We start from the raw sequence: 49,129 nt of genomic DNA, 5'->3' as shown, positions 1-49,129 counted from the left end.
CCAATCATTAAATATCAGGGCATGCGGCAGAATTTATCTTTCTCTTAACATGTTCTCATAAAATTATTTTAAACAACACCTTTTCGGACTCAAAATAAAAATTGCACTCCCATATCAGATAAAATTCAACATTTACTTAATTTAATACCTTTATCCTTTTTAACTACATGTCATCATCTAAACATATTGCACAAAAAGTTGGTTTTATTTCCTTAGGTTGCCCAAAAGCACTGGTTGATTCCGAGCAAATTCTGACACAGTTACGGGCTGAGGGTTATGAAATATCCCCTTCGTATGAAGATGCCGATTTGGTGGTGGTGAATACCTGCGGTTTTATTGATAGTGCCGTTGAGGAATCACTGGATGCGATCGGCGAAGCGTTAGCTGAAAACGGTAAAGTCATTGTCACTGGCTGTTTGGGTGCCAAGGAGGATGGAGATGTGGTAAAAAAAGCCCATCCTCAGGTATTGGCTGTTACCGGACCCCATGCACTGCCGGAAGTCATGTCCGCAATCCATACGCATTTGCCGCAACCCCATGATCCTTATACCAGTCTGATACCGCCGCAGGGAATCCGGCTGACACCCAAACATTACGCGTATGTAAAAATTTCTGAGGGCTGCAATCATCGCTGCACGTTTTGTATCATCCCTTCAATGCGCGGTGATTTGGTAAGTCGACCAATTCATCAGGTCATGCAGGAAGCGGAACATCTGGTTAATGCTGGTGTGAAGGAATTGTTAATTATTTCTCAGGATACTAGCGCTTACGGCGTTGACGTGAAATATCGCACCGGCTTCTGGCAAGGCACACCGATTAAGACCCGGCTGACCGAGCTCGCACAGGCTTTAGGTACATTAGGGGTGTGGGTGCGATTGCATTATGTCTACCCCTATCCGCATGTGGATGATGTGATTCCACTTATGGCGGAAGGCAAAATACTGCCTTATCTGGATGTGCCATTTCAGCACGCCAATCCACGTATCCTGAAAGCCATGAAACGACCAGCCAATGCCGAGAATAATCTGGCGCGTATCCAGCAATGGCGAAAGATCTGTCCTGAGATCACATTGCGCAGTACCTTCATCGTGGGTTTCCCCGGTGAAACCGAAGCGGAATTTGAAGAATTATTAGATTTCTTGCGGGAAGCTCAACTGGATCGCGTCGGATGTTTTGCTTATTCACCGGTGGAAGGCGCGGCAGCCAATCAGTTACTCGATCCTGTACCGGAAGAGCTCAAGGAAGATCGCCGTGAACGCTTTATGCAATTGCAGGAAGAAATCAGCCGCCAGCGCTTGGCAGAAAAAATAGGTCAAAGAATGACCGTAATGATTGACGAACTGACTGAGGACGAGATGATTGCCAGAAGTAGCGCTGATGCGCCAGAAATCGATGGGCTGGTTTATGTGGAAAATGCCGTCAATGCACAACCCGGCGATTTTATTGAAGTTGAAATCACCGATTCAGATGCACATGATCTTTTTGCCACAATGATTTAGGATAAGCTCAGTTTCCAAATTTCCATCAATACCATGCAGCGCCGCTGGGATATTTTTTGCACGATTATCGATAATTTTGGCGATATCGGCGTCTGCTGGCGTTTAGCCAGACAACTGACGCATGAGCATCACCAGCTGGTGCGGTTATGGATTGACGATCTGGCCAGTTTTTCCTGGATTGCACCAGCCATTGATCCAAATCTCGAGCGCCAAATGGTATATGATATTGAAATTTGCTGCTGGCAGCAGATGTTCTCAGAAGTTGAGCCTGCAGAAGTCATCATTGAAGCGTTTGCCTGTGAATTGCCTGAGTGCTACGTGCAGGCAATGGTACAGAAGAAAAAGCAGCCGGTTTGGATTAATCTGGAATATCTCAGCGCTGAACCTTGGGTGGCTCAATATCATGCGCTGCCGTCGCCGCATCCACGCCTTCCGTTAATCAAAACATGCTTTTTCCCCGGTTTTGTGCAAGGCACCGGTGGATTGCTGCGTGAACAGGATTTGATTGCGCAAAGAAATTTCTTTGACACAGCAGCAGAACATGCATTTTTGCAACGCAAGGGCTTACTTGAGCGCAAAGCAGGTGAGATACGCGTATCATTGTTTTGTTACGATGCAGTTTCGGTCAAAGAGCTGATCCATATATTTTCAGAATTTTCCGAGCCGATTTTATTAATTGTGCCAGAGGGAAGGGTGGCTGAGCACATTGTATCGCTATTCGCTCATATATCATTGCCGACCAAGGGATTGATCAAATATCAGCAACTAACCATTCAGATCATTCCATTTATGGAACAGTCTGATTATGACCGGCTGCTTTGGAGTTGTGATATTAATTTTGTGCGCGGCGAAGATTCCTTTGTACGTGCCCAATGGGCAGCCAATCCCTTCGTCTGGAATATTTATCCGCAAACGGAAGTTGCACATTGGAAAAAACTGGATGCATTTCTTGATTTGTACACTGCCGGTATGTCAGCGGATATGGCGACTGCAGTGCGCGAGATGTGGAATAGCTGGAATGGCAGGAGCGCGATCAATAGCGCTATCTGGGTGAACTTCTTCTCTTTCCGAGAGTCTTTGAGGCAGCATAATAAGAACTGGGTCAACCAGCTCCTGAAACAAGATGACTTGGCATCCAATCTGGTGAGTTTTGCTGAAAATCGGCTATAATTCGCTGCTTTTGAATTTGATGCATCGTAAATAAAACAACATCAATTTTGTGATAACTTAATTTTGGAATTTGAACTATGAAAACCGCAATGGAACTACGCTCAGGTAACGTCGTAATGGTTGGTAATGATCCCATGGTCGTGCAACGGGCAGAATTTACCAAATCTGGCCGTAATGCATCTGTGGTTAAAATGAAGCTGAAGAATCTGTTTTCCAGCACCACGACAGAAACTGTCTACAAGGCGGATGAAAAATTCGATGTGGTGGTTCTGGATAAAAAAGAATGCACCTATAGCTATTTTTCTGATCCGCTGTATGTTTTTATGGATGCCGATTATAACCAGATCGAAGTGGAAGCCGACAATATGTCAGATGTTCTGAACTATCTAATGGACGGGATGGAAGATGTCTGTCAAGTGACTTTTTATGATGGCAAAGCGATTTCCGTTGAATTACCGAATACGATCGTACGCGAAGTTGAATACACCGAGCCTGCGGTAAGAGGGGATACCACTGGTAAAATCATGAAACCAGCCCGCCTTTCGGGAACAGGATTTGAAATTCAGGTGGCAGCTTTTGTGGAGATTGGCGATAAGATTGAAATTGATCCGCATAACCACGAGTTTAGAAAGCGGATTTGAGATTTGATACATAACCGAACTTAAAAGAGCGGTATAAGCCGACTTTTTATTTGGCTCTAGACTAACAGATTGTATCTCCTAGTCTAGAGGCCATAACAATTTAAACGATTATCTTGTTCTCGGGCTCACCGAGGACTGTGATATCCGTAGCGATATTAAGGGGGGCTTCCCAGTCAATTTGCAGAAAAAATTCGACCCCGCCTGTTATCGAATCACCAGGGTTGGGACCATGCGGCCTAACATTTTTTATCCAGATTGGTGCCTCACCACGATGTCTTATTACGCCTTCTGCCCCGAAGATGCTCCCCTCTGGGAAGATACATTCACACGCCGAGATGTGTACGACGGAGTTTGGTGTGATTACACCATTCCAATTAAAGTTGAACCATCCAGTATGAGCATTGCGCCAGAAAATGCGAATTGTTCGAGCTTCCATAGACAACCTCCAAAAAGTTCAGGTGCATTATTGAGTCAAAAAAATACATAAGCTTCAAGATCAATGTTCAAGATCGTCACCTAAAGCGAAATTGAAGCAATGGTTTAAACCAATTTTTCTTATTGCAAAACAATAATAAGGGAGAGCAAATAAGCAAACAATACTGCAAATGCATACAATTTTTATCCCTCAGCACTAGAAAAATCAAAAACAGCTATATGCTCTGACTGGTATGTCAAGAGTAAGAGATAAGAGATATATGGCATCTGATTAATTCAGAGTACCAGAGAATAGGTAAATCAATACACCGTTCGCAGCTCTCACGAGAAAGTTGTATTTCATAACTCTGCCTCGATGACGGCGACTCCTTGTGAATGGAGCCGCCGTTTGCGTGTTAGCGCTCTAACTCTTACTACGCTGTCACAGCGATTTGAGATATTCCACAAGATCTGCTTTCTGCGTCGTTGTCAGATTCAACCCGAAATGCCTGTCATAATGGTTGACCACCGCAGGGAGATCTCGTGCGCTTCCATCATGAAAATAGGGCGGATGCTGCAGGAGTCCTCGCAATGGTGTCGTTCGGTATTTCTTGTTAGCGGTTCGCATGGCGTATCTCGGGTCTGTGCCAACTTCGGACGGGTCATGCAAGAGTGGTACGTCCCGATCTGGACCGCGCCGTACGTCAGTGAAGTTCGGCGATTGATGGCAAGTGGCGCAGCCAGCTTCGTTATGGAACAGATACTTGCCTCGATGAGCAGCTGCTTGATCGAAGCTTTTCTCTGGAGCCTCTGGAGGCTGCAAGCTCAATTGATAATTAAGCAGGGCCGGTAGCTTCGGTGAGACCAGATCAGGGGTCTGCGTAATGGTGATGTTGATACGCGGATCGCTAAAGCTTCCATGGCCGCCCATCTGTCCTACGCCAACGTAGCTGTTCCAATAAGAGATGCGTCCATCTGCTGTGTATGTTTCGAAGCCGACACCCTTCAATCCGTAAATTGGTGGAATGACAACCGGCAGGGACGGACTATTGAGCGGAATGATGTTGGTACCGTCAAAGTAGTGGTGCCGCGGATCGTACATACCCGGACCCCAGCTGTTGAACTCTGCCTTCGTCGCCTCGTCCAGCGCTGGCGACAGGGCAATGATAGCACCGACGTTCAAGTCGGTATTGGCCCATCCGTCGAGCCGCTTGCCAATGCCCGGTGCGAGTGAGTTGTCAACAGAGGAGTGGCATAGCGCACAGGTTATGCCCACTTTCATGGGTTGCCCTATTTCGTTGATACTGCCCTTCACCCCGACCACTGCATTCAGGCGCAGCAGTTCCACTGTCACTGCGGGATCTGTCAGATCAACCTGACCTGCCCGAAGCGCTGCGACAATTTCCTGCGGCAAGGCCTCGACATCGACCTTGAGGCCGACAGCCAATGCAGTCGCCGGATTGACCGTTGCAATTACCTCATGCATCCGCAACACGTCGGTCCATAATTGCTCGTCGCCGAAGGTGTCGAAGCGAAAAATTGCTTGTCCATCAAGATGCTCCTGTTCGTCCTCATAGGAAACATGAGGCCTGTCAGGTAGAATAGGGTGTTTCCTGCCATGGTGCTTCTGTTCGTTATCGCCAGAGGTAGTAGCTCGCTCCTCCGCCCAACTTACCGGGGCGGTTCCTAAAATGGCAAAAACCATCGCAAGGGCAAATACAATAGCGATCCGAGTGATGATACGATTTTCCTCTAAATACTTATTACCAGATATGCTGCCTATAACCAACGCCTTCTTACTGCTATTCTTGATAAGTGGTTCAGTAGATTTCATGCAGCCTCCTCGTGTAAGTGAAATAACACCAAATAATTGAAGAGATAATTGTGGCTTAATTACATCCACCTAATCATTATTAAATAGCAGAACACAAAAAACAACGCCAAGATAATTGTGGTTATACCTTGTTATGCTATTGATCACATTTGATAATTTACCAAAAAACAGAAATGAAGAACTCCGTCCCAAGGGGATGGGATTCTCCAAAAAAACTGGAGTTAGAAAAACGCTTACTGGCCTTTCGGATCAATATGAAACATTATTGATCGCAAATTCATGGCTAGATAGTCAGCTCATCTCCGCTTTTGCGGATCAATCCTTTTTCTTCTGCTGTTCGCAATGCCTCATATCTGCAGTGTACATTCATAAATATTAGAATTCGCTGGAATTGAGTGCGAATGGTTGCGGGTGAGCGGCATAGGTATGTTGCCAGAGCTTTAGTGTTTGTGGTTTTTCTTTCAAGACATGCTTCTAGCAATGCGTGTAGCGCTGGCGGAAGTCGCTTTTCATGATTGTGATTCTCATCTCCTTTCTAAGGAAGTTGCAGGTCAGTTGCTCTCATAAAAGCAGAATTTCCTGACGATAATACAAAGACAAATACCATTAAGAGCCATCAAAATACTAAACAGCTGACAAACCTGAGAATACTCCATTTTCAAAGGCACAGGTAGAGTATAGCTACTTTATCTGAATTATTTGTGAAGTGATTTCCTTCTCAGCTTAAGTCTAATTTGAATTTGAATTGGGATTACAGAGAATTGAATGTTCTGGTGGGGAAAATTAACGCAATTTTGTTATTTTCACGGGATTGACTTTCACTTTGTTGCATTGGTTAAAAAGCTGATGCTGACTGTCATCAGCATCTTCTGATGATTAATTCGAAAATCTTCTGAATCTTAACTGGCAATGACCCGGATGTCAGGTTCGATGGTTTTTAGCATATTTTCAATCCCTCTGAGGGTGCCTGATATGGAACTGGGACAAGTGCCACATGCTCCTTGGTAATGGATGCGCAGGATGTTGCCTTCGAGTCCTAATATATGCAGATCACCGCCGTCGTGCTGCAGATAGGGACGTACTTCTTCATCCAGCATGATATTGATTTTTTCCAGGCGCAATTGATCTTCCGGACTTAAGTCAGCAAGCACATTGTTGGCAGCAGCTACCGTTTCGGCAGATTGCGCCGAGGCAGCAGGGGCTGCACGGATAGGATCGGCAATTTCGCGTGCCAGATCTTGCCAGTTGGCCTCACCATCTTGGGTGATGGTGATCCAGTGATCGATGTAAAAAACATTCGTGACGTGATCAATATCGAACAACGCAGAAGCTAGCGGGTCATCTTTAGCGGCTTCGGCATTATCGTAAGATCGCGCAATACCCCAGGTTAGAGGTTCTTTGAGGATGAATTTCAAAGCATTTTTGTTAGGGGTTCCTTCAATATCAGCAATTTTGGGCATTTTAGTTTTTATGAGTAGTTACTTTATCAAACTTAGATTATTTACTCGATACTGCTTGCGCTGGATCATTATCGGCTTCAGTCGACGCGCTGCTAATTGAATTGAGTGCAGCATGTAATGTATGCCACGGCAAAATTGCACATTTAACGCGCGTTGGGAGATCACGTATACCGGAAAAAACTGTCAACCGTCCAAGGTGATGCGGGAGATTGATATCTAGTTTACCAGTGGCTAAGTCACGAAACTCATGAATGAGTGTTTCTGCATCCAAACGGGACTTTCCTTTGACGGCAGCCGTCATCATTGAGGCGGATGCCTTGCAGATTGCGCAGGATTCACCTTGAAATGCGATGTTATTGATCTGCTCATTTTCAAGTTGCAGGGTAATATCCAGGCGGTCACCGCATAACGGATTGTGGCCTACAGCCTGATGGCTGGCGTGATCCAGTTTGCCATAATTGCGGGGTTTCCTGTTATGGTCGAGTATGACCTCCTGATATAGGGAATTGGCGTGCATTTATAGAAAAACCTTTTGGACAGTTTTAATGCCTGCTACCAAGGCATCAATTTCTGTTTTCTTATTGTAGAAGGCAAATGAGGCGCGGGAAGTGGCCGGTACATTGAAGTACTGCATCACAGGTTGTGCGCAATGATGTCCGGTGCGAACTGCAATGCCGTCCTGATTCAGGATGGTACCGATATCATGCGGATGAATGCCATCGATGGCAAAGGAAATGACAGCCGTTTTTGCTGCAGCCGTACCGATGATCTTAACACCCGACATTTCACTGAGGCGTTCAGTTGCATAAGCCAGTAAGCTGGATTCATATGCAGCAATACTTTCGATGCCAATGGCCGTCAAGTAATCAATGGCAGCGCCAAAACCAATCGCAGCGGCAATAGGTGGCGTGCCGGCTTCAAATTTATGCGGAATGGTGTTGTAGATTGTTTTCTCAAATGTGACGGAAGCAATCATGTCGCCACCCCCTTTGAAGGGTTGCATTGATTCAAGTAAAGCCGCCTTGCCGTAAAGAATGCCCACACCGGTTGGACCGCAGAGTTTATGCGCAGAGAAAGCATAAAAATCGCAATCGAGCGCTTGCACATCAACGGTAAGATGAGGTGCTGCCTGTGCGCCATCAATCAGAACAGGGACTCCGTGTTGATGTGCGAAATCAATCATTCTCTTGATGGGATTGATGGTGCCCAGCGCATTGGATACATGAATTAAGCCAACAAACTTGGTGCGCTCGTTAAACAGTTTTTCATATTCATCAACTTCCAGTTCGCCCTTGTCATTGATCGGAACGACACGGATTTTTGCATCTTTCTCATTGGCCAGCATCTGCCACGGCACGATATTGGAATGATGTTCCAAAGTGGTCAGGATGATTTCATCGCCAGTTTTGATAAATTTGCGTCCATAACCGTGCATGACCAGATTGATGGAATCGGTTGTGCCGCTGGTAAAGATAATTTCCCGGTCTTCCCGTGCATTGATGAATTGTTGCAATTTGCAGCGTGCATTGTGATATTCGGTCGTGGCAACTTCGGATAAGTAATGAACGGCGCGATTAATATTCGCATGCTGCGTAGTCTGATATTGCACCAGGCGGTCAATGACTTGCTGCGGCATTTGGCTGGACGCAGCATTGTCAAGATAGACAAGTGGTTTACCGTCGATCTTGAGGTTAAGAATAGGGAAGTCGGCACGAATTCTTTCCCAATCGAGACCGGAAGAAATTTCAGACTTCAGAGAAACATGAGCTGGATTCATAATTATTTACTTTGAGTCTGATTAAGAACGGTTTGTTCCAATTGCCGCTTAAGCGAAGTGACAGGGATACGGCTGATAATTTCTGCACCAAATGCGTAAGTGAGTAGATTCCGTGCAGCCATCTCTGATAAGCCACGGCTTTCCAGATAAAAAATTTCTTCTGGATCCAGTTGCCCAACCGTAGCACCATGTGCGCATTTGACATCATCAGCAAAAATTTCCAGTTGCGGTTTGGTATCTATCTGTGCTGCTCTGCTGAGTAGCAGGTTACGACTGGATTGCGATGAGTTAGTGCGCTGCGCATGAGGACGCACAATGATTTTTCCATTAAACACGGCATGGGCTGCATCATCGACAATACATTTATGTTGCTGATGGCTGGTGCCATTCGGCTTAAGATGGTCGATACAAGTATGTGTATCCGCCAGTTGACGATCTGAAATCAGAGTGAGTCCATCAATGACGCATTCTGCAGCTTCATCAGTTAACCGAACATCCAGGTTATAGCGGGAAATCTGCGATCCCAATGAAATGCTGACAGACTGATAATTGCTCGCATGTGCCAATGACACTGCGCAATTTGCCAGATGAAAAGCCTGCGTGCTTTCACGCTGGATTCGAATGTGACTGGCGTGCGCACTGGCGGCCAGGCTGATTTCCGTCACTGAATTGGTGATATAGGCTGCTTGCTGAAGGGCTACATAATCTTCAATAATGGTTACCTGACTGCCGGTTTCACCGATCAATAAGCAGCGCGGATAGCTGGTGACTTCATTTTGTGTGGCGATAAACAGCAGGTGAATGGGCTCAGCGATAAGAATGTTCTTTGGAACATGTATCAATGCGCCATCACGTAGGAATGCGGTATTCAATGCAGTAAATACATTGTCGTCAAATTGAGCATATTGCCCCAGGTGAGATTGCAGAATCGATCCTTCTGCTGATAAGAACTCGGGCAAGTTGCCAATCACAAGTGCTTTGTCGTCCGTAATCGTCGACAATTGCGGGGAATAATGGCCATCAATAAACACTAGGCGATTCTTTGCTTCATCCAGGAATAAGTGCTCAATATCATGCAATTGCAGATCGTATTGCGGCTGTGACGACTGATAAGGCAGACGGGCTAATGGAGAAATATCTGTAAAGCGCCATTCTTCATCACGCCGAGTTGGTAGTTTTTGCGTACTCACACGGTCAATGGCTTGAGCGCGTAATTGGTTCAACCAAGACTGCGATTCGGCTGATTTTACCGACCATGATTTAAGCAGGCATTGGAGATAATCAGTATTGACTATTTCACTCATGCAGTAACCCCGGCAACGGATTGCTTGTTTGTATTGATCCAGTCATAACCCCGTGTTTCCAATTCTAGTGCCAATTCCTTGCCGCCCGTCATAACGATGCGTCCTGCCTGCATGACATGCACAAAATCAGGTACGATATAATTCAGCAAGCGTTGATAATGAGTGACTAGAATTGTTGCATTGTTTTTATTGGCGAGCTGATTGACGCCATTGGCAACAATTTTAAGTGCATCAATATCCAATCCCGAATCCGTTTCATCCAGAATGCTCAGCCTAGGTTCCAGTAAGGCCATCTGTAAAATTTCATTGCGTTTTTTTTCACCGCCAGAAAACCCTTCATTAACGCTACGTTCCAGGAAATCAGGTTTCATTTCCAGTAGTTTCATTTTCTCGCGCACAAAGTCATCAAATTCTAGAGGATCCAACTCTTCTTTGCCGCGCTGTGCTTGTACGGTATTGTAAGCGAGTCGAAGAAATTGCGTATTAGCCACGCCAGGGATTTCAATGGGATATTGGAAAGCCAAAAATAACCCGGCACGAGCGCGTTCTTCAGGGGGTAATTCCAATAAGTTTTTACCTTCAAATTGAACAGATCCACCGGTGACTTCATAAGCCGAATGGCCAGCTAATACTTTGGCAAAAGTGCTTTTGCCTGATCCATTTAAGCCCATGATGGCATGTATTTCTCCACTTTTCACTGTGAGATCAATGCCTTTCAAAATTTCGGTGCCATTGATGCTGGCACGCAGTCCTTGAACAGAAAGAATGGTTGTACTATTTTTATCAATCATCCAACACTTCCCTCCAGCTTGAAACTCAAAAGTTTCGTGGCTTCAACAGCAAATTCCATCGGTAATTGCTGAAACACATCTTTACAAAATCCATTGATAATCATCGAAACTGCTTCTTCTGCATCAATGCCGCGCTGGGAGAAATAAAAAAGCTGATCTTCGCCAATTTTAGAAGTAGATGCTTCGTGCTCAACTTTTGCACTGTTATTTTGCACTTGAATATACGGAAACGTATGTGCACCGCATTGATCACCGATCAGCATGGAATCGCATTGCGAGTAGTTTCTCGCACCCTCTGCAGTTGGAGCGATGCGTACAAGGCCACGATAGCTGCTATTCGAATGTCCTGCAGAAATACCTTTACTGACGATAGTGCTACGCGTATTTTTCCCCAGATGAATCATTTTTGTGCCGGTATCAGCCTGCTGATAATTATTGGTAACAGCAACTGAATAAAATTCTCCGACAGAATTATCTCCGCGCAGAATGCAGGATGGGTATTTCCAGGTAATTGCAGAGCCAGTTTCCACTTGTGTCCAGGAGATTCTGGAGTTAACGCCTTTTGCTAACCCTCGTTTAGTGACAAAATTATATATGCCGCCAACGCCATTCTCATCACCGGCATACCAGTTCTGGACAGTTGAATATTTAATTTCCGCATTATCTAAAGCGATCAGCTCAACAACGGCTGCGTGCAATTGATTAGTATCAAATCGGGGTGCGGTACAACCTTCCAGATAGGAAACGGATGCCCCTTCTTCAGCAATAATCAGAGTCCGTTCAAATTGCCCGGATCCTTCCGTATTGATGCGGAAATAGGTGGATAGATCCATAGGACATTTCACACCCTTCGGAATGAAACAGAAGGAGCCATCGGTAAATACAGCAGAGTTCAAAGCTGCAAAGTAATTATCACCGACTGGAACAACAGATCCTAAATATTTCTGTATGAGTTCGGGGTGTGCTTGTACCGCTTCTGAAATGGAACAGAAAATAATACCCACTTCAGCAAGTTTTTGCTTGTAAGTGGTCGCCACTGAAACACTGTCAAAGATAACATCGACAGCCACACCGGCGAGTGCCGCGCGTTCGTGCATAGGCACGCCGAGCTTCTCAAATGTACGTAATAGTTCAGGATCGACTTCATCCATACTGGCTAATTTCTTCTTTGGTTTCGGTGCTGAATAATAGCTGATTTCCTGAAAATCAATTTTCGGATATTGAACGTTCTGCCATTTTGGTTCAGTCATTGTCAGCCATTTCTGATAGGCTTTTAAGCGAAATGACAACAACCATTCGGGTTCATTTTTCTTTGCCGAGATTAGTCGGATGATTTCTTCATTCAGTCCTTTAGGTGCAATGTCGGACTCAATTTCAGTAACGAAGCCATGTTTATATGGTTGGTTAACCAGGCTTTGCAATACTGCGCTCATTGTTTGTTCCTTTTAATATCTTTAGTTTGAAGCAGATATTTTAACCTGCCCCACAGTCAGATTACCCAAAAAATTAAAAAGGTTGTAATCGAAGCTGTTATTAGTTAAATCTTCTCTTTTACGCTGAAACTATCTCCACAACCACATGTGTTATCAATATTAGGATTGATAAACTTGAAAGAACTGTTGAGACCTTCCTTCGTAAAATCAATTTGAGATCCATTCAGATAAGGTAGGCTGTCTGCATCTACAACAATTTTGGTTTTATGCGATTCAAATAACTGATCATCAGATTTAACTTCATCAGCATAATCAAAAGTATATGAGAATCCTGAGCAGCCTGATTTCTTAATTCCGACTCGGAACGCAAGCCCCTTACCCCGCTTGGCAAGCTGTTGCTGAATATGTTTTGCGGCGTTTTCAGTTAATGTAATTGACATGGTACTCACTAAAACAAATCTATTAATTTCTTTCGTACAATCTAGAAATGCTTATCTACAATTCAATGTATAAGCCTGTTTGACAGCAGGCTTAATAAAATTGTTCTGTAATCACATAGATGCCTGATTTACGCCATACTGGTTTTGCGCATATCAATCAACGGTATAATTTCAGCATGCTGTTGATTCTTCTGGTTATCAACCAGTTCTTTCAGTGTTACCGCGCCCAGATATTCAAAAATTAAGTCATTTAATTTTGCCCATAAATCATGAGTCATACATTTGCTATCGTTATGGCAGTTTTCTTTGCCACCACATTGTGTTGCATCAATTGGCTCATCAACAGCAAGAATAATGTCAGCAATAGATACTTTATCCAAATCTTTAGCAAGACAATAACCACCACCAGGGCCACGTACACTATCAACGAGTTCGGATTGGCGTAGTTTTGCAAATAATTGTTCTAAATAAGATAGCGAAATCTTTTGCCGCTGGCTGATATCCGCTAAAGTTACCGGATGGCTAGTTTGTTGCAAAGCAAGATCAAGTAGGGCGGTTACTGCAAATCTACCTTTTGTTGTTAATCGCATAGTCAATTCCTTCTAAAAATCGGACAAAATAAATATAAAAGCTAATAGTTAAACTGAAAATACCTGATTGATTTAGTCAACTATACAATACCTGATTGATTTAGTCAACTAATAGAATTGAGTCGCTAATAATGATAAATAAGTGTTTGATTATAATTAAAAAAATTTGAACACCCTAAAAAAATTCCGCTGTGGCATTGGCAGAATTTCTACATGACAGTTTTTAGGTTTTTGTGAAGCAGAAAAGTAAAACTTAGGACTCCTGCACAACTTCTCCCATTAGCCAAACAAACAACTAAAATAGCGTTAAGCAAAAGACAGTTGGAGCGAGAAGATGCAGATGAGTTTTGGGTCGATAGAATTGGCGCAATGCCTGAGGCAAGACAGCTCTTAGAACCTATTTGCAAAACTAATAACGTCGTCGCAGAAGCAATTGAACGAAGGCAATTTGAATCCACACTTCCAAAGATGCAGGCAAGATTTCATGATCTTTACATAAACGTCGGGAATGATTGAGCCAGGCAAAGCTGCGTTCAACGACCCAACGTTTTATTAAAACTCTGAACGTATGAGCTTCATTTCATTTGATCACCCGCAACAACCACTTAAACATAGCCATTCCCCAAATCAGAAGCTTTCCGCTGTAACCACCATCAACAAAAATCGTTTGAATCCCGGCTAATGTGCTATGCAACCGAATCAGTACAGCCCTGATACCAACCCGATCTTGAATGCCTGCCGAATGCACCACACCGCCAATAGCAAACCCAGTGTATCTACCGCAATGTGGCGTTTGCGTCCTTTAATTTCCCTGCCGCATCATAGCCGCGCTGCCCCCTTTTAAGGTCGTTTTAACCGACTGAGAGTCAATAATGCCAACCTTCGGTGTCGGTTTTTTACCAACCTGCAATCGTTCTTCTTCACGCAGGCTTGCAGAACACTCACATACTCCGGCTAGCTGCCAACGTCTAAAACAAGCATATACCTGATTCCAATGCCCAAAATCCTTGGATAATTGACGCCACTGACAACCTGTCTTTAGCACATACAAGATCGCATCACTTCTCGCCGTACGTCTTGTTTAGGTGGACGCCCACCCATAGGCCCCAAGCTATTCCTTGTTATCAATAGCGTTTGGCGCCGCTCCCATTGAGGTTTAGTTAGATCTGTTGGGTACAATTTTCTTTCTATGTGAAATAATAAAATATCCATCTTTCTATAATTACTTGAGTTTTGCAAACAAATTTTTAGTGAAGATTGATGCGCTGATTGGTTGGAAGAAGTTACAGCCAAGTCTTAGAGTCTGTTTTAAAAATTGACATACCGAGCGATCCTGCGAGACATGAGTTTGATCATAGCTGTGAAAATGAAGGCCACGGTGGTTCTGGCGTGTTTTTCAAAGTCCCTTGCAAGTCTGCGGTTGATGCCGCAGCCATGCGGAAGTTCGTTCTACAACCCATCATTTCGGTAACATGATAAAGCCCTGAGCAGCATTGGTTGGAACGCTTAACGATTTCAAGCGGGCGCGGCCTGTTTTCCTGGGCTATTGGCCCTGCATATCTGCCATCGGCCATGATTTTTTCGATGAACGGAAACCGTGCTGTAATTTTTCCAGCATCAAAGCCGTACCGTCGCGGTCTTGTATTCCTGCAAAAATGCATCTCGGCCTTGAGCACTAAATATCGACGACGATATGGCGCTTGCGTCCCTTCACGCTCTTGCCGGCGTCAGAGCCAACGTCGCCGCGCGCATGCGGGCCGGTTTTCTACAGACTGCGCGTCGATGATGGCCAACGTCGGGCTTTCCTCCCGTCCTGCGAGCGTTCGCACAGCCTTCTTTATAATCGGAGACTTAGGGAGATCTCAGCATATATCTGTGTTTCATCCAATAGAATTCATGGTATCCGGATTTTCTCAGGCTGATTCTTACAGTATGTTATTTAATTAATAATACTGTCTCTGACAATGATATTATTATGGGGCTACAATATTGGGTGGAATGAGCAAGCAATTGATAGAGTAATGGGCAATTGCAAGTGATTTTCTGCCTTTTCTTTTTTGTATAATGTTTGAAGTTCTCGATTAGAGAAGCTAACAATCAAGCCTAGGCCAATCAGTTATTTTAACTGCAAAAGCTAAGGTTGCAAGCCTTAATGGTTCACAAGTTTTCTCCTCAGTGTCATAACAAAAATAAGATTGCAGAGATAAAATAGTTTATTTCGCAGTAAGGGAAATTCAGAACTGTATTAACATAACTCTCGTTCTAATAATGAAGGATAAGGAATCATTTATCATGTTGACACACTTACAGCGCCTTGAAGCGGAGAGTATTCAAATCATGCGGGAGGTTGTTGCGGAGTGCGAGCATCCGGTGATGCTTTACTCTATCGGCAAAGACAGTGCGGTAATGCTACATCTTGCAGTGAAAGCCTTTTATCCATCGAAGCCGCCTTTTCCATTGCTGCATGTGGATACAACGTGGAAATTCAAAGAAATGATTCAGTTTCGTGATGTGATGGCGAAAAAGCTCGGGCTGGATTTGATTGTATATATCAACCCTTACGGAATTGAAAAAAGTATTAATCCATTTACACATGGTTCTGCAGTTCATACGGATATCTGGAAGACAGAAGGATTGAAGCAGGCACTGGATAAATACGGTTTTGATGTGGCATTCGGGGGAGCGCGACGGGACGAGGAAAAGTCGCGTGCCAAGGAGCGCATCTTTTCAATTCGGTCGGCGCAACATCGCTGGGATCCCAAGCTGCAGCGCCCTGAACTCTGGCGGCTGTATAACACTCGTAAAAATAAGGGTGAGAGCATTCGAGTGTTTCCTTTGTCCAATTGGACCGAGCTCGATATCTGGCAATATATTTATTTGAATAATATTCCTATCGTACCGCTGTATTTTGCTAAAGAGCGTCCTGTTGTGGAACGTGATGGCACATTAATTATGGTGGATGATGATCGTTTGCCTATGAAAATGGGAGAAGTTCCAATGATCAAGAAAGTACGTTTTCGTACCCTCGGTTGTTATCCATTAACTGGGGCAATTGAGAGTGAGGCGAGTTCTCTGACGGCGATCATTCAGGAAATGCTGCTTACAAAAACATCTGAACGGCAAGGCCGACTAATCGACCACGATTCTGCAGGTTCAATGGAGAAAAAGAAACAGGAGGGTTACTTCTAATGGCGCATGTATCTAGTTTGATTGCTGAAGATATCGAGCTCTATTTGAAATCTCATGAAAACAAGAGCTTGCTTCGTTTTATCACTTGCGGCAGTGTTGATGACGGGAAAAGTACACTGATCGGCCGAATGCTGTACGAGTCAAAAATGTTATTTGAAGACCAACTGACTCAGTTGGAAATGGATTCAAAAAAAGTTGGTACACAAGCAGGTGATCTGGATTTTGCACTGTTGGTGGATGGACTTGCGGCAGAGCGTGAGCAGGGTATTACCATTGATGTGGCATATCGCTTTTTTTCGACGGATAAAAGAAAATTTATCGTAGCGGATACTCCCGGACATGAGCAGTATACGCGCAATATGATCACCGGTGCTTCAACGGCAGATGTTGCTATTATTCTTATTGATGCACGCAAAGGAGTATTGACGCAGACTCGGCGGCATAGTTATCTGGTATCGTTAATAGGGATTCGTCATGTGGTGCTGGCAATTAATAAGCTGGATATGGTGGGTTATTCGGAAGAAATTTATAACCAGATTGATCAGGATTATCGCGCTTTTGCAAAAGAAGTAGGGCTGCAGAATATCGTGACAATCCCTATGTCTGCTCTGAAAGGCGATAATATTACCGAATTCAGTTCAAATACGCCGTGGTATCAGGGAGAGACATTGATGGGATATCTGGAGAACATTCAGGTAGAGAACGTGGCTGAGGAATCCGGTGTTTTTCGCATGCCTGTACAATGGGTAAATCGTCCTAATCTGGATTTTCGCGGCTACTCAGGTATTGTTGTCCGTGGCAGCATCAAGCCTGGCGATTCTGTTCGTGTGTTGCCATCGGGCAGGGAGAGTCGTGTGGCACGTATTGTGACCAGTGACGGTGATCTTGAACAAGCCATTTCGGGGCAATCCATCACATTGACACTAGCGGATGAAATCGATATCAGTCGGGGTGATATTCTTGCAGCGACCGATTCACCGCCGGGTGTGGCCGATCAATTCGAAGCCACCATCGTATGGATGTCGGATGAGCCGATGCTGCCCGGCAGGCCTTATTTGATGAAGATTGGAACGAGGACAATAACTATCAATGTTTCGGCACTGAAATATAAGGTTAACGTCAATACGCTCGAGCATGTCGCTGTTACCAAATTAGCGCTTAATGAAATCGGTGTTTGTAATCTAGGCACCGATCAGTTGATAGCTTTTGACCCGTATAAAGAAGATCGCGATACGGGGGGCTTTATCCTGATTGATCGCTTGACTAATAATACGGTTGGTGCAGGTATGCTGCATTTTGCTTTGCGCCGGTCGCAGAACATTCACTGGCAGGCCATTAACATTAATAAGCGAGCGCATGCCGCCATTAAAGGGCAAAAACCTTTCATACTCTGGTTTACCGGATTATCTGGCAGTGGTAAATCGACTATTGCCAATTTGATTGAAAAAAGGCTCTATTCGCTGGGAAAACATACCTATCTGCTGGATGGGGATAATGTACGCCATGGCCTTAATAAGGATCTTGGTTTTACTGATGCGGACCGGGTTGAGAATATCCGCCGTATCGCCGAAGTCGCCAAGTTGATGGTTGATGCGGGACAAATTGTTTTGGTATCTTTTATCTCTCCATTTCGCTCGGAACGGCGAATGGCACGGGAATTGGTAGAGCAAGGTGAGTTCTTCGAGATATTCATCGATACGCCCATTAATGTGGCTGAACAGCGAGATCCGAAAGGGTTGTACAAAAAAATGCGACGTGGAGAATTAAAAAACTTTACTGGCATTGATTCACCTTATGAGATGCCAGAAAATGCAGAGATTCGCGTTGATACTACAATTCAAACTCCAGAACAGGCGGTTGAGCAGATTATTAATTATCTGACTGATGCAGGTGCATTGAGTCAGCCTTGATTATTATTTATTCATTGCGACGAGTCCTTGTTGATCAACCCTCGTATAAAAATTACTCATCATATTAATATGAATCATTACTATGTATTTAATGGCGATGCGGATGGATTGTGCGCCCTGCATCAATTAAGGCTGACTGATCCAACAACCGCGAGTCTGATTACCGGCGTTAAGCGTGATATCAAGCTGCTGGACCGAGTAGAAGCCAGTGCGGGAGATCGGGTAACAGTGCTTGATATTTCTCTGGACAGTAACCGCAAAGGACTCATGCGCTTATTGGAGTGGGGTGTAATCGTTGAGTATTTCGATCATCATCATGCCGGAGAAATACCCCATCATCACAATCTGACACCACACATTGATTTATCCGCCGATGTATGCACCAGTCTTCTGGTTGATCATCACTTAAAAGGAAGGTTTCATCTATGGGCAATTACTGCCGCTTTTGGTGATAATCTCATTCAAAAAGCCCAGCAGCTTGCGGCTTCAGCAGGGCTCTCGAAAACGGAAATAGAACAACTTGCGCATTTGGGTGAATACCTGAATTACAACGGCTATGGCGACAACTTGTCTGATCTTCACTTTCATCCGGCAGCTCTCTACGAAGAAATCAAACCTTATAACAATCCTTTTAATTTTATTGCTCAATCGGCTGCTTTTGCCAAACTTGCTGCAGGATTTAAAGATGATATGAGTCGGGCAGCGTCTTTAGAGCCATTGACGAGTGACGATCATGGGGCAGCTTATTTACTGCCGGACGCGCCATGGGCAAGACGTGTAAGCGGTATTTTTGCCAATAAACTGGCCAATGAGAATCCAGGGCGTGCACATGCTGTAATTACACGTAATCAAACTGGAAACTATACGGTAAGTGTGCGAGCTTCACTTGCAAACCCGCAAGGGGCTGATGTATTGTGCTTGCAATTTGAGACAGGGGGAGGGCGCAAAGCTGCTGCAGGTATTAACCATTTGCCAATAGATTCGCTTGATTATTTTGTGACCAATTTTAAGCAGCACTTTCACAATTAATTGAGCAGCAGCTTGGAAAATTTAAGTAGGTTTCGGTGTGATTGAGTAAATCTATCATTTCTTGTCGAGGCTTATCATCATGATTCTTGTTACCGGTGGCGCTGGTTATATTGGGTCGCATACTTGCGTTGAATTGCTGAACGCAGGTTTTGATGTGACAGTTTTTGATAATTTCTATAACAGCAATCCTGAAGCATTGGTACGAGTAGAACAAATTACTGGCAGAAAGCCGGAACTAATACAAGGCGATTGCCGTGATCGTGCTGCTGTGGTAGCTGCTCTTAAGCAAAGTCAAGCCAATGCTGTTATCCACTTTGCCGGTCTTAAAGCAGTTGGAGAATCGGTTGAGCAACCTCTTTCTTATTACGATAATAATGTAGTTGGGACGTTACGCCTGCTTGAGGCTATGCAGGAATGTGGTGTCAAAACTCTGGTATTCAGCTCTTCTGCTACAGTTTATGGTGATCCTGTTCAATTGCCGCTGACAGAGAGTCATCCGCTTGCACCGACCAATCCTTATGGGCGCAGCAAATGGATGGTCGAAGAGATGTTGCGCGATCTTTATCGCAGCGATAATACATTTCGCATTAGCATTCTGCGCTACTTCAATCCGGTGGGCGCACACGACAGTGGATTGATCGGTGAGGATCCCCAGGGAATACCGAATAATTTAATGCCTTTCGTAGCGCAAGTTGCAGTAAAACGAAGAGAAATTCTTAATGTATGGGGTAACGATTATCCAACTCCAGATGGAACCGGAGTGCGCGATTACATTCATGTAGTCGATCTGGCACTCGGGCATCTCAAAGCGCTGGAAGCTCTACGCAACCCGCAAGTCAATAAATTTCCTGAATGTCTGACAGTAAATCTCGGTACTGGCCGAGGTTATAGCGTTCTGGATGTGGTACGCGCTTATGAACAGGTAAGCGGACGTCCTGTTCCCTACCGGATTGCGCCACGCCGTCCCGGCGATATTGCCTCCTGCTATGCTGATCCGAAACGCGCCCTGGAGTTGCTGAGCTGGCAGGCAAAACTGGGACTGGACGCGATGTGTGCAAGTAGCTGGCACTGGCAGAGCATCAATCCCAAGGGTTATCAAAGCTGAGCTGAATTATTTTCCTGCTTTATCAGTAAATGCATTAGCCTGATTTATATCTAATATTAAGGAGATATCTACATTGAAAGCGATAAGAAAAGCTGTTTTTCCTGTTGCCGGATTAGGAACGCGTTTTTTGCCAGCAACCAAGGCAAATCCAAAGGAAATGCTACCGATTGTTGATAAACCTCTGATCCAGTTTGCTGCAGAAGAGGCAGTCGCTGCAGGGATTGATGTGTTAATTTTTATTATCGGACGCAACAAGAGCTCGATCCCTGATCACTTTGATAAAGCCTTTGAGCTAGAGGCAAAGCTGGAAGCAAGCGGTAATCAGGAAATGCTCGACGTTGTACGCAACATCCTGCCATCGCATATTGATTGTATCTATATTCGACAAGCTGAAGCGTTGGGATTGGGGCATGCAGTGTTATGTGCACAATCTGTGGTGGGCGATGAACCCTTTGCGGTATTGCTAGCGGATGATTTGATCGATGCTGGCGAGAGAACATGTTTAAACCAGATGGTCGATATCTATAACCGCCATCATTGCTCAATACTAGGAATTGAACAAGTTCCTCGCGAAACAGCAAATCGTTATGGCATTATTGATAGTTCACTAATGGCTGAGCGCTTGTCAAAGGTCAATGCAATTGTTGAGAAACCCCCCATCGATAAGGCGCCTTCCAATTTGGCTGTAGTTGGTCGTTATATCCTGACACCGCGTATTTTTAAACTTCTAGAGAAGACAGAACGTGGAGCTGGGAATGAAATTCAGTTAACTGATGCAATTGCAAAGTTATTAAAAGAAGAAACAGTTCTAGGCTATGAATTTGAGGGTAAACGGTTCGATTGTGGAAGTAAATCTGGCTATTTAAAGGCAACTGTAGAATTCGCATTACAGCATCCTGATCTTAAGGAGGAATTCGAAGCTTACTTGCACGATCTAATAAAAGAGTAATCTGGATATTACTGAAAGGGTTTGCTTAATATTTATCGACATTTTTAAAACCTTTTTCTTAAAAGATAGATAGCATTTTTTCTGAATGATTGTTTCTTTAAGAAATTATCATTATTTATTATGTGCTTGAGATTAAATCGCTATACGGATTAATTACGGTTTATTAATGATTCATCAATTCTCTGAGCACATAAGGTAGAATGCCGCCATGCCGGTAATAATCCACTTCTATAGCAGTATCAATGCGGCAGAGCAGGGGAACTGACTTACGGGTACCATCTTTACCTCTGATAACCAAGGTCATATCTTTTTGTGGTGAGATGGTATCCAAGCCCAGAATATCAAACTGTTCATTACCTTGAATGCCGAGTGACTGAACATTGTCATTGCCTTTAAACTGTAATGGAAGAACTCCCATGCCGATTAAATTGCTGCGGTGTATGCGCTCAAAGCTGACTGCAATGACCGCTTTGACCCCTAACAATTGAGTTCCTTTGGCAGCCCAATCGCGACTGGATCCTGTGCCGTATTCCTTACCGCCAAAGACTAGCGTGGGAATTCCTTGGGACTGATATTTCATGGCGACATCATAAATACTCATTTGTACAGGTTCGTCACTGTCAGCTTGATATAGGGTGATACCTCCTTCACTCCCAGGGATCATAAGATTTTTGATGCGTACATTGGCGAATGTACCGCGCATCATCACTTCATGGTTACCACGCCGAGCGCCATAGCTATTAAAATCGGCCTTAACAACATGGTTATCCTGCAAATATCGACCAGCTGGTGAAGTGTCTTTGATCGAGCCAGCCGGACTGATATGGTCTGTAGTAACAGAATCACCAAAAATACCTAATGCATAGGCATTTTTGATATCATTTGAACCATTGCAGACCGCGGGTTGCAGAGAAAAACTCTGAAAAAAAGGAGGTTCGGCAATATAGGTGGATTGCGGCCAGTTATAAGTTTGACCGGTTACAGAAATGATATTATTCCACAGGAAATGATCCTTGGTCAGATTGCTATACAGTTGCCGGAAAGTATCTGCGTTAGCGGCAAATCTCATCAATGCATGAATTTCTGTACTACTTGGCCAGATATCCTTAAGCCAAACAGGCTGATTGTCTTTACCGATACCAAGAGGTTCGGTGGTGATATCCTTTAAGACAGTACCCACAATGGCGTAAGCTACCACCAATGGGGGTGAAGCTAAAAAATTGGCTCGGATATTTGAGTGAATCCGGGCCTCAAAATTGCGATTTCCTGATAATACAGCAGCACAAACTAAATCACTTGCCACAATGGTTTCTTCAATCGGATCAGCCAATGGCCCTGTATTGCCGATACAGGTAGTGCAACCATAACCAGCCACATTAAACCCAAGTTGTTCAAGGTAAGACAATAACCCTGTGGCGGTCAAATAATTTGTTACTATACGCGAGCCCGGTGCCAGTGAAGTTTTGATATGACGTTTAACCGACAGTCCTCTCTCGACAGCTTTTTTGGCCAATAAGCCTGCCGCGATCAGCACGCTGGGGTTGGATGTGTTGGTGCAGGAAGTGATAGCGGCAATTAATACATCGCCATGACCTAGCTCAACTGAGCAACCGCTAAATTCATCAGTGCAGTCACTGACCGTGTTTGGAGTCGGGCGGTTACTGGTCATTTCAGTAATGTGGCGGGATACCATCCGTCGTTCTTTCAGACCAACTTCCTGTGTTGAACGGCGATCGTCGGTTTCATGAGTAGAGTGTAAACCAGGCGGTGACCCGCGATTTTCATCCATATTAACAGAACCAATATGAGTATTAACAACTGGCTCTTGGGCAGAAGAACGGGTTAGATAACGTTGATAGATATCATCATTATGTTTTCCATAACCACTTTCTTGAATAGGTTTATGGAAGAGTTCTGTAAATTTAGACTTAATAGCGGAGAGATCGATGCGATCTTGAGGACGCTTGGGACCTGCCAGCGAAGGCGAGACTGAACTCAAATCAAGCGTTAGCTCTTGTGTATAGTCGATATCTCCTTGTCGAGGAATGCCGTATATTTCCTGCGCCTGGAAATAAGCTTGGAATACTGTAATTTCTTCTTGAGTGCGCCCTGTATCTTTGAAATATTGGATGGTGACATCATCTATCGGAAAGAAACCCATGGTTGCGCCATATTCAGGAGCCATATTGGCTATCGTGGCACGATCAGGTAATGTCAATGAGGCAGTTCCTTCCCCAAAGAACTCTACAAATTTACCGACTACATTTGCTTTCCGTAACATTTCGGTGATCGTTAAAACCAGATCAGTTGCAGTAACGCCTTCACGTAATCGGCCTGTCAAATTAACACCCACTACATCAGGCGTAAGAAAATAAACCGGTTGTCCCAGCATACCGGCTTCAGCTTCAATGCCGCCAACACCCCAGCCGACAACGCCGATGCTGTTAATCATTGTAGTATGTGAGTCGGTACCTACTAAAGTATCCGGAAAGACTAGCCCGTCTTTTTGATGCACGCCGCGGGCTAGATATTCAAGATTGACCTGGTGCACGATACCAATTCCAGGCGGTATCACTTTGAAAGTGTCGAAGGCCTGCATTCCCCATTTAATAAACTGGTAGCGTTCACTGTTACGGGAAAACTCAATTTCCATGTTGCGATGGAGTGCTTCTTTAGTTCCGTAATGGTCCACTTGAATGGAATGATCAACTACTAGATCCACTGGTACCAATGGCTCTATCAATTTTGGATTTCTTCCTAATTTTATCGCTGCGCTACGCATGGCGGCCAGATCCACTAAAAGAGGTACGCCAGTAAAGTCTTGCAAAACAATACGCGAAACGACAAATGGTATTTCATCAATTCTTGGAGCATGGGGTTGCCAGTTTGCCAATTGCCGAATATGAGCTTCGTTTATTTTTTTGTTGTCGTAATTGCGCAATACTGATTCCAGAATGATGCGAATAGAGACTGGAAGGCGGGAAACTTTTCCAACCCCGCTTTTTTCCAAGGCCGGAATTGAATAGTATTTCGCACTTTTTTCTTGTGCAAGGGATAGTTCCTGTAGGCTATTGAATAGATTGTGATTCATTATGGTGTCCCTGAACAATAATGCGAATAAGTAAGTATTCTACGATAATATATATTTTTGAGCGAACAAAGTCACGCTTGGATTGCCTGTAGTGCAAGCAGATGCCTCAGCCTCAAGTAATCGTATATTTGATTTGATTAAATTGAATGGAAGGGGTTGAATAGGGGAGGCAAGAATGTTCAGGTTTAACATTGTTACAAGAGTAAGTGTCGGTTAACTCAACGATTAGCTCCATTAAAGAGAAATGCGAGCCCAAAGTGCTGCGAGATTATCCTTGTGACATTAATCAAAAGCGAGGATATCCGAGGAATCTTACTGATACCCAGAAGAGCCTCCTGTCCCACCAGTAGGGCTGCTTTGATCCACCCCTGCAGGATTGCTGGGGTTTATTCCGATAGGGCTGGAAGGGTGTACAGTAGAACGGGGCGTGCTCATGTCAGAAGGGTTTATAGGATTTACTAAGGCAGGATTATTTTGCGTACCATTGGTTGAAGAAGAAGTGGACTGCGATTTCTGATCTATCTTTTTCCTATCATCATGCTTATTGAATGGTGAAGTAGGTTGCGCTAAAGCAAATACGCTTAATAGTAAAAGTGCAAGGGTTAGAAGAATTGTCAATATAAAGTTTATAATTTTGAGCATGATAATCTCTTGTTGATGAAGTATATTGCTTCGTTAGAAGGTGATAACTGTCTCATCGTTTCTTATCTATTTTAATAGTTTATTTGGGAAATTATTTTCGTAGCATGGTATTACTTTTGTCCTGTGCCATCTCATTTAGTTCATGGTCCACCTCTCCGAGATTTGAATTATTCCTCTAGTCTGCGTTGTATCCCTTACTCGGCTCGTGCCTCGATTTTTCGCCTTTTTATTTACTTATCAAGCGTTAAATCTGAATTTAGCTAAAGTCTGTATATTATTTTATTAACTAAAAATGGAAATACAGAAATTCAATATAATCTGAGACCTTGCACGGTTACAATCTTGGGATAATGGGGCGGATGATATAATTATAATTACGTTTTAAAACAACAGCATTGAAGTGATGGATATGAGTTTCTTGGAATACGATGTAACCCGCCGTATCCGGAAAGAGAATTTCTTGAAGCAAATCGATCAATTGATAGACTGGAACTCGATAGAGAGAGCGATCGCAGTTCATTATGCGCCGGTGTCGGATGCTGCAAGCCGTCCGGCATATTCTGGATTGCTGCTGTTCAAGATGCTGCTGGCAGGAATCTGGAACGGTGGTTTAAGCGATGAGTCGGTGGAAGACATGGCGAATTCGAATCTGCACGTGATGCGATTTTTGGGTTTGTCGTTGGAAGATGATGTACCGGACCACATTCCGTACTATCGCGCTTCAGAACCCGGCTGACGGCAGCAGGTGCGTGGGATGAATTGTTAGCGCAGGTGAATGAGCAAATACAAGCGCACGACATTACGCTCAGGAAAGGCTGCCATGGCGTAGCGCGCCTTTCAGTCAAACTCACAGGTTTCACTGCTAGGAACGCCAGAGGAACAAAGGCTTGGCTAGCCGATGGCCGATGTGGCGCTTGTTGTTTCCAATCCAGCACAAACCGCTGCACTGACCTTTGAACCCTGATAACCTTCAACCTGCAAACATTCAAATAATCTTTGTGCAGTCCTGCGTTGGCGTCTGGGCAATTTCGCATCCTTTCAAGCCATTCAGCTAGTTGTGATTTAAAAGCACCTAATTTCGGTGTTGGTTGAATTTTACGTTGGTATATCGATTCCCCTCACTCCTTAATGCCTTGCGAATCGTTTGTCGTGAAAGATTCAGACTATTTGCCATCACACTGATGCTTCTTTGCTAATGAAATGTCGGTATCTGATGCAGGCTTTTGCTCTATTGATATCACTCCAGCGTTCTCCCACTAAATGCCGGATTTTCTCATCCATAGGGTAGTAACTTTTCAATGTTGATTTTACTCTTTCCCTGGTAATCTTTGCATGTTGATTAACAAAAAAGGATTCGTTACCGCGCAGGCGGCTTAGAAATTGCACGCATTTTATCACGATGAAAACTGCGTGGTCCTTGCTCGATCTTTGCCTCAACTTTAAGATTGATTTTGCGGATGATTTTTAAAATCACCCCACAGCACAACCTTAAGCCATATTTTTCTCGATTGATCTCACTTTGTGTCCGAATTCCAAGCCTACGAAATACCGAAACTGGTGGACATCAGCCATGTAAAGCATGCTGTAATAAGAATCCTGCCACACCGGTGGATAACCACAGCCATTTTGGGTGGTCAGTCTTAGCTAATAATATAAGATAAGGCAAAACTTGCAGCATTAGTCTCCAGTACACGTCAATATCCCACTCCTATCCAGTTCATCAATTCTTTTAGAGATTTCTTCATTATTTAGATTTGAATAAATTTAGGAATCAATAAAATTATTAACATCGGAAGGGTATGTCAAACACGATCCATTTCTTGAGAATTTGAGATTGTCATTGCTAATCCTTTATTTTTGAAAATTAGGATGCATCTCTACTTAGACAAATTTTTATTTATTACTTCACTGTCTACTACTCCAGAAAGAGGCATAGTAGATTTAATGAACTTTTCCTTAAGTGCATCGACTCCCGATTGCGGTCTTGCAAGCTGTGTCAAATCATTTCGTTCTTGGCGTTTCTCCTGAGTATTTACACCCAACCGCTGGTCCCGTTGTTCAATTAAGCCAGGAATCTCTTCTTCATCTCGGTTAAATGACCATTCCAGAACGGGGCTACCGAACGGTAACTTGTCGCCGTCTTTTCCAAATGGGGCAGAGTTCCAAACATGCCAGGTTTTGCCGTAACTGTTCATCTTGCCCTTCATCAATTCCATTTCAGCTATATTAGGTAGATTAGGAGCAATGAGCTGACCTGATAAGATTTCGAAATTATGAGGATGCCAATATTTTTTCTCATTGTCGGGCAAGGATTCAAATAATGTTTCTGAAATAATATATTCAACACCGATTAGATTTGCCCCCTGTGTATTACCATCGAATATCACGCATTGAGCAAAATCTTCATTAACTTGATTGCAGAAATGATGTGCTTCCATTTGATGAGATGGGTCTTCTTTTGCCACATGAAAACCAACCAGATAGATATTCAAAGGATCTAGAGGTGAATCAGTTTGTAAAATTGTAGATCCTGTTTCAAGAACTCTTGTTTTTGCGGATTTCTCTTGTCCTTCGGGTTTTATAGATGGTTGCATAGATGGACTACAAGCTGCGATTGAACCAATACAAAAGAAAGCTAAGATTGCGAGGCAAGGTTTCATTGCTTTTCCTTTATGGATTCATTTATTAATTTTAATCTACTGACTCATATCCTTTTTATCTGTACGATATCGAACTCTGGTTTTCGTAAATCTGCGCGATAATTTATGTTAATTTTCTTGCTACTATTAAAGGGCTGCGCCGCCGACTGACGCAAGGTACATGAAGGGCAAAGCCAGGAATGCTGTCCGAACCCAATCAATCGTGTAAGAACTTTGTTCCTGACTGCATCATATTGCAAAGCAGCTTTTAGTAACGGTATTGAATCATTTTGGAGTTTTACCAAGCGGCGGCTTGCAAAGTTTAACGGTGTGTCAGTTAACTTTGAGCTGCATTTAAAAGAGTCTGAATGTCGCTGGAAGAAACAGCCTGAGGAACGTGCCAAGAGCCATGCTTATGGCTGGTTTTTGACAGTTAAAAACCAGAAACATACTAGCTTTTTTATTTCATAAGTTACACACAAATTACGCATGAGAAAAATAAAAAAGCCTGATCGTATACAAGCCTTTGTTTTTATTGGCGTCCCCAAGGGGATTCGAACCCCTGTTACCGCCGTGAAAGGGCGATGTCCTAGGCCTCTAGACGATGGGGACTAAGATTTTGTTATAGCTTTGTATTATCCAGAAAACTGGTGGAGATAAGCGGGATCGAACCGCTGACCTCTTGCATGCCATGCAAGCGCTCTCCCAGCTGAGCTATACCCCCTGATCAAAGGAAGAAGGATTATACTGATGCCCCGGTTTATTGTAAAGAAAAGATCAATCGGTAAATTCGTTAAGACGGGCATTTATACGAGTAAGTGTTTCTTCACGACCCAGTAATTCCAATACAGCATCTATTGAAGGGGTATGAGTTTCTCCGGTTACTATAATCCTCAATGGCATTGCAATCTTAGGTAATTTAACATCATGATTATTAGCCGCCGTTTTTATTTCATGATGAATAGATTCGCGTGTCCATTCAATATGATTAAATTTTTCGGTCAAGCCGCTCAATAAAGATCTTGTTTCTGCATTAAAATACTGGGCTTTTAGTTCATCCGTAGGCTCCAGCGGACGGTAAAAGTAAACAGCCGCGTCAGCCAGTTCCTCAATGGTATTGACTCTTTCTTTGAGCAAATCAACAATACGCATCAAATTTGGACCATCGGATATATAGCACTTATCTTTATTGAGAAAAGGAACCACTAATTCAGCGAGGCGTGAGTTATCCGTTTTTTTGAGATACTGCTGATTGATCCAATGCAGCTTCTCAGGGTTGAATTTGGCGGGAGAGCGGCTGATCGATGATAAGTCAAACCATTCAACCAATTCTTCCCGATTGAATATTTCTTTGTCACCATGCGACCATCCAAGCCTTGCCAAATAGTTTAATAATGCTTCAGGCAAATAACCATCCTCCTGATATTGCGTTACTGAAACAGCACCATGGCGTTTGGATAAGCGCTCGCCATTGGCACCCAGGATCATGGGGACGTGCGCATATTCCGGTAGCGGCGCATTCAGCGCTTTGAGAATATTAATCTGCCGCGGTGTGTTATTGACGTGATCATCGCCTCGTATGACATGACTGATGCTCATATCCAGATCATCCACCACTACGCTGAAGTTATAAGTAGGAATTCCGTCGCTTCGTAATAACACCAAGTCATCCAGCTCATTATTCGCTACACTGATACGGCCCTTGATGAGATCATTGAGTACAACATATCCTTCCAATGGATTCTTGAAGCGAATGACGGGCTTTACGCCGGTGGGCGGAGTTTGTTTCGAATCACGCCAGCGTCCATCGTATCTGGGTTTTAATCCGGCAGCCAATTGCTGTTCCCGCATTTCATCCAATTCTTCCTTGGTGGCGTAACAGTAGTAGGCCTGATTATTACGTAATAATTGCTCGGCAATGTCATGATAGCGCTGTAATCGTTGCATTTGATAAAATGGGCCTTCATCATAATTCAAATTCAGCCATGCCATGCTGTCAAGAATTGCTTGCGTGGATTGCTGAGTAGAGCGTTCCTGATCAGTATCTTCAATGCGCAAAATAAACTTACCACCATGCCTACGTGCATAGGCCCAGGAGAAAAGAGCTGTGCGTGCGCCGCCAATGTGAAGATAGCCTGTTGGGCTGGGTGCAAATCGTGTGCGTACCGTCATGATTGGTGATTGTTGTGTCAGTAGTATGCTGAAAATAAAAACTGGATAGTTTACGCGATTCTATAAAGGTGGTGTTTTTATTATCCGGCCTGGTAGTAAGGTATTGAACAATTAATTTGCGATAAGGATGTCATCTAAAGCGGTATAATGTTAACTATTTAATTAGATTGATTTTTCTTATTTCTTGACAATGATGTGTTTTACAAATGACTGACCTAATACATGAGCTGATTTTTGCTGCTGCTGAACGTTCACCAGATGCTGAAGCATTATCATATCAGGATCAATATATGCGTTATGCTCGTCTGGCCGAAGAAATTGAGGCAAAAGCGGGCGGGTTGCATACAATGGGTTTAAGTCGCGGTGAGCGCGTCGCTGTTTATCTTGAGAAACGCTTGGAGGCTGTGGTGGCATTATTTGCTGCATCCGTAGCTGGCGGAGTATTTGTTCCGGTAAACCCAATGTTAAAACCTGAGCAGGTGGCTTACATTCTGATCGATTGTAATGTGAGAATATTGATTACTTCATTGGAGCGATTGAAATTACTGCAAACAATTTTATTGTCCTGCCATGATCTGCATGTCGTTGTTGTAGTGGATGCCAAGGATAATCTTCCGCGTATCAGCGGCCTTGTTGTTATCAGCTGGGAAGCAATCCATCTGACAAATAGGTTGCGTCCCTCGGCAGCTACGATCGATAGTGATATGGCCGCAATTATTTATACTTCGGGCAGCACTGGAAAACCCAAAGGAGTCGTGCTTTCACATCGTAATCTGATGGCTGGTGCAAAAAGCGTAACACAATATCTGGAAAACCGCTCCGATGATCGGATTCTGACTGTGCTGCCTCTGAGTTTTGATTATGGATTAAGTCAGCTCACTACTGCCTTTTATGTTGGAGCGATGAGTGTCTTGATGAATTATCTGTTACCACGAGACATTATTAATATCGTTAAAGAACAACAGATTACTGGTCTTGCGGCTGTGCCGCCGTTATGGATTCAACTGGCTCAATTGGATTGGGGAAAAGTGTCTTCATTACGCTATATCACCAATTCGGGTGGCACCATGCCACGTACGACACTGAATCAACTGCGCAGTGCACTGCCGACAACACAAATTTTCTTGATGTATGGCTTTACCGAAGCCTTTCGTTCAGCTTATCTGTCACCACAAGAAATCGATCGGCATCCAGACTCTATCGGCAAGGCGATACCTAATGCTGAAGTGCTTGTATTGCGTGAAGATGGATCGCATTGCGTGCCGGGTGAGCCCGGAGAACTGGTGCACCGCGGTGTTTTGGTAGCAATGGGTTATTGGAATGATGCAGAAAAGACAGCTATATGCTTTAAACCCATCAAAGCACGTCAGGCTGGATTACCAATTACAGAAATTGCCGCATGGTCAGGTGATACCGTGCAAATGGATGAGGAGGGGTTTCTCTACTTCATAGAACGTCGTGATGAGATGATCAAAACTTCGGGTTATCGTGTCAGCCCAACCGAAGTGGAAGAAGTGATTTATGCCACAGGGCATGTCGCAGAATCTGCTGCGATAGGGGTTCCGCACCCTGAGCTGGGGCAGGCTATTGTCGTGATTGTGATTGCCCGGAAGGATATAAAGTTGGATGTGAATATTTTGCGAATAGCATGCAAGCATCACCTGCCTGCCTATATGCTGCCTCACCATATTGAGATACGGCAAGGCAGCTTGCCGCGCAATCCGAACGGTAAAATAGATCGCAAATCTCTTTTTCAGGAAATGCAGCATCTGTTTATGGGAAATGATCAGTGAACAATTTGCCTCCAGAACATGCGCCGCTTGTACAGTTTCCTGTACAAAATGATTGCCTGCAAGTCGGTGGTATTTCACTGACCCGCTTGGCTCAGCGCGTTGGAACCACACCTTTTTACGCCTATGATCGGCAAAAAATCACTGAACGAATCACCTTATTACGCCAGCACTTACCGCCCGGGATTTTGTTGCATTACGCGATGAAAGCCAATCCTATGCCGGCAGTAGTGCAGCATTTGGCAGGGCTGGTTGATGGAATAGATGTCGCTTCAGCCGGGGAAATGAAAATCGCACTGGATACGATTTTACTTCCGGATAAGATCAGTTTCGCTGGACCAGGAAAAAGAGAGTATGAACTGGGCAGCGCTATCGCCGCAGGCGTGGTTTTGAATATCGAATCCGAGCAGGAAATGGAATTGATCGCTCAATTAGGAGAATTCTTGGGTGTTGCACCCAACGTGGCAGTTCGTGTTAATCCGGATTTTGAGCTCAAATCTTCCGGAATGAAAATGAGTGGTGGTCCTAAACCTTTTGGTGTCGATGTAGAGCGTGTTCCTGGGATGTTGAAACGATTGCATAAACTTGGACTAAATTTTATTGGTTTTCATATTTTTAGCGGTTCTCAGAATTTGAATGCAGCAGCGATTCAGGAAGCTCACACAAAAACTGTGCAGCTTGGCATTCAACTTGCAGAATATGCACTATCTCCAGTGCGATTGTTAAATATGGGTAGTGGTTTTGGCATTCCTTACTTTCCTGGAGAGCGAGCATTGGATTTGTCTGCCATAGGTAAAAATCTGCAACGTCTGCTCCTGGAAGTGGAACGACAATTGCCGGGTATCCGCATCGCAATTGAATTAGGCCGCTATACAGTGGCAGAAGCAGGAATTTATGTTTGTCGTGTTTTGGAGCGAAAATTATCGCGGGGTCGGGTTTTTTTAATTACTGATGGTGGTTTGCATCATCATTTGGCTGCATCAGGGAACTTAGGTCAGGTCGTCCGTAAAAATTATCCAGTCATCATTGGAAACAGGGTGCAGGGCGCAGAACAGGAAGTTGTTTCTGTGGTCGGACCACTTTGTACTCCGCTGGATATATTGGCAGATCAAATGCAAATGGCCAAGGCATCTGTGGGTGATCTGGTGGTTGTTTTGCAGTCAGGCGCTTACGGTTTAACAGCAAGTCCCGTCACATTTCTCAATCACCCTAAGCCAATTGAAGTGTTGGTATAGGTTATGTAATTTAAAGTTAATAAGCAGCAATACCCTCTTTGTGCAGTCTATTTAGTACTGCTTTAATCTGACCGAATTTAATATTTTAGGAAGAAGTTTGTGTTGTATTTTATGCACAAATTTGTATTGTTGTTGTGATTTTCACACTAATCGATATGGATCAGTTGAGTATTCGCTTTAAATAGCTAATATAATGAGCCAGCATTAGCACTAGTATTAGTTATTGAAGGAACAAGCATTTATTTTGTTTAAGCTATTTTTCTGGCTATATGATGTTATCAAAAGAGTAAAAATAAATTCTGGTAAAAAATAGAGCATTGTTTTCATGTTTATTCATGACTGTCATAAAAATAACTTCATTTATATTTCTTAAATATTAATAATTAGGTGCTTGTTATTTTTGTTTTTGAAAAAATGAGCATGAAACACCGGTTTCAAATAGGTATTATCAAGTAGAGCTAATTAAGGAGACGACTAACTAGGTGATACTATGACTATGAGTGTGTTATATGAAAGCTTTCAAAAATACTTTGAAATTGTAATAGCTGATACACCTGAACTACTTGAAAATGTTTATAGAATTCGCTATCAAGTGTTGTGCGTAGAACAACGCATTCCCGGCTTCGAACCTTCACATTACCCAGATCAATTAGAGAAAGACGATAATGATAGTCATTCTGTACACAGCCTTTTACGACTTCGCTCATCTGGGGATTTTATTGGCACAGTTCGTTTAATATTATTTAATCCGTTACAGCCCGAAAAACTTTTTCCAGTTGAATTAAACACTCAATTCGATCCAGAGCTTTGCAATATGAAAAGCTTGTCACGACAACAAACTGCTGAAGTTTCACGCTTTGTTGTAGTAGATCGCTTTAATCGCCGTAAAGAGAATCGCCGTAAGAGGGATAGTACGGTAAGTGAGAATAGCCCTGTTTCAAGTGAACGGCGATCTTCGGATCGCCGTTCTGGGCTCAGTATAGCACTGATGCTTATGGCGGGTGTTATGCGTATGTCAGTTCAGCATAATATCAAAAACTGGTTATCAATGATGGATTCTCCATTGAATAGGCTGTTAAGTTTTGACGGATTGGATTTTATTCAGATTGGGCCACCTGTTGATTATCATGGAATTCGTCGTCCTTATTTTGTGAGAGTAGAAGATGTATTAAATAGAATGTACAGAGAACATTACGATGCTTGGGAAGTAGTAACAGATTGTGGCAAATATAATCCATCCTCATCTGCTCATGGAAATGTATTGAATCAGGAACACATTTTTTGAGTCAACCCCAATCCTTAATACAATTTTCAAGATGCTGTTTGCTTAAGCATAAAGTCTGTTTTTTTTATGCTCTATTGATTTGTTTATGGTGTGTGAACGCCGAAGTCTGGGCGGATAATCATTATGAGATTGTGACTTATCCAGGAGTTAGCGAAAAAGTACTCTCGGTAAACTCATTACGTTCTATCTTCAGTATGCACTTAAAAACCTGGCCAGATGGGACTAAGATCAGAGTTTTTGTATTACCCGATGATGATCCGTTACATCAAAGCGTTTCCAAGGAAAAAATAAACGTATTTCCTTATCAACTAAGAGCCATATGGGATCGACTTGTATTTTCAGGTACTGGTCAAGCGCCCATCAAAGTAAATTCAAGTGAAGAAATGTTAGCAAAGGTCGCTAGTACACCTGGGGCGATAGGCTATTTATGGAGAGCAGATATTAATGAAAATGTTAACGTGCTCGAGATTAAGTAGCTATCTTCTCGATTCTTCCAAACGGCTGGGTAGATGGTTAGTTTTGTTATTGATTATCTTTGCGGGAGCAGTTCAAGCTCAGGGATTCGATCCTAAAAAAGTGCAAGCTGAGTCCGATAGGTCGTCAGCCAAATGGCTGCAAGCGTCAGAGTTGCCTGCAGAAGCTTCAGGGAGTGATACTACCAAGAAAAAGTCTGGGTTAGTAAACAGTGCGGTTAATTGGTTTCGTAACACGAATCTTCCCGCAGATTTGCAAATTCATGGGTTTGCAAGTCAGGCATATATCACAACTTCAGACAACGATGTTTTTGGTAATAGTGATAATGGCGGTAGTTTTGGTCTTACTGAAGCAGGGCTGAATGCTTCAATACGGCCGTTACCCAGGCTTCAAATATCAGCCCAAGTATTATCTCGTCGCGCTGGTAAAGGAAACTCAGGCATGCCGCGGCTTGATTATGCTTTCCTGGATTATCGACTTTATTCTCATGAGGTGAACCAATTTGGTATACGAATTGGCCGGTTGAAAAACCCATTTGGTTTTTACAATGATACTCGAGATGTGGCATTTACTCGTCCAGGCATCTTATTGCCGCAATCCATTTATTTTGATCGTACTCGCAATCTAGGACTTTCAGGAGATTCTGTACAATTGTATGGTGAAACCGCCGTAGCTAATATCGGTACAGTTTCTACTCAATTTGGTGTATGGTGGCCGATCGTGAGTGACAAGGACACGGAACTTTCAATTCTTGGAGCTCTACCAAGGGGGCAACTGAACCGGGAAGTCTCTTTCATTGGCCGTGGAATTTTTGAAACGAATGATAAACGTCTTCGTCTTGGTATCAGTGGAATATGGTTAAATACATCTTATGATCCTGAGTATAAGTCAAATGATCCAGTAGGTCCTGGATCATTTCAATTTACCCCTATCTATTTTTCTGCTCAATATAACGCAGAGAGGTGGAGCTTAACCTCAGAATATGCGATACGTCACCTTAAATTTGATAATAATTTTGGCTTAACAAATGATGGTAAATCCAGAAATCCAATCAATGGCATGAATGTTCTTGGTGAGAGTTATTATTTCCAAGGTGAATATCGATTTACTCCAAAATGGGAAGGTATAGTACGTTATGATGCTTATTATGCAGATAGATCAAATCGAGACGGTAGCGGTTTTCGAATACCGTACGCTCATTTTGCCAAGGATATCATGGTAGGTATACGCTGGAATGTTACGCCACAATTCATGCTGCGCGCTGAATACCATCACGTCAATGGTACAGGATGGCTTTCAAAATTAGATAATAATCCTGCGAAAGAAGGTCCCTTAAGTCAACACTGGGATCTTTATGCAATTCAAGCTTCATATCGCTTTTAGTTAAAATCTGATGGGTATAAGTTCAGAGAAAAATCCAGTAAACCCTTATATTGCTTCTGGCTATAAAAAAAGAGGATTTCGGAGTTTAAGGTGGAAGATTTCATTGAGCAGCAGTTTGATACTGTTGGCCGTCGTAGCATTATTTTGCTTTATCAGTTACCTGGGCTTAATGGCAAATTTTGATAATCAGCGAGATACCGATTATAGACGTTACTCAAGAGAAATCGATAATTTAATCAATAATACTTCACAAAATCTATATCAGCTTGCCGAAATAATCCCCTTCTTGGATAGTATGAAAAAAGTATTATTGACCAATGATGGTGAGAGTATTGATAGGGCTTTTGATCAACACTGGGCATTATTGCAATTGCATAATAATGTTGAGTTTGTTTATTTTTATAATCAATTCAATCAATTTAATGCCGGCTGGGATAATTTAGAATCCAGACTCAACGAAAATGGCTTACTGTTAGAGTGGGTAAGTCAAGTCAATCAGTCAGAACAGCCAATTAATCCCTTGCTCTGCAGGGAAAGCTGCATACAATTCATTGTAGCGCCACTATTGGTTGAAGGGCGTAAAGTGGGCGCAGTGGTATTAGGAATTTCATTAGCTGATGTACTCTTAGCATTTAAGCGTATATTTAGCGCTGATATCGGTTTATTGGTAGAGAAACAAAGTCACTCACCACATCAAGATGACCTGGATATTTCCCCGTGGGATGTACAGATTTCCGCACTGACCAACAAAGACAGAAATCATCAGATTCTCAACATGGCTTCTCAACTGTATCCAGATATGGATGTACTGCACAAGGGTATACAGGTGCACTGGAATGATTTGCACCAACAAATAAAATTGTTTTCTCTGGATCCGGTCAAATCTGATAATGCGCATTTGGTGATCATTACAGATGTTACGGCTGCAGTAAATAATATTCATGATTCCATTTGGAAGATTGCATTAACTGGCTTTCTTGGGCTGATCATTTCTGAAATTTTACTACTTCTGATTTTCGCAAGGTTGCTTTCGCGATTAAAAGATGTTGCTTTTGCGCTTCCGCTTCTTGCGAGTGGACAGTTTGAAAATTTTCGTCTGTCGCTCGCCGCGACTGATCGGGTACAGCGCTTTAATGACGAGGTAGATACGCTATCAGAAGCTGCAGTGGCTTTATCTCTACAACTGGAGAAGCTGGAGCTCAAGGTTTCTACCCGAACCAAAATGCTCATTGAGCAGCGGGATGAACTTAGTAAAGAAAGAGACTTTGTAAAGAATCTGCTCGATACGGCGCAGGCAATTGTATTAACCCAAAATTCTGAAGGAAAAATAATCTCGCTCAATGCCTACGGTGAGATGTTAACCCGCTATACAGAAAAGGAATTGCAGGGTAAATCCTTTCTAACGGTATTAATTCCAGAGTATGAATCACAAGATTCGCTGGCTCTCTTTAAAGAAATTCACACTGGACAGAAAATGCAGTTACGTCATGAGGCGATTACGCATTGTAAAGATGGATCAACACGCCATGTGGCCTGGCTGCATTCGCACCTGAGCTGGAATTCTGAAGAAGATCCATCCATACTGTCAGTAGGCCTGGATGTTACCGAATATAAGCGGGTTGAAGGTCACTTGGCATGGCTGGCAGATCATGATCCGTTAACAAACATGTTTAACCGGCGTCGTTTTAGCGAAGAGCTGGAACAAGTGTTAAGCCGGGCGGAAAGATATCGGCATCCGGGTGCCTTGTTATTCTTTGATCTGGATCGGTTTAAATTTATTAATGATACCAGTGGACATCACGCGGGTGATACATTGCTTAAAATAGTTGCGAACATGCTGGCTCAGACAATTCGCGCGGATGATATTACTGGCCGCTTAGGTGGCGACGAGTTTGCAATTATCTTGCCAGAAATTAATGTTGATGGTGCAATAGAAGTGGCCAAGAAGGTGTTGAATCAATTGGATCAGGCGCAGTTAACGATTGATAATCGTACCCATAAAATCTCAGCCAGTATCGGTATAGCATTATTTCCTGAGCATGGCGCTAATATTCATGACTTATTGGCTGCTGCTGATCTTGCCATGTACCAGGCGAAAGCCATGGGGCGCAATGCCTGGTATTTGTTTTCAGATAATGATCGTAGTCGTGAGCGTGTCCAAACATTGGTGTATTGGAAAGAAAAGATTGAATATTCACATTTGCACGATAATTTCATGCTGTATTTGCAGCCGATCATGAGCATCAAATCAAAGCAGATTTCGCATTACGAAGTACTGCTTCGTATGCAGGATACTGATGGCACAATCCGATCGCCTGGTGATTTCATTCCGGCTGCCGAACATACTGGCCTAATTCATGCCATTGATCATATGGTATTGCGCAAAGCGATTGCGCAGGCCGCCAAAATTTATCAGGCTGGATACTCAGTTAATTTTTCAATCAATTTATCTGCACATGCTTTTAATGATCCTGAATTACTGCCGATCCTCAAACAACAATTGATGTTATATCACATAGAACCGGAAAATTTAATGTTTGAAATAACAGAAACAGCAGCATTGGAAGATTTGCCTGGTGCGCGTGGATTAATGAGAGAAATCAAGGAGTTAGGGTGTGGTTTTGTATTGGATGACTTTGGTGTCGGTTTTTCATCTTTTTATTACTTGAGAGAATTGCCAGTTGATGTCGTGAAAATAGACGGCTCGTTTATCCGAAATTTGTCTGGAAATAGTGATGACCTGATCCTAGTCAATGCATTGTGCAGTGTGGCCCGGGGTTTTGGCAAGAAAATTACAGCAGAGTTTGTTGAAAGTGCAGAAACGTTATCATTGATTGAAAACATGGATATTGACTATGCACAAGGTTATTACATCGGAAAACCATGGCCAGCGAATGAATTTTTAATGAAGCACATTAGTGTGTGCTGATTCTCAAAGTAGAGTTTATCCATTTTTTTTACTCTGCTCGTAGCGCATCGACAGGGTTTAATTTTGCAGCCCGCATTGCCGGTATCACACCTGCCGTAAGACCAATCAATAGCGACAAACCCAAAGCGCCAAAAACATAATCCCATGGGATATTGACTGGCAGGCCGCTGATCAAAAGCTTGAGCAGCCATGCGATACTTGCTCCGATAATGAGTCCTGCCACGCCACCCATGCTGGAAAGTGCAATCGATTCCAATAGAAATAAGACGCGAATACGGGCGCGTGTTGCGCCTAATGCGGTAAGCAGACCGATTTCCGATACGCGCTCCGAAACCGCGATATGCATCAGTGTGACCATGCCAACAGCACCGACCAATAGGGAGATACCTCCCAAAGCAGCGACGGCGAACTTTAATAAGCTTAATACAGTGGACAGGGTGCTGAGCATCTGTTGCTGCGACTTAACGGTGAAATCCTCGCGCCCATGCCGCGCAACAAGAATGCGCTGAATATCGTTTATTACTGCTTGTATGGGTGTATCCGGGAAATATGAAAAATTGATTTCCATCACGCCTTGCCGATTGAATACTTCCAATGCACGGGTTGTGGGTATGAAAACTGTGTCATCCAGATCAAAACCGAGCAACTGGCCTTTAGGTGCCATCACCCCGATGACCCGGAAACGCGATCCGCCGACTTGCAGTAATGCACCGAGCGGATTGGCATCACCAAATAATTCTGTACGTACTTTTGCACCCAGCACCACATAAGCACGCGGATTACGCGGATCGTCGGGGGGTAAGAATTGCCCGGTTGCTACCTGCATATTAAAAGCTTTTGCAGAATCTGGTCCTTGGCCATAGACCGTGACTCGTCGACTGCGTCCTTGTGTCCGAATTTCTGCGTTACCGATCACATTGGCATTGGTATATTGGGCATAACGGCTTTGCTTCAGCGCAATCGTATCTTCAATCGTCAACAATCGAGCGCTGCCAATGGCACCTATTGAACCGCCATGCGTACTGATTTTTCCAGGAGTAATCGTGATAACGTTGGTACCAAATTGCGTGAATTCCGCTAGCACAAAACGCTGTACGCCATCGCCAATCGCGGTCAGGAGAATGATTGCGGCAATTCCGACAGCGATTCCAGATGCCGACAAAATGGTACGTAGGCGGTGCGCTGTCAAGGAACGAAAAGCAAACTGGAAGGTATCGACTGCGTTCATTTTTTACTCAGCGCTTTTACTGCATCCAGCCGCGCTGCTTGGCTGGCGGGCCATAAACAGGCGAGGATACCCGTGATCACCGTGACAAAAATACCTGCAATCGAAGCCCAGACGGGTGCCCAGGCAGGAAATTGCGGATAAGCCAAGCGCAGCATTAAACTGCCGAATTGACCTAATAACAATCCAAAAATAGCACCAGCAAGAGACAACCAGACTACTTCAGCTAGAAATAAACGACGTATGTCGGCGGATGTGGCACCGATTGCTTTCAACAAGCCAATTTCTGCAGTACGCTGCGTGACTGCAACCAGCATCACATTCATTACCAGAATACTGGCAACAATCAAGCTGATACTGACGATACCGGCACCTGCTAAAGTCATGGTATGAAGGATTCGATCGAAAGTCGCTAGGATAGCGTCTTGCGTAATGACAGTAATATCCTCTTCTCCATCATGGCTCTGTTTCATGATTGTTAATATGGCTTGCTTGGCAGACTCAATTTCGTCGTGACTTTTTGCCTCCACCAAAATACGAAATAAAGATGTGGTATTGAACATCGCTTGTGCGTAATCAATCGGAATAATAACAATTTCATCCGTATTGAAGCCCATCGATTCACCTTGTGGTGCCAGAACTCCGGAAACCAGGAAGCGCCTATCGCCCAGCCGGACTCGCTGTCCAATTGCCTGACTGCGGGGGAAAAACTCATTGGCTATCTTTGCACCTAAAACAATTTGAGCGCTATGCTCGGCGCCATGTGCCAGGAAGCTGCCCTGCGCCAGTTTCATATGCCGGATCGGTATCAGGTTGGCGTTGCTGCCTAAAACCGTTACTTCACGTAGGCGGGTGGCAGCGGATAATTCGGCGGCGCCGACATTGAGTGGCGCATAACGCCGGATTTGCGGCAACCGACCCAGTAGTTGTGCATCTTTCAACGTCAGATCGCGCGGTGTTTGACCCAATATCGCACCGGGAAATGCCCCTGCGGTTTCCGCTCGTCCTGGCAAGACGACGAGCAAATTGGTGCCGATGGAAGAAAACTGATTGATTACGTAGTTTCTAGCCCCGTCGCCCAAGGCGGTGAGCATGACCACTGCGGCTACGCCGAGCGCCATGGACAGTATGATCAGCAATGAGCGGATGCGATAGCTCAACACCGTTTTAAACGAAACCTGTAGCGTATCAGTCAGCGTCATGACTTTGATCTGTTAATATTTTTCCATCGCGCATCGCGATTTGCCGATGGGCACGTGCGCCCAATTCACGATCATGCGTGACGACAATCAGCGTGGTTCCGCTTCGATGTAGCTTTTCCAACAATAACATGACTTCAGCGCCGATCTGATGATCCAGATTGCCGGTCGGTTCGTCGGCCAGGATAACGCTGGGTTGCATGATCGTCGCCCGCGCGATTGCCACCCGTTGGCGTTGCCCGCCGGATAACTCGGATGGTCGATGGTTTGCGCGTTGTTTTAACTCAAACGCTTGTAGCGCTTCATTTACGCGTATTTGCCGCTGTGTGGCGGGTATGCCGCCAAGAATCAACGGTAGTTCAATATTTTCTGCGGCAGTCAGGCGCGAAACGAGATGAAAGGATTGAAAAACAAAGCCGATTTTTTCACGGCGAATTTGCGCTTGCTCGGTTTCCGATAAATCACTGATCAGCCTGTTATCCAATTCATAACTTCCACTGTCGGATTTGTCCAGCAAGCCGATGATATTGAGCAACGTGGATTTTCCGGAACCAGAAGGTCCCATGATTGAAACATACTCACCCGAAGCAATATGCAAGTTGATATTATTCAATGCATAAACCGTCTGGTCACCCATATGAAATGTACGGGTAATGGCTGTGAGGCGAATCATGACTATTTATTCAGTTTTGGGTTCTACGGTGATACCGGCCTTGATATTGTTCTGATCAAATGAAATCAGGACTTGATCACCTGCTTTCAGGCCGCTACGAATCTCAGTGAAGCTCCAGTTGCTAAGGCCGGTTTCCAGCTGCCGTTCCACCAACCGGTGATTAGCATCAACCATCCATACTGTGTTATCTTGCCGTATGGCTTGTGTGGGGATGCGCAAGACGTTGTCCTTGCGTTCAAGAACAACTTCAACATCAGCACTGTAGCCTACCAATAAAGTATCTGCAGGGCTTTGCAGAAAATCCACTTTGATATCCACAGTGCGCGCCTGTTTCTCGACTTCAGTCACATACGGTGCAACGCGTCGGATTTTGCCAGGAAAAATTTTTTCCGGCATGGCATCCAAAGTAATACGCGCTTCTTGCCCAATCCTGATTTTTGGTGCATCGATTTCATCCATCGGCGCAGTTACATACAGACAAGTGTCGTCGATTAAATCAATGGTAGGGGGAGTTGGAATACCGGGTGGCGAAGGCGTGGTGAATTCACCCAGTTCACCACTGATATGCGCAACAACGCCTGAAAAAGGCGCAATGATAACGGTTCGATCCAGTCCAGCCTGAGCGACGTGGATTTGCGCCTCAGCGCGTTTAATTTCAGAAATGGCTGCATCACAACTGGCCTGTCGGGCGCGTGCGTTGGCATCGACATCCTCTGCACGTTGTGAACTGACGAAGCCTTTCGCAATCAATTGCTGCGTACGCAGCGATTCGCGCCGGGCATTTTCTGCCAAAATACAAGCTTCGTGACGGCGTTGCTGCGACATGGCAAGTTGCCGCTGCGCCAGTTCGTACTGGGCTCGTAAATCCTTATTCCATAGTTCCAACAAAATTTGACCTTTTTGTACGCGATCGCCTTCTTTAACCCAGATTTTGGCAATTTGCCCGCCAGAAGCTGGTGCCAGGTTAGATCTTTGGCAGGATTTAATCGTTCCTGCCCGCGTATTGACAATCGTTGCTTCAACATGGCCGAATGTGATGATGGCGACATCCACTGGCAACGGCTGCGGTCGGGTGAAATACCAGCTGGCAAGCGCGATGGCAGTTGCTGCCAAGGAGAGGATGGTTAATCGTAATGGTTTTTTGAGCGTCAGTATCATCAGAAATGATAAATCGGGATGGAATAGGATGACATTGTGTTGTATTTCATTGCAAATATGCGTATTTTACACGCTCATAAAAACCATATCGCAAGCTATCTCTATGAATGATATTTGGCGTAAACAATTCATCTTATCCGATTCAGATCGACCTACCCGTATGCATGATATTCGTCCCACTCAGGCGAATTATGAAGCGCTTGATCCCAAAACATTTGAAGCGATAGAAGTCGAAGCATTGTTTGATGCGATTGATCACACACAAACCGAAATAGGCCGCTTGGTACTGTATCGATCTATGGCTCGTCCCGACCAGGATGCGCAAGTATTGCAACAAAAGCAGATTGAGTTGCGTGAAATTGAATCAAATCCGGAACTATATGATGCGCTTGCCCAGTTTGTTGGAAAAGTTTCTTCGGGTGAGAAATTGCTAAAACACCTCCTGTATGGTGAATTTTCTGGCGGCTTGGCTACAGATGAACCGAGTGAGCGTTCGGATAGACTCGAATTCGGCGGTTACGGTTACCAACAATTTAAGGATGGTACGCAATTTGCAGTGGATCTGGTTGAATCTGCTAGCCGATTGCCACATCCGCAATCAATTTATTTACGGACACTACTGGATGCTATCTGTGATTTTGGTCAGTCACGCATTTACGCATTGATGAAAGGTCCGGTATATTCGTCGGGGGGCAAGTTCAAAACGAAAAAGGAAAAAACAAATTTTGATCTCTATTCGCGCTTCCGGCCATCGCTGCTTAAAATGATGCCGACGCTGATTTTCTTTGCCGCCTTGTATGGCATTTTGTTTTTCTTTGAAAACTTCATGCCTCAATTTAATGCGTCTTATATCGGTTATGGCATTCTGGCGCTCACCTTACCAATTTTTCCCATTGTTTTGCTGGCAATGGGTGTTTCTGATCGTGATTCGATCATTTATCCACTGCGTAAACAGTTTCGCGAAAGCATGGAATTGGCTAAGGCAATCGAGGCATTGGGATTGATCGATGAACTACTGTCTTTTTATCGCTATGGGCAATCGCTGACTAGTGACAAAGTGTTGCCGGAAATTCTCGATGAGAAACAGCATCGACTGATCGTCAATCAGGCCAGAAATCCGTTACTGATCAAGGTTATTTCAGATTATGTGCCGAATGACATTCGCCTTGAATTGACGGATCGGCTGCTGATCATTACCGGCCCGAACAGTGGCGGTAAAACCGCTTACTGTAAAACTGTCGCGCAGATCCAGTTGCTGGGGCAAATCGGCTGCTACATACCCGCCACGCAGGGGCAACTGGTGCCGGCAGAACATATCTTTTATCAAGTGCCTGAACCAGGTCAACTCAGCGCCGCTATGGGGCGTTTCGGCCATGAGCTCAAGCGTACGCGCGAAATATTTTTTAATGCTACTGCGCGCAGCCTGGTAGTGCTGGATGAGCTATCCGAAGGCACGACATTTGAAGAAAAAATGACTATTTCGGAATATATTCTTAAGGGATTTCATAAACTGGGTGCGAGTACCTTGCTGGTAACCCATAACCACGAGCTCTGCGAACGTCTGCAAAGCGAAGGGATCGGCCAATATTTGCAGGTGGAATTCATGCCTGAGGGTCCAACGCATCGCTTGATTGCAGGCATATCGACGGTGAGCCATGCAGACCGGGTTGCCCATGCCATCGGCTTCAGTCAGAAACATGTAGAAGCACATTTGGAACGTCAAGCTGACACACGCCAGAATTTGGGTGATTAACTGACAAAGGAATTGGAAATGTATACAGGAATCTTTATACGAATGGGCAGATGAACTAAGTAGTGCTTGTGAATTCAGATTAAGGTAAAAATATGCCAATATAGGATCTTAATCCGGCTTTAAGTGAACGGTGCAAAAATCATTTGGGAGGTGTCATGTATCAGAGAATTTTAGTACCGATCGATGGCAGTGCGATTTCCGAACAGGCATTGGACGAAACGATTAAATTTTCCCAGCATCACAATGCCCAGGTGGAGTTGGTGCATGTGTTGGAAGATATCTGGTATTTTAACGATGAGAATTATCTGAATTATGCAGAATTAGTTGATGCAATGAGACATAGTGGAGAAAAAATCCTGGCACAGGCGCAGAACAAACTCCAACAAGCTGGGGTAGCGGTGGAAGGAAAGTTGCTTGAAGCTCGGGGTGAGCGGGTTGCGCATGTGATCGTTACCGAGGCAAAAAATAGCTCGGCAGATTTGATCATCATCGGCACTCATGGCCGATCTGGTTTCAATCGCATGCTATTGGGCAGCGTTGCGGAAGGTATCGTACGGACAGCGCATATACCAGTACTTTTGATTCGTAGTAGTTAAAAATTATTGGCGCATCCAGTCGCATCATTAATTTTAGAAGCAAATTTTTGTTGAATTCAAGATATGGAAAATTATGAAACTTTATTAGCAACGGTTGCCTTAATGATGGGTGCTTCGTGGGCTAGCGGCATTAATTTGTATGCCGCTTTATTGGTGCTTGGCTGGGGTGGCGCATCAGGTCATATTGTTTTGCCTGATGAATTGTCAGTATTACAAGATCCCTTGGTAATTGCTGCTGCAGGTATCATGTATTTTATTGAGTTCTTTATGGATAAGATACCCGGAATGGATTCTGTGTGGGATTCCATTCATACGTTTATTCGTATCCCGGCAGGTGCCATGCTGGCGGCAGGTGCGGTCGGTGATGTGACGCCTGCGCTAGAAATTGCTGCCGGGATTCTAGGTGGCGGTGTGGCTGCAACTACTCATGCTACCAAAGCAGGTACTCGCCTGTTAATCAACACCTCTCCGGAGCCGGTTACAAATTGGTCGGCATCTCTTACGGGAGATTTTCTGGTATTTTCCGGATTATGGACTGCTCTGAAGCACCCAGAAGTTTTCCTCATATTATTTATTCTTTTTTTGGGCGCTGCTGTTTGGTTGTTACCCAAGTTATGGCGTTTTATAAAAATAATCCTGTTTAGAATAGGAAAATTCCTGGGAGTAGTACAAGCACAACCTGCTCTATCCAATGGGCACACTACTTCTGCAGTAGAAGCACTAGAGAACCCGCAAGTAACTGCGCTGGAACGCTTGCAGCAATTACGGGATAAAGGGACACTTACGGAACAGGAATTTGAACAACAAAAAGATAAGATCCTGAAAAAAAATGTTTAAAGAGCCTTACAAATTAGTCAGGCCTATTTTCAAGCTTTTTCAGCACCATGGTTTGTAATTCGTTATTTACCCAAGCCTCTTGCGGTAATGCCCAAAGCGTGTCTTTTGCAAAACGCAGACACTGTAATGCATTCTCCTCTGGCATAAGAATCACATCGGTTTCAGGAAAATGGGTATCCTGTTCAATGAACCGATGATTTTCTGCATGAGAGTGCAATTCCGCAGTTAAACCTGCTTTCTGGATGAAATTAAAGAACCATTGCACATTGTCTCCGCTGGCGATTGCATGCAATCGTTTGTTCTTAAAGTCTGCAACGGGTTGGCGGATTTCTGAGTGGAGTACCTGATAAGCCGTTTCATTGACGAGCTTCATATTGAAGGCCTTTCCCCATTGGCTAGCGTCCACATAGTTCTGTTTATCATTGGTGACGATAATATCGATTTTTCTCAAATATCGGAGGCTTGCTCGCAGAGGGCCGGCAGGTAATACTAAACCATTACCGAAGCTTGGTTCGGAGAAATCAACAACCGCTATTTCGATGTCGCGTTCAAGCCGGTAATAATGTATTCCATCGTTGCAGATGATGATATTGCAAGCAGGGTGCGCATTCAGAAGTGCTTGAGCCACTTCAGTTCTATCATCTCCAACCCAGACAGGGCAAGCATCCCCACAACGTTGCGCCAATAGGAATGTTTTCTCTCCTATCCAATTGGGGTCACTGGCAGAGGTAACTGCAGCAGGTAAGCCGGGATTATCAGAATTGCCACGAGTTATGATGCCCGGGCGGTAACCCTGCCTGAGCAGACAATCGATCAGCCAGATTACCAGCGGTGTTTTGCCACCATCCTCTACACTGATACTGTCGACCATAATGACAGGGACTGGCAGCTTAACTGAAGGAAGAATATCCAGCCAATAGCATAATTTCTTCAGTGTTAGATAAAATTCATATACAACACTTAATGGCCATAAAAGAAAATGTAATGGCGTGATACGATGCCAATAAAGCTCTGACAATTTCATATTTTGCTTCTATTCAATAGTTATAAATTTTAATTTAAAATCTGTTTGCGCTGAAATTCCAATCAAAACGCGCTTAACTGAAATAAGAACAAAAATAACATAAATTATGGAAGTACTTGTAAAACGATTACTTGTGCCTACGCCTGGCAGCGATGGCGAGCAAAAAAAACCACACTCGATTGCTTATACCGACTGGGGGGATCCCCAAAACCCGCATGTGGTGATTTGTGCGCATGGCTTAACACGAAATTGTCGTGATTTCGATTATCTGGCACGCGCCCTACAATCTGACTGTAGAGTGATTGCTGCAGATATTGTAGGGCGTGGCCAAAGTGATTGGCTGGAGCAAGCACATGACTATGATTATTACCCATTATATCTTTCTGATGCGATATCTTTAATTGCGCATATCAAAGCACAATATCAGGTGAAGATTACGCTGGATTGGGTGGGTATTTCTCTAGGGGGCTTAATCGGGATGTTTTTAGCGATACAACCGAATATACCGAATCCAATCACCAAACTGGTGATGAGTGATATCGGTCCGTTAATTCCCGAAGCTGCACTGAGAAGAATCGCTGATTATGTCGGTAGAGATCCCCGCTTCAAAAGTTTTGAAGAATTTAAACAGTACATGAAAGCAATATCCGTTTTTTTTGGTCCTTTAACAGAAGATCAATGGAATCATATGGCTCTACATAGCGTTTGTGAATATACGGATGGATCCTGCGGTTTTCGCTATGATCCAAAAATCTCGATAAGTTTTAAAGAACATGAGATTAAAGATATCGATTTATGGCAACAATGGGATCAATTAAATATACCGACGTTGGTCCTGCGCGGCATGGAGTCGGATGTATTGTCAGCTGAAACGGCTGCGCAAATGCAGAAACGTTGCGCAAAAGTCAAAATTGTCGAGTTGCCCGGCATTGGTCATTCACCCATGCTGATGGATGAGAACCAAATAAAAATTGTGCGGGACTTTATTCTCAGCTAGCAGCGCTAGGAGAAATACAGATCAATTAAGCAACCCAAGCTTGAATGATAACGGCAGCCGTACCAGACTGCCGTTGTTGTTTAATCCAGACCGAATTTAGAAGCGTATGTTGTACTGAACATAGAAAAGATCCGGAGAGATTCCTGGGACCTGTTTGTCCAGGAAAGTGCCGCTCCACATCTTTGAGTAGCCAACCAGCACATCCTGATGGCGGTTGACATGGAGGTTCAAGCGGAAATCAATCTCATCTCCCACATGGCTTCCTGACTGACCTGTGATATCTCTGAGTGTGGCTGCGCCAGCCGCGTTGTACAGATAATCGCGGTTATTGGCCAGGTAGAACCGATGATATTGGGTGATAAATGTGATCCATGGCATCGGTTGCAGCGTAAATTGTGCATTGAAGTCATGAATATTCTGGCGTCCTACTCGATCCAGGTAACCCAGGTAATAGTGACCAAATGGAAATAATTGATTAAATGTATTGCTTCT

The 49,129-nt window shown here is 44.0% G+C and carries 42 protein-coding genes, 2 tRNA genes and 2 pseudogenes; 20 read left to right on the top strand and 26 right to left on the bottom strand.

The genetic code is table 11. The annotated features are described in order from the left end of the window. The first annotated feature begins 167 nt into the window (after positions 1 to 167). The 3 genes from rimO to efp all read left to right on the top strand — a co-directional run bounded on the left by rimO (position 168) and on the right by efp (position 3,310). A complete protein-coding gene (gene rimO / locus BM021_RS07915) occupies positions 168 to 1,499 on the top strand; it encodes a 30S ribosomal protein S12 methylthiotransferase RimO (RefSeq protein WP_090720500.1) in 1,332 nt (443 codons plus the stop codon). 33 nt (positions 1,500 to 1,532) lie between these two features. Beyond that, positions 1,533 to 2,669: an elongation factor P maturation arginine rhamnosyltransferase EarP gene (gene earP / locus BM021_RS07910; RefSeq protein ID WP_090720499.1), complete on the top strand. Its 1,137-nt coding sequence runs from the start codon at positions 1,533 to 1,535 to the stop codon at positions 2,667 to 2,669. 77 nt (positions 2,670 to 2,746) lie between these two features. Continuing rightward, positions 2,747 to 3,310: an elongation factor P gene (efp, locus tag BM021_RS07905; protein ID WP_090720498.1), complete on the top strand. Its 564-nt coding sequence runs from the start codon at positions 2,747 to 2,749 to the stop codon at positions 3,308 to 3,310. A gap of 100 nt (positions 3,311 to 3,410) precedes the next feature. On the opposite strand, the gene BM021_RS07900 is transcribed toward efp, so the two are convergent. The 13 genes and pseudogenes from BM021_RS07900 to BM021_RS07835 all read right to left on the bottom strand — a co-directional run bounded on the left by BM021_RS07900 (position 3,411) and on the right by BM021_RS07835 (position 15,014). Further along, the gene (locus BM021_RS07900; RefSeq protein WP_090720497.1) at positions 3,411 to 3,746 is read right to left on the bottom strand and encodes a hypothetical protein; all 336 of its coding nucleotides are present in this window, start codon (positions 3,744 to 3,746) and stop codon (positions 3,411 to 3,413) included. Positions 3,747 to 4,166: 420 nt separating this feature from the next. Next, the gene (locus BM021_RS07895; protein ID WP_090720496.1) at positions 4,167 to 5,558 is read right to left on the bottom strand and encodes a c-type cytochrome; all 1,392 of its coding nucleotides are present in this window, start codon (positions 5,556 to 5,558) and stop codon (positions 4,167 to 4,169) included. Between the two features lie 899 nt (positions 5,559 to 6,457). Beyond that, entirely contained in the window at positions 6,458 to 7,018 is a 561-nt protein-coding gene (locus tag BM021_RS07885; RefSeq protein WP_090720494.1) for a NifU family protein, read from the bottom strand. 37 nt (positions 7,019 to 7,055) lie between these two features. Beyond that, positions 7,056 to 7,535 carry a Fe-S cluster assembly sulfur transfer protein SufU gene (gene sufU / locus BM021_RS07880; RefSeq protein WP_090720493.1) on the bottom strand — a complete coding sequence of 160 codons (480 nt, stop codon included), beginning with the start codon at positions 7,533 to 7,535 and terminating at the stop codon, positions 7,056 to 7,058. Further along, positions 7,536 to 8,795, bottom strand: a complete 1,260-nt coding sequence (locus tag BM021_RS07875; RefSeq protein WP_090720492.1) for a cysteine desulfurase — start codon at positions 8,793 to 8,795, stop codon at positions 7,536 to 7,538. A gap of 2 nt (positions 8,796 to 8,797) precedes the next feature. Beyond that, on the bottom strand, positions 8,798 to 10,099 hold the full coding sequence (gene sufD / locus BM021_RS07870) for a Fe-S cluster assembly protein SufD (protein ID WP_090720491.1): 1,302 nt from the start codon (positions 10,097 to 10,099) through the stop codon (positions 8,798 to 8,800). Continuing rightward, entirely contained in the window at positions 10,096 to 10,890 is a 795-nt protein-coding gene (gene sufC / locus BM021_RS07865; RefSeq protein WP_090720490.1) for a Fe-S cluster assembly ATPase SufC, read from the bottom strand. Before sufC ends, sufD begins: the two co-directional genes overlap by 4 nt. Further along, on the bottom strand, positions 10,887 to 12,323 hold the full coding sequence (sufB, locus tag BM021_RS07860) for a Fe-S cluster assembly protein SufB (protein WP_090720489.1): 1,437 nt from the start codon (positions 12,321 to 12,323) through the stop codon (positions 10,887 to 10,889). Before sufB ends, sufC begins: the two co-directional genes overlap by 4 nt. A gap of 104 nt (positions 12,324 to 12,427) precedes the next feature. Then, positions 12,428 to 12,763, bottom strand: a complete 336-nt coding sequence (locus BM021_RS07855; RefSeq protein WP_090720488.1) for a HesB/IscA family protein — start codon at positions 12,761 to 12,763, stop codon at positions 12,428 to 12,430. 128 nt (positions 12,764 to 12,891) lie between these two features. Then, positions 12,892 to 13,353, bottom strand: coding sequence for a Fe-S cluster assembly transcriptional regulator IscR (gene iscR / locus BM021_RS07850; RefSeq protein WP_090720487.1), 462 nt, complete (start codon positions 13,351 to 13,353; stop codon positions 12,892 to 12,894). A gap of 409 nt (positions 13,354 to 13,762) precedes the next feature. After that, positions 13,763 to 13,915 (bottom strand): annotated as a pseudogene (locus tag BM021_RS16595) (transposase); the annotation flags it as partial. A gap of 240 nt (positions 13,916 to 14,155) precedes the next feature. Next, positions 14,156 to 14,404 carry a transposase gene (locus tag BM021_RS07840; protein WP_177186331.1) on the bottom strand — a complete coding sequence of 83 codons (249 nt, stop codon included), beginning with the start codon at positions 14,402 to 14,404 and terminating at the stop codon, positions 14,156 to 14,158. Between the two features lie 301 nt (positions 14,405 to 14,705). Next, positions 14,706 to 15,014, bottom strand: coding sequence for a hypothetical protein (locus BM021_RS07835; RefSeq protein WP_090720485.1), 309 nt, complete (start codon positions 15,012 to 15,014; stop codon positions 14,706 to 14,708). A gap of 607 nt (positions 15,015 to 15,621) precedes the next feature. On the opposite strand from BM021_RS07835, the gene cysD reads away from it, so the two are divergent. The 5 genes from cysD to galU all read left to right on the top strand — a co-directional run bounded on the left by cysD (position 15,622) and on the right by galU (position 21,535). After that, positions 15,622 to 16,542: a sulfate adenylyltransferase subunit CysD gene (gene cysD, locus BM021_RS07830; RefSeq protein ID WP_177186330.1), complete on the top strand. Its 921-nt coding sequence runs from the start codon at positions 15,622 to 15,624 to the stop codon at positions 16,540 to 16,542. After that, entirely contained in the window at positions 16,542 to 18,452 is a 1,911-nt protein-coding gene (cysN, locus tag BM021_RS07825; protein WP_090720484.1) for a sulfate adenylyltransferase subunit CysN, read from the top strand. Before cysD ends, cysN begins: the two co-directional genes overlap by 1 nt. 69 nt (positions 18,453 to 18,521) lie before the next feature. Further along, complete coding sequence (locus tag BM021_RS07820) at positions 18,522 to 19,481, top strand: acetyltransferase (RefSeq protein ID WP_090720483.1); 960 nt, start codon at positions 18,522 to 18,524, stop codon at positions 19,479 to 19,481. Positions 19,482 to 19,560: 79 nt separating this feature from the next. Next, complete coding sequence (gene galE / locus BM021_RS07815) at positions 19,561 to 20,586, top strand: UDP-glucose 4-epimerase GalE (protein WP_090720482.1); 1,026 nt, start codon at positions 19,561 to 19,563, stop codon at positions 20,584 to 20,586. 73 nt (positions 20,587 to 20,659) lie between these two features. Beyond that, positions 20,660 to 21,535: a UTP--glucose-1-phosphate uridylyltransferase GalU gene (galU, locus tag BM021_RS07810; RefSeq protein ID WP_090720481.1), complete on the top strand. Its 876-nt coding sequence runs from the start codon at positions 20,660 to 20,662 to the stop codon at positions 21,533 to 21,535. Between the two features lie 163 nt (positions 21,536 to 21,698). Here the strand turns inward: galU and BM021_RS07805 are convergent, their stop codons facing one another. Together BM021_RS07805 and BM021_RS15220 are read right to left on the bottom strand one after the other, a co-directional pair. Then, positions 21,699 to 24,626, bottom strand: coding sequence for an aconitate hydratase (locus BM021_RS07805; RefSeq protein ID WP_090720480.1), 2,928 nt, complete (start codon positions 24,624 to 24,626; stop codon positions 21,699 to 21,701). 312 nt (positions 24,627 to 24,938) lie between these two features. Beyond that, positions 24,939 to 25,268, bottom strand: a complete 330-nt coding sequence (locus tag BM021_RS15220) for a hypothetical protein (protein WP_143074309.1) — start codon at positions 25,266 to 25,268, stop codon at positions 24,939 to 24,941. Between the two features lie 403 nt (positions 25,269 to 25,671). Between BM021_RS15220 and BM021_RS07800 the strand changes: the two genes are divergently transcribed. Then, entirely contained in the window at positions 25,672 to 26,004 is a 333-nt protein-coding gene (locus tag BM021_RS07800; protein WP_090720479.1) for a transposase, read from the top strand. Between the two features lie 155 nt (positions 26,005 to 26,159). Here the strand turns inward: BM021_RS07800 and BM021_RS16095 are convergent, their stop codons facing one another. Next, positions 26,160 to 26,294, bottom strand: a complete 135-nt coding sequence (locus BM021_RS16095; RefSeq protein WP_256207839.1) for a hypothetical protein — start codon at positions 26,292 to 26,294, stop codon at positions 26,160 to 26,162. 851 nt (positions 26,295 to 27,145) lie between these two features. Further along, the gene (locus BM021_RS07795; protein ID WP_090720478.1) at positions 27,146 to 27,928 is read right to left on the bottom strand and encodes an OBAP family protein; all 783 of its coding nucleotides are present in this window, start codon (positions 27,926 to 27,928) and stop codon (positions 27,146 to 27,148) included. Positions 27,929 to 28,180: 252 nt separating this feature from the next. Between BM021_RS07795 and BM021_RS16090 the strand changes: the two are divergent. Then, a pseudogene (locus tag BM021_RS16090) lies at positions 28,181 to 28,378 on the top strand (hypothetical protein); the annotation flags it as partial. A gap of 65 nt (positions 28,379 to 28,443) precedes the next feature. On the opposite strand, the gene BM021_RS07785 reads toward BM021_RS16090, so the two are convergent. From BM021_RS07785 to gltX, 3 genes are all read right to left on the bottom strand, one after another. Beyond that, a tRNA-Glu gene (locus tag BM021_RS07785) sits at positions 28,444 to 28,519 on the bottom strand. 36 nt (positions 28,520 to 28,555) lie between these two features. Then, a tRNA-Ala gene (locus tag BM021_RS07780) sits at positions 28,556 to 28,631 on the bottom strand. Positions 28,632 to 28,684: 53 nt separating this feature from the next. Further along, on the bottom strand, positions 28,685 to 30,079 hold the full coding sequence (gene gltX, locus BM021_RS07775) for a glutamate--tRNA ligase (RefSeq protein WP_090720476.1): 1,395 nt from the start codon (positions 30,077 to 30,079) through the stop codon (positions 28,685 to 28,687). Between the two features lie 206 nt (positions 30,080 to 30,285). Between gltX and BM021_RS07770 the strand changes: the two genes are divergently transcribed. The 6 genes from BM021_RS07770 (at position 30,286) to BM021_RS07745 (ending at position 39,175) form a co-directional block, all read left to right on the top strand. After that, positions 30,286 to 31,872, top strand: a complete 1,587-nt coding sequence (locus BM021_RS07770) for an acyl-CoA ligase (AMP-forming), exosortase A system-associated (RefSeq protein WP_090720475.1) — start codon at positions 30,286 to 30,288, stop codon at positions 31,870 to 31,872. Continuing rightward, positions 31,869 to 33,104 (top strand): pyridoxal-dependent decarboxylase, exosortase A system-associated, encoded by a 1,236-nt coding sequence (locus BM021_RS07765; RefSeq protein WP_090720474.1) that lies wholly within the window; start codon positions 31,869 to 31,871, stop codon positions 33,102 to 33,104. Before BM021_RS07770 ends, BM021_RS07765 begins: the two co-directional genes overlap by 4 nt. 490 nt (positions 33,105 to 33,594) lie before the next feature. Beyond that, entirely contained in the window at positions 33,595 to 34,389 is a 795-nt protein-coding gene (locus tag BM021_RS07760; RefSeq protein WP_256207838.1) for a PEP-CTERM/exosortase system-associated acyltransferase, read from the top strand. Positions 34,390 to 34,481: 92 nt separating this feature from the next. Next, complete coding sequence (locus BM021_RS07755) at positions 34,482 to 34,865, top strand: type 2 periplasmic-binding domain-containing protein (RefSeq protein ID WP_256207837.1); 384 nt, start codon at positions 34,482 to 34,484, stop codon at positions 34,863 to 34,865. Continuing rightward, positions 34,834 to 36,246, top strand: a complete 1,413-nt coding sequence (locus BM021_RS07750; protein WP_090720472.1) for a porin family protein — start codon at positions 34,834 to 34,836, stop codon at positions 36,244 to 36,246. The genes BM021_RS07755 and BM021_RS07750 overlap by 32 nt, the downstream gene beginning before the upstream one ends. A gap of 10 nt (positions 36,247 to 36,256) precedes the next feature. After that, entirely contained in the window at positions 36,257 to 39,175 is a 2,919-nt protein-coding gene (locus BM021_RS07745) for a bifunctional diguanylate cyclase/phosphodiesterase (protein WP_090720471.1), read from the top strand. A gap of 28 nt (positions 39,176 to 39,203) precedes the next feature. Here the strand turns inward: BM021_RS07745 and BM021_RS07740 are convergent, their stop codons facing one another. Genes BM021_RS07740 through BM021_RS07725 form a run of 4 tightly spaced genes read right to left on the bottom strand, consistent with a single transcriptional unit; the run spans position 39,204 to position 43,430 of the window. Beyond that, positions 39,204 to 40,403 carry an ABC transporter permease gene (locus BM021_RS07740; RefSeq protein ID WP_090720470.1) on the bottom strand — a complete coding sequence of 400 codons (1,200 nt, stop codon included), beginning with the start codon at positions 40,401 to 40,403 and terminating at the stop codon, positions 39,204 to 39,206. Next, on the bottom strand, positions 40,400 to 41,602 hold the full coding sequence (locus tag BM021_RS07735) for an ABC transporter permease (protein WP_090720469.1): 1,203 nt from the start codon (positions 41,600 to 41,602) through the stop codon (positions 40,400 to 40,402). Before BM021_RS07735 ends, BM021_RS07740 begins: the two co-directional genes overlap by 4 nt. Further along, the gene (locus tag BM021_RS07730) at positions 41,589 to 42,272 is read right to left on the bottom strand and encodes an ABC transporter ATP-binding protein (RefSeq protein WP_090720468.1); all 684 of its coding nucleotides are present in this window, start codon (positions 42,270 to 42,272) and stop codon (positions 41,589 to 41,591) included. The genes BM021_RS07735 and BM021_RS07730 overlap by 14 nt, the downstream gene beginning before the upstream one ends. A 6-nt stretch (positions 42,273 to 42,278) precedes the next feature. Further along, positions 42,279 to 43,430, bottom strand: coding sequence for an efflux RND transporter periplasmic adaptor subunit (locus BM021_RS07725; RefSeq protein WP_090720467.1), 1,152 nt, complete (start codon positions 43,428 to 43,430; stop codon positions 42,279 to 42,281). A 103-nt stretch (positions 43,431 to 43,533) separates the two neighbouring features. Here BM021_RS07725 and BM021_RS07720 point away from each other — a divergent pair, with 103 nt between their 5' ends. From BM021_RS07720 to BM021_RS07710, 3 genes are all read left to right on the top strand, one after another. Then, the gene (locus BM021_RS07720) at positions 43,534 to 45,183 is read left to right on the top strand and encodes a MutS-related protein (RefSeq protein ID WP_256207836.1); all 1,650 of its coding nucleotides are present in this window, start codon (positions 43,534 to 43,536) and stop codon (positions 45,181 to 45,183) included. A 155-nt stretch (positions 45,184 to 45,338) separates the two neighbouring features. Further along, a complete protein-coding gene (locus BM021_RS07715; RefSeq protein ID WP_090720465.1) occupies positions 45,339 to 45,779 on the top strand; it encodes a universal stress protein in 441 nt (146 codons plus the stop codon). A gap of 63 nt (positions 45,780 to 45,842) precedes the next feature. Continuing rightward, positions 45,843 to 46,616, top strand: coding sequence for a DUF4126 family protein (locus BM021_RS07710; RefSeq protein WP_090720464.1), 774 nt, complete (start codon positions 45,843 to 45,845; stop codon positions 46,614 to 46,616). Positions 46,617 to 46,629: 13 nt separating this feature from the next. Here BM021_RS07710 and lpxK read toward each other — a convergent pair whose 3' ends face one another. Continuing rightward, a complete protein-coding gene (gene lpxK / locus BM021_RS07705) occupies positions 46,630 to 47,640 on the bottom strand; it encodes a tetraacyldisaccharide 4'-kinase (protein WP_090720463.1) in 1,011 nt (336 codons plus the stop codon). Positions 47,641 to 47,746: 106 nt separating this feature from the next. Between lpxK and BM021_RS07700 the strand changes: the two genes are divergently transcribed. Continuing rightward, a complete protein-coding gene (locus tag BM021_RS07700; RefSeq protein ID WP_090720462.1) occupies positions 47,747 to 48,637 on the top strand; it encodes an alpha/beta fold hydrolase in 891 nt (296 codons plus the stop codon). A 96-nt stretch (positions 48,638 to 48,733) separates the two neighbouring features. Here BM021_RS07700 and BM021_RS07695 read toward each other — a convergent pair. Then, a partial coding sequence (locus BM021_RS07695) for an alginate export family protein (protein ID WP_177186329.1) occupies positions 48,734 to 49,129 on the bottom strand: 396 nt, incomplete at its 5' end.

Source organism: Nitrosomonas sp. Nm166 (genome assembly GCF_900112825.1).
Taxonomy (GTDB): domain Bacteria; phylum Pseudomonadota; class Gammaproteobacteria; order Burkholderiales; family Nitrosomonadaceae; genus Nitrosomonas.
The sequence above is the reverse complement of the archived record's forward strand: the minus strand, read 5'-3'. Positions and strand labels throughout refer to the sequence as shown.

Excerpts from the sequence above, each read along its gene's own strand:
- rimO (WP_090720500.1), top strand. The coding sequence starts at position 168 with ATGTCATCATCTAAACATATTGCACAAAAAGTTGGTTTTATTTCCTTA.
- earP (WP_090720499.1), top strand. The coding sequence starts at position 1,533 with ATGCAGCGCCGCTGGGATATTTTTTGCACGATTATCGATAATTTTGGC.
- efp (WP_090720498.1), top strand. The coding sequence starts at position 2,747 with ATGAAAACCGCAATGGAACTACGCTCAGGTAACGTCGTAATGGTTGGT.
- BM021_RS07900 (WP_090720497.1), bottom strand. The coding sequence starts at position 3,746 with ATGGAAGCTCGAACAATTCGCATTTTCTGGCGCAATGCTCATACTGGA.
- BM021_RS07895 (WP_090720496.1), bottom strand. The coding sequence starts at position 5,558 with ATGAAATCTACTGAACCACTTATCAAGAATAGCAGTAAGAAGGCGTTG.
- BM021_RS07885 (WP_090720494.1), bottom strand. The coding sequence starts at position 7,018 with ATGCCCAAAATTGCTGATATTGAAGGAACCCCTAACAAAAATGCTTTG.
- sufU (WP_090720493.1), bottom strand. The coding sequence starts at position 7,535 with ATGCACGCCAATTCCCTATATCAGGAGGTCATACTCGACCATAACAGG.
- BM021_RS07875 (WP_090720492.1), bottom strand. The coding sequence starts at position 8,795 with ATGAATCCAGCTCATGTTTCTCTGAAGTCTGAAATTTCTTCCGGTCTC.
- sufD (WP_090720491.1), bottom strand. The coding sequence starts at position 10,099 with ATGAGTGAAATAGTCAATACTGATTATCTCCAATGCCTGCTTAAATCA.
- sufC (WP_090720490.1), bottom strand. The coding sequence starts at position 10,890 with ATGATTGATAAAAATAGTACAACCATTCTTTCTGTTCAAGGACTGCGT.
- sufB (WP_090720489.1), bottom strand. The coding sequence starts at position 12,323 with ATGAGCGCAGTATTGCAAAGCCTGGTTAACCAACCATATAAACATGGC.
- BM021_RS07855 (WP_090720488.1), bottom strand. The coding sequence starts at position 12,763 with ATGTCAATTACATTAACTGAAAACGCCGCAAAACATATTCAGCAACAG.
- iscR (WP_090720487.1), bottom strand. The coding sequence starts at position 13,353 with ATGCGATTAACAACAAAAGGTAGATTTGCAGTAACCGCCCTACTTGAT.
- BM021_RS07835 (WP_090720485.1), bottom strand. The coding sequence starts at position 15,014 with ATGCATTTTTGCAGGAATACAAGACCGCGACGGTACGGCTTTGATGCT.
- cysD (WP_177186330.1), top strand. The coding sequence starts at position 15,622 with ATGAAGGATAAGGAATCATTTATCATGTTGACACACTTACAGCGCCTT.
- cysN (WP_090720484.1), top strand. The coding sequence starts at position 16,542 with ATGGCGCATGTATCTAGTTTGATTGCTGAAGATATCGAGCTCTATTTG.
- BM021_RS07820 (WP_090720483.1), top strand. The coding sequence starts at position 18,522 with ATGAATCATTACTATGTATTTAATGGCGATGCGGATGGATTGTGCGCC.
- galE (WP_090720482.1), top strand. The coding sequence starts at position 19,561 with ATGATTCTTGTTACCGGTGGCGCTGGTTATATTGGGTCGCATACTTGC.
- BM021_RS07805 (WP_090720480.1), bottom strand. The coding sequence starts at position 24,626 with ATGAATCACAATCTATTCAATAGCCTACAGGAACTATCCCTTGCACAA.
- BM021_RS15220 (WP_143074309.1), bottom strand. The coding sequence starts at position 25,268 with ATGCTCAAAATTATAAACTTTATATTGACAATTCTTCTAACCCTTGCA.
- BM021_RS07800 (WP_090720479.1), top strand. The coding sequence starts at position 25,672 with ATGGATATGAGTTTCTTGGAATACGATGTAACCCGCCGTATCCGGAAA.
- BM021_RS07795 (WP_090720478.1), bottom strand. The coding sequence starts at position 27,928 with ATGAAACCTTGCCTCGCAATCTTAGCTTTCTTTTGTATTGGTTCAATC.
- gltX (WP_090720476.1), bottom strand. The coding sequence starts at position 30,079 with ATGACGGTACGCACACGATTTGCACCCAGCCCAACAGGCTATCTTCAC.
- BM021_RS07770 (WP_090720475.1), top strand. The coding sequence starts at position 30,286 with ATGACTGACCTAATACATGAGCTGATTTTTGCTGCTGCTGAACGTTCA.
- BM021_RS07760 (WP_256207838.1), top strand. The coding sequence starts at position 33,595 with ATGACTATGAGTGTGTTATATGAAAGCTTTCAAAAATACTTTGAAATT.
- BM021_RS07750 (WP_090720472.1), top strand. The coding sequence starts at position 34,834 with ATGAAAATGTTAACGTGCTCGAGATTAAGTAGCTATCTTCTCGATTCT.
- BM021_RS07745 (WP_090720471.1), top strand. The coding sequence starts at position 36,257 with ATGGGTATAAGTTCAGAGAAAAATCCAGTAAACCCTTATATTGCTTCT.
- BM021_RS07740 (WP_090720470.1), bottom strand. The coding sequence starts at position 40,403 with ATGAACGCAGTCGATACCTTCCAGTTTGCTTTTCGTTCCTTGACAGCG.
- BM021_RS07735 (WP_090720469.1), bottom strand. The coding sequence starts at position 41,602 with ATGACGCTGACTGATACGCTACAGGTTTCGTTTAAAACGGTGTTGAGC.
- BM021_RS07730 (WP_090720468.1), bottom strand. The coding sequence starts at position 42,272 with ATGATTCGCCTCACAGCCATTACCCGTACATTTCATATGGGTGACCAG.
- BM021_RS07725 (WP_090720467.1), bottom strand. The coding sequence starts at position 43,430 with ATGATACTGACGCTCAAAAAACCATTACGATTAACCATCCTCTCCTTG.
- BM021_RS07720 (WP_256207836.1), top strand. The coding sequence starts at position 43,534 with ATGAATGATATTTGGCGTAAACAATTCATCTTATCCGATTCAGATCGA.
- BM021_RS07715 (WP_090720465.1), top strand. The coding sequence starts at position 45,339 with ATGTATCAGAGAATTTTAGTACCGATCGATGGCAGTGCGATTTCCGAA.
- BM021_RS07710 (WP_090720464.1), top strand. The coding sequence starts at position 45,843 with ATGGAAAATTATGAAACTTTATTAGCAACGGTTGCCTTAATGATGGGT.
- lpxK (WP_090720463.1), bottom strand. The coding sequence starts at position 47,640 with ATGAAATTGTCAGAGCTTTATTGGCATCGTATCACGCCATTACATTTT.
- BM021_RS07700 (WP_090720462.1), top strand. The coding sequence starts at position 47,747 with ATGGAAGTACTTGTAAAACGATTACTTGTGCCTACGCCTGGCAGCGAT.